At 66.7% G+C, this 55,318-nt stretch carries 60 protein-coding genes and 2 pseudogenes (2 of these 62 running past the window's edge); 10 read left to right on the top strand and 52 right to left on the bottom strand.

Going from position 1 to position 55,318, the window contains the following annotated elements:
• The 4 genes in view from ACOGI5_RS06155 to ACOGI5_RS06140 are tightly spaced (at most 58 nt apart) and all read right to left on the bottom strand, a layout consistent with a single transcriptional unit that may run on beyond the window.
• Positions 1–1,288 carry the 5' portion of a phosphoglucosamine mutase gene (locus tag ACOGI5_RS06155; protein ID WP_419863549.1) on the bottom strand. 179 nt of this gene lie to the left of the window's left edge, so 1,288 of the gene's 1,467 nt are visible here — the first part of the coding sequence; the start codon lies at positions 1,286–1,288; its stop codon lies beyond the left edge, outside the window.
• 6 nt (positions 1,289–1,294) lie between these two features.
• Positions 1,295–1,687, bottom strand: coding sequence for a 30S ribosomal protein S9 (gene rpsI / locus ACOGI5_RS06150; RefSeq protein ID WP_419863548.1), 393 nt, complete (start codon positions 1,685–1,687; stop codon positions 1,295–1,297).
• A 58-nt stretch (positions 1,688–1,745) separates the two neighbouring features.
• Entirely contained in the window at positions 1,746–2,192 is a 447-nt protein-coding gene (gene rplM / locus ACOGI5_RS06145) for a 50S ribosomal protein L13 (protein ID WP_419863547.1), read from the bottom strand.
• Between the two features lie 55 nt (positions 2,193–2,247).
• Positions 2,248–3,969: an N-acyl-D-amino-acid deacylase family protein gene (locus ACOGI5_RS06140; protein WP_419863546.1), complete on the bottom strand. Its 1,722-nt coding sequence runs from the start codon at positions 3,967–3,969 to the stop codon at positions 2,248–2,250.
• 88 nt (positions 3,970–4,057) lie between these two features.
• On the opposite strand from ACOGI5_RS06140, the gene truA reads away from it, so the two are divergent.
• Positions 4,058–4,924 (top strand): tRNA pseudouridine(38-40) synthase TruA, encoded by an 867-nt coding sequence (gene truA / locus ACOGI5_RS06135; RefSeq protein ID WP_419863545.1) that lies wholly within the window; start codon positions 4,058–4,060, stop codon positions 4,922–4,924.
• Between the two features lie 28 nt (positions 4,925–4,952).
• Here truA and ACOGI5_RS06130 read toward each other — a convergent pair whose 3' ends face one another.
• The gene (locus tag ACOGI5_RS06130; RefSeq protein WP_419863544.1) at positions 4,953–7,985 is read right to left on the bottom strand and encodes an insulinase family protein; all 3,033 of its coding nucleotides are present in this window, start codon (positions 7,983–7,985) and stop codon (positions 4,953–4,955) included.
• A 218-nt stretch (positions 7,986–8,203) separates the two neighbouring features.
• Here ACOGI5_RS06130 and ACOGI5_RS06125 point away from each other — a divergent pair, with 218 nt between their 5' ends.
• From ACOGI5_RS06125 to ACOGI5_RS06110, 4 genes are all read left to right on the top strand, one after another.
• Positions 8,204–8,824 carry a superoxide dismutase gene (locus ACOGI5_RS06125; protein ID WP_419863543.1) on the top strand — a complete coding sequence of 207 codons (621 nt, stop codon included), beginning with the start codon at positions 8,204–8,206 and terminating at the stop codon, positions 8,822–8,824.
• Positions 8,825–8,935: 111 nt separating this feature from the next.
• Positions 8,936–9,568: a hypothetical protein gene (locus tag ACOGI5_RS06120; RefSeq protein ID WP_419863542.1), complete on the top strand. Its 633-nt coding sequence runs from the start codon at positions 8,936–8,938 to the stop codon at positions 9,566–9,568.
• On the top strand, positions 9,562–9,897 hold the full coding sequence (locus ACOGI5_RS06115) for a transcriptional regulator (protein WP_419863541.1): 336 nt from the start codon (positions 9,562–9,564) through the stop codon (positions 9,895–9,897). The genes ACOGI5_RS06120 and ACOGI5_RS06115 overlap by 7 nt, the downstream gene beginning before the upstream one ends.
• Before the next feature lie 122 nt (positions 9,898–10,019).
• Positions 10,020–10,958 carry an acyl-ACP desaturase gene (locus ACOGI5_RS06110; RefSeq protein ID WP_419863540.1) on the top strand — a complete coding sequence of 313 codons (939 nt, stop codon included), beginning with the start codon at positions 10,020–10,022 and terminating at the stop codon, positions 10,956–10,958.
• Positions 10,959–11,024: 66 nt separating this feature from the next.
• On the opposite strand, the gene ACOGI5_RS06105 is transcribed toward ACOGI5_RS06110, so the two are convergent.
• The 34 genes and pseudogenes from ACOGI5_RS06105 to ACOGI5_RS05940 all read right to left on the bottom strand — a co-directional run bounded on the left by ACOGI5_RS06105 (position 11,025) and on the right by ACOGI5_RS05940 (position 32,091).
• Positions 11,025–11,726: an RraA family protein gene (locus tag ACOGI5_RS06105; RefSeq protein ID WP_419863539.1), complete on the bottom strand. Its 702-nt coding sequence runs from the start codon at positions 11,724–11,726 to the stop codon at positions 11,025–11,027.
• A gap of 22 nt (positions 11,727–11,748) precedes the next feature.
• A pseudogene (gene rplQ, locus ACOGI5_RS06100) lies at positions 11,749–12,099 on the bottom strand (50S ribosomal protein L17); the annotation flags it as partial.
• Positions 12,100–12,101: 2 nt separating this feature from the next.
• Positions 12,102–13,127, bottom strand: coding sequence for a DNA-directed RNA polymerase subunit alpha (locus ACOGI5_RS06095; protein WP_419863538.1), 1,026 nt, complete (start codon positions 13,125–13,127; stop codon positions 12,102–12,104).
• A gap of 35 nt (positions 13,128–13,162) precedes the next feature.
• Positions 13,163–13,780: a 30S ribosomal protein S4 gene (gene rpsD, locus ACOGI5_RS06090; protein WP_419863537.1), complete on the bottom strand. Its 618-nt coding sequence runs from the start codon at positions 13,778–13,780 to the stop codon at positions 13,163–13,165.
• A 1-nt stretch (position 13,781) separates the two neighbouring features.
• Complete coding sequence (gene rpsK, locus ACOGI5_RS06085) at positions 13,782–14,177, bottom strand: 30S ribosomal protein S11 (RefSeq protein WP_419863536.1); 396 nt, start codon at positions 14,175–14,177, stop codon at positions 13,782–13,784.
• On the bottom strand, positions 14,174–14,551 hold the full coding sequence (gene rpsM / locus ACOGI5_RS06080; protein WP_419863535.1) for a 30S ribosomal protein S13: 378 nt from the start codon (positions 14,549–14,551) through the stop codon (positions 14,174–14,176). Before rpsM ends, rpsK begins: the two co-directional genes overlap by 4 nt.
• Positions 14,552–14,569: 18 nt before the next feature.
• Positions 14,570–14,683 carry a 50S ribosomal protein L36 gene (rpmJ, locus tag ACOGI5_RS06075; protein WP_155429726.1) on the bottom strand — a complete coding sequence of 38 codons (114 nt, stop codon included), beginning with the start codon at positions 14,681–14,683 and terminating at the stop codon, positions 14,570–14,572.
• Between the two features lie 40 nt (positions 14,684–14,723).
• Positions 14,724–15,278, bottom strand: a complete 555-nt coding sequence (locus ACOGI5_RS06070) for an adenylate kinase (RefSeq protein WP_419865444.1) — start codon at positions 15,276–15,278, stop codon at positions 14,724–14,726.
• Positions 15,279–15,283: 5 nt separating this feature from the next.
• Positions 15,284–16,612 carry a preprotein translocase subunit SecY gene (gene secY, locus ACOGI5_RS06065; protein WP_419863534.1) on the bottom strand — a complete coding sequence of 443 codons (1,329 nt, stop codon included), beginning with the start codon at positions 16,610–16,612 and terminating at the stop codon, positions 15,284–15,286.
• 9 nt (positions 16,613–16,621) lie between these two features.
• On the bottom strand, positions 16,622–17,113 hold the full coding sequence (gene rplO, locus ACOGI5_RS06060; RefSeq protein ID WP_419863533.1) for a 50S ribosomal protein L15: 492 nt from the start codon (positions 17,111–17,113) through the stop codon (positions 16,622–16,624).
• Between the two features lie 46 nt (positions 17,114–17,159).
• Positions 17,160–17,357: pseudogene (rpmD, locus tag ACOGI5_RS06055) on the bottom strand (50S ribosomal protein L30); the annotation flags it as partial.
• A 23-nt stretch (positions 17,358–17,380) separates the two neighbouring features.
• The gene (gene rpsE / locus ACOGI5_RS06050) at positions 17,381–18,094 is read right to left on the bottom strand and encodes a 30S ribosomal protein S5 (protein ID WP_419863532.1); all 714 of its coding nucleotides are present in this window, start codon (positions 18,092–18,094) and stop codon (positions 17,381–17,383) included.
• A 10-nt stretch (positions 18,095–18,104) separates the two neighbouring features.
• Entirely contained in the window at positions 18,105–18,458 is a 354-nt protein-coding gene (rplR, locus tag ACOGI5_RS06045; protein WP_419863531.1) for a 50S ribosomal protein L18, read from the bottom strand.
• A gap of 22 nt (positions 18,459–18,480) precedes the next feature.
• Positions 18,481–19,062: a 50S ribosomal protein L6 gene (gene rplF / locus ACOGI5_RS06040; protein ID WP_419863530.1), complete on the bottom strand. Its 582-nt coding sequence runs from the start codon at positions 19,060–19,062 to the stop codon at positions 18,481–18,483.
• Positions 19,063–19,071: 9 nt separating this feature from the next.
• Positions 19,072–19,476: a 30S ribosomal protein S8 gene (rpsH, locus tag ACOGI5_RS06035; protein ID WP_419863529.1), complete on the bottom strand. Its 405-nt coding sequence runs from the start codon at positions 19,474–19,476 to the stop codon at positions 19,072–19,074.
• A 13-nt stretch (positions 19,477–19,489) separates the two neighbouring features.
• Positions 19,490–19,675 (bottom strand): type Z 30S ribosomal protein S14, encoded by a 186-nt coding sequence (locus tag ACOGI5_RS06030; RefSeq protein WP_323671042.1) that lies wholly within the window; start codon positions 19,673–19,675, stop codon positions 19,490–19,492.
• Between the two features lie 47 nt (positions 19,676–19,722).
• On the bottom strand, positions 19,723–20,280 hold the full coding sequence (gene rplE, locus ACOGI5_RS06025) for a 50S ribosomal protein L5 (RefSeq protein WP_419865443.1): 558 nt from the start codon (positions 20,278–20,280) through the stop codon (positions 19,723–19,725).
• A gap of 65 nt (positions 20,281–20,345) precedes the next feature.
• Positions 20,346–20,654, bottom strand: coding sequence for a 50S ribosomal protein L24 (gene rplX, locus ACOGI5_RS06020; protein ID WP_416246619.1), 309 nt, complete (start codon positions 20,652–20,654; stop codon positions 20,346–20,348).
• Between the two features lie 43 nt (positions 20,655–20,697).
• On the bottom strand, positions 20,698–21,066 hold the full coding sequence (rplN, locus tag ACOGI5_RS06015; protein WP_323671044.1) for a 50S ribosomal protein L14: 369 nt from the start codon (positions 21,064–21,066) through the stop codon (positions 20,698–20,700).
• An 18-nt stretch (positions 21,067–21,084) separates the two neighbouring features.
• The gene (gene rpsQ, locus ACOGI5_RS06010) at positions 21,085–21,363 is read right to left on the bottom strand and encodes a 30S ribosomal protein S17 (protein WP_419863528.1); all 279 of its coding nucleotides are present in this window, start codon (positions 21,361–21,363) and stop codon (positions 21,085–21,087) included.
• Entirely contained in the window at positions 21,360–21,671 is a 312-nt protein-coding gene (gene rpmC / locus ACOGI5_RS06005) for a 50S ribosomal protein L29 (RefSeq protein ID WP_419863527.1), read from the bottom strand. Before rpmC ends, rpsQ begins: the two co-directional genes overlap by 4 nt.
• Positions 21,671–22,087 (bottom strand): 50S ribosomal protein L16, encoded by a 417-nt coding sequence (gene rplP / locus ACOGI5_RS06000; protein ID WP_419863526.1) that lies wholly within the window; start codon positions 22,085–22,087, stop codon positions 21,671–21,673. The genes rpmC and rplP overlap by 1 nt, the downstream gene beginning before the upstream one ends.
• Entirely contained in the window at positions 22,087–22,974 is an 888-nt protein-coding gene (rpsC, locus tag ACOGI5_RS05995; RefSeq protein WP_419863525.1) for a 30S ribosomal protein S3, read from the bottom strand. Before rpsC ends, rplP begins: the two co-directional genes overlap by 1 nt.
• A 2-nt stretch (positions 22,975–22,976) precedes the next feature.
• Positions 22,977–23,603: a 50S ribosomal protein L22 gene (gene rplV, locus ACOGI5_RS05990; RefSeq protein ID WP_419863524.1), complete on the bottom strand. Its 627-nt coding sequence runs from the start codon at positions 23,601–23,603 to the stop codon at positions 22,977–22,979.
• Between the two features lie 126 nt (positions 23,604–23,729).
• Positions 23,730–24,008, bottom strand: coding sequence for a 30S ribosomal protein S19 (rpsS, locus tag ACOGI5_RS05985; RefSeq protein ID WP_323671047.1), 279 nt, complete (start codon positions 24,006–24,008; stop codon positions 23,730–23,732).
• A gap of 4 nt (positions 24,009–24,012) precedes the next feature.
• Positions 24,013–24,849, bottom strand: a complete 837-nt coding sequence (gene rplB / locus ACOGI5_RS05980; protein ID WP_419863523.1) for a 50S ribosomal protein L2 — start codon at positions 24,847–24,849, stop codon at positions 24,013–24,015.
• 9 nt (positions 24,850–24,858) lie between these two features.
• Entirely contained in the window at positions 24,859–25,149 is a 291-nt protein-coding gene (gene rplW / locus ACOGI5_RS05975; protein WP_323671049.1) for a 50S ribosomal protein L23, read from the bottom strand.
• Entirely contained in the window at positions 25,146–25,808 is a 663-nt protein-coding gene (rplD, locus tag ACOGI5_RS05970; protein ID WP_419863522.1) for a 50S ribosomal protein L4, read from the bottom strand. Before rplD ends, rplW begins: the two co-directional genes overlap by 4 nt.
• Positions 25,809–25,819: 11 nt before the next feature.
• The gene (rplC, locus tag ACOGI5_RS05965; RefSeq protein WP_419863521.1) at positions 25,820–26,494 is read right to left on the bottom strand and encodes a 50S ribosomal protein L3; all 675 of its coding nucleotides are present in this window, start codon (positions 26,492–26,494) and stop codon (positions 25,820–25,822) included.
• Between the two features lie 272 nt (positions 26,495–26,766).
• On the bottom strand, positions 26,767–27,225 hold the full coding sequence (locus ACOGI5_RS05960) for a hypothetical protein (protein WP_419863520.1): 459 nt from the start codon (positions 27,223–27,225) through the stop codon (positions 26,767–26,769).
• Positions 27,222–28,352 (bottom strand): mandelate racemase/muconate lactonizing enzyme family protein, encoded by a 1,131-nt coding sequence (locus ACOGI5_RS05955; RefSeq protein WP_419863519.1) that lies wholly within the window; start codon positions 28,350–28,352, stop codon positions 27,222–27,224. The genes ACOGI5_RS05960 and ACOGI5_RS05955 overlap by 4 nt, the downstream gene beginning before the upstream one ends.
• A 23-nt stretch (positions 28,353–28,375) precedes the next feature.
• Entirely contained in the window at positions 28,376–30,070 is a 1,695-nt protein-coding gene (locus tag ACOGI5_RS05950) for a GH3 auxin-responsive promoter family protein (RefSeq protein WP_419863518.1), read from the bottom strand.
• The gene (locus tag ACOGI5_RS05945; protein ID WP_419863517.1) at positions 30,067–31,008 is read right to left on the bottom strand and encodes a sterol desaturase family protein; all 942 of its coding nucleotides are present in this window, start codon (positions 31,006–31,008) and stop codon (positions 30,067–30,069) included. The genes ACOGI5_RS05950 and ACOGI5_RS05945 overlap by 4 nt, the downstream gene beginning before the upstream one ends.
• Positions 31,009–31,065: 57 nt before the next feature.
• Positions 31,066–32,091: an NADP-dependent oxidoreductase gene (locus ACOGI5_RS05940; protein WP_419863516.1), complete on the bottom strand. Its 1,026-nt coding sequence runs from the start codon at positions 32,089–32,091 to the stop codon at positions 31,066–31,068.
• A gap of 261 nt (positions 32,092–32,352) precedes the next feature.
• On the opposite strand from ACOGI5_RS05940, the gene ACOGI5_RS05935 reads away from it, so the two are divergent.
• From ACOGI5_RS05935 to ACOGI5_RS05915, 5 genes are read left to right on the top strand one after another with little or no spacing between them, the layout of a single operon-like run.
• The gene (locus ACOGI5_RS05935; protein ID WP_419863515.1) at positions 32,353–33,231 is read left to right on the top strand and encodes an FAD binding domain-containing protein; all 879 of its coding nucleotides are present in this window, start codon (positions 32,353–32,355) and stop codon (positions 33,229–33,231) included.
• Complete coding sequence (locus tag ACOGI5_RS05930) at positions 33,231–33,710, top strand: (2Fe-2S)-binding protein (RefSeq protein WP_323671058.1); 480 nt, start codon at positions 33,231–33,233, stop codon at positions 33,708–33,710. The genes ACOGI5_RS05935 and ACOGI5_RS05930 overlap by 1 nt, the downstream gene beginning before the upstream one ends.
• 51 nt (positions 33,711–33,761) lie before the next feature.
• Positions 33,762–36,035, top strand: a complete 2,274-nt coding sequence (locus ACOGI5_RS05925; RefSeq protein WP_419863514.1) for a xanthine dehydrogenase family protein molybdopterin-binding subunit — start codon at positions 33,762–33,764, stop codon at positions 36,033–36,035.
• Between the two features lie 42 nt (positions 36,036–36,077).
• Positions 36,078–36,329, top strand: a complete 252-nt coding sequence (locus ACOGI5_RS05920) for a MoaD/ThiS family protein (protein WP_419863513.1) — start codon at positions 36,078–36,080, stop codon at positions 36,327–36,329.
• A 42-nt stretch (positions 36,330–36,371) separates the two neighbouring features.
• Positions 36,372–37,250, top strand: a complete 879-nt coding sequence (locus tag ACOGI5_RS05915; RefSeq protein ID WP_419863512.1) for a hypothetical protein — start codon at positions 36,372–36,374, stop codon at positions 37,248–37,250.
• A gap of 264 nt (positions 37,251–37,514) precedes the next feature.
• On the opposite strand, the gene ACOGI5_RS05910 is transcribed toward ACOGI5_RS05915, so the two are convergent.
• The 13 genes from ACOGI5_RS05910 to ACOGI5_RS05850 form a co-directional block, all read right to left on the bottom strand.
• A complete protein-coding gene (locus ACOGI5_RS05910; RefSeq protein WP_419863511.1) occupies positions 37,515–38,261 on the bottom strand; it encodes a hypothetical protein in 747 nt (248 codons plus the stop codon).
• 199 nt (positions 38,262–38,460) lie between these two features.
• Positions 38,461–38,595: a hypothetical protein gene (locus ACOGI5_RS05905; protein ID WP_419863510.1), complete on the bottom strand. Its 135-nt coding sequence runs from the start codon at positions 38,593–38,595 to the stop codon at positions 38,461–38,463.
• A 229-nt stretch (positions 38,596–38,824) separates the two neighbouring features.
• Positions 38,825–39,283 (bottom strand): hypothetical protein, encoded by a 459-nt coding sequence (locus tag ACOGI5_RS05900; RefSeq protein ID WP_419863509.1) that lies wholly within the window; start codon positions 39,281–39,283, stop codon positions 38,825–38,827.
• Positions 39,284–39,506: 223 nt separating this feature from the next.
• The gene (gene rpsJ / locus ACOGI5_RS05895) at positions 39,507–39,821 is read right to left on the bottom strand and encodes a 30S ribosomal protein S10 (RefSeq protein WP_323671069.1); all 315 of its coding nucleotides are present in this window, start codon (positions 39,819–39,821) and stop codon (positions 39,507–39,509) included.
• Between the two features lie 46 nt (positions 39,822–39,867).
• The gene (gene tuf, locus ACOGI5_RS05890) at positions 39,868–41,052 is read right to left on the bottom strand and encodes an elongation factor Tu (protein WP_419863508.1); all 1,185 of its coding nucleotides are present in this window, start codon (positions 41,050–41,052) and stop codon (positions 39,868–39,870) included.
• Between the two features lie 186 nt (positions 41,053–41,238).
• Positions 41,239–43,323 (bottom strand): elongation factor G, encoded by a 2,085-nt coding sequence (fusA, locus tag ACOGI5_RS05885; RefSeq protein WP_419863507.1) that lies wholly within the window; start codon positions 43,321–43,323, stop codon positions 41,239–41,241.
• Between the two features lie 52 nt (positions 43,324–43,375).
• Positions 43,376–43,846: a 30S ribosomal protein S7 gene (gene rpsG / locus ACOGI5_RS05880; protein WP_419863506.1), complete on the bottom strand. Its 471-nt coding sequence runs from the start codon at positions 43,844–43,846 to the stop codon at positions 43,376–43,378.
• A 1-nt stretch (position 43,847) separates the two neighbouring features.
• A complete protein-coding gene (gene rpsL, locus ACOGI5_RS05875; RefSeq protein ID WP_419837519.1) occupies positions 43,848–44,219 on the bottom strand; it encodes a 30S ribosomal protein S12 in 372 nt (123 codons plus the stop codon).
• A 170-nt stretch (positions 44,220–44,389) separates the two neighbouring features.
• Positions 44,390–48,349 carry a DNA-directed RNA polymerase subunit beta' gene (locus tag ACOGI5_RS05870; protein ID WP_419863505.1) on the bottom strand — a complete coding sequence of 1,320 codons (3,960 nt, stop codon included), beginning with the start codon at positions 48,347–48,349 and terminating at the stop codon, positions 44,390–44,392.
• 50 nt (positions 48,350–48,399) lie between these two features.
• Positions 48,400–52,062: a DNA-directed RNA polymerase subunit beta gene (locus tag ACOGI5_RS05865; protein WP_419863504.1), complete on the bottom strand. Its 3,663-nt coding sequence runs from the start codon at positions 52,060–52,062 to the stop codon at positions 48,400–48,402.
• Between the two features lie 253 nt (positions 52,063–52,315).
• Complete coding sequence (gene rplL, locus ACOGI5_RS05860) at positions 52,316–52,708, bottom strand: 50S ribosomal protein L7/L12 (RefSeq protein WP_419863503.1); 393 nt, start codon at positions 52,706–52,708, stop codon at positions 52,316–52,318.
• Positions 52,705–53,577 (bottom strand): 50S ribosomal protein L10, encoded by an 873-nt coding sequence (gene rplJ / locus ACOGI5_RS05855; RefSeq protein WP_419863502.1) that lies wholly within the window; start codon positions 53,575–53,577, stop codon positions 52,705–52,707. Before rplJ ends, rplL begins: the two co-directional genes overlap by 4 nt.
• A gap of 254 nt (positions 53,578–53,831) precedes the next feature.
• On the bottom strand, positions 53,832–55,318 hold the 3' portion of the coding sequence (locus ACOGI5_RS05850) for a leucine-rich repeat domain-containing protein (RefSeq protein WP_419863501.1). Its footprint extends 103 nt past the window's final position; only the last 1,487 of its 1,590 coding nucleotides appear in the window; its start codon lies beyond the right edge, outside the window; its stop codon occupies positions 53,832–53,834.

Below are 55,318 nucleotides of genomic sequence, written 5' to 3'. Positions count from 1 at the left end.
TGAGCGATCGTGAGCTCCCCGGCACACTGCGGAGCACCTGCGGGGCGGCCTGCATTGCTTGCGACGCAAGTTCGGCGCTCGTGAGCGCCGGACCATCAGACACAGCGGCGCTCGTGAGCGCCGGACCAGCAGACACAGCGGCGCTCGTGAGCGCCACCGCGCCCGCGGCGCGCCGGGCAACGAGGTCGGCAAGGTGGACAGCGCTGCGCAGACCGTCGCCGGTGGTGGCTTCGTGCCGGAAGACGACGTGGCCTGACTGCTCGCCGCCGAGACGGTGGCCGCCTGCCTCCAGTGCTTCGAGCACCGCTCGGTCCCCCACTGCGGTGGTGACCACTTCGATGCCGGCTTCGGCCATCGCCCGCCGCAACCCCAGGTTGGACATGACCGTCACGACCAGCGTGTCGCCGGCCAGCAGGCCCCGCTCAGCCAAGTCGACGGCGAACAGCGCCATCTGGCGATCGCCGTCGATGACCTGCCCCTCGCTGTCCACCGCGATCAGCCGGTCGCCGTCGCCGTCGAAGGCCAAGCCCAGATCCGCGCTGACATCGAGCACTGCCGCCCCGAGCGCGCCAGGGTTCACCGATCCGCAGCCGTCGTTGATGTTGCGACCGTCGGGCTCGCAGAACAGTGCAGTGACCTGCGCGCCCAGCCGTTGCAGCACTGCGGGTGCCAGCGATGCGCTCGCACCGTTCGCGCCGTCCAGCACCAGATGCAGGCCGTCGAGCGTGCGGCCGTCGATGGCGGCGCGCAGCGAATGCTCATAGGCATCCAGCATTCGGGCTGTCGCGTTCGGCGAGACCACCCGAGCTTCAACAGCGCCGATGACGGGCTCAACGCCTCGTCGGCGTGCGATCTCAGCCGCCGACGGTCGATCGCCGTGCGTCAGTCGCAAATCGTCGAGACAGCCCGCGACGCCAGCCTGCTCGGCATCGCTGAGCTTGGTGCCGCCCGCTGCGAACAGCTTGACGCCGTTGTCGTGCCACGGATTGTGGGATGCCGAGACCATGGCGCCGGCTGTGCCGAGGTGCTGGGCTGCGAATGCCACTACCGGCGTGGGCACGATGCCGAGATCGATGACCTCAGCTCCGGTCGCTCGCAAACCGGCAACGAGCGCTCGTGCCAACGCGAGACCTGATTCGCGTGTGTCGCGGCCGACCGCCCAGCGCGCACCATCATTGCCTGCGAACAGCGCCCGGTTCGCCGCGCGCCCGAGCGCGTGCGCGACGATCTCGTCGATCTCGTCGAAGGCCCGCCCTCGAACGCCGTCGGTTCCGAAGGTGGGTTCCACGCCGGTTCAGCGCTTGGAATACTGGGGCGCCTTGCGGGCCTTCTTGAGGCCGTACTTCTTGGATTCCTTCTTGCGGTCGTCGCGATGCAGCAGGCCGGCCGACTTCAGCGTCGGCCGCGCCTCAGGGTCGAGCACCAGCAGCGAACGGGCAATGCCCAAGCGCAACGCGCCGGCTTGACCTGCAACCCCGCCGCCGTCCACGGTGGCGCTGACGTCGTAGCTCGCGGCGGTTTCTGTGAGCCGCAGCGGTTCGGTGATCTCCATGCGGTGCACCGACGACGTGAAGTACTCGTCGAATGGGCGACCATTCACCGAGATGTTGCCGCTGCCGGGCAGGAACCTCACCCGGGCAACGGCACGCTTGCGGCGGCCGGTGGTCTGCGTCAGCGGAACGGGCACGAAATCGGGGTCTTTCTCGTCGGGTGTGGCTATCGGCTACGGCGCTCGGAACGGCGCTTCAGCGCGCCATGGCGTCGGGCAACGGCAGCGGCTGGGGCTGCTGAGCGGCATGGGGGTGGTCGGGCCCGGCGTACACCTTCAGCTTGCGCAGCTGCGCACGGCCCAGACGGTTGTGCGGCAGCATGCCACGGATGGTGCGCCGCACTGCGTCGGCCGGCCGACGGGCCAGCAGATCGCCGTACTTCTCGCTGTGCAGACCGCCGGGGTAACCCGAATGGCGGTGCACGAGCTTCTTCGTGGCCTTGTCGCCGGTCAGCACCACCTTGTCGGCATTCACCACAACAACGTGGTCGCCGCCGTCGATATAGGGGGCGAAGGTCGGCTTGTGCTTGCCACGCAGGATCTTGGCGACCTGGGTCGCCATGCGGCCCAGCACCATGCCCTCGGCATCGACGACGAACCACGAGCGCTCGATTTCAGATGCTTTAGGGGCATAGGTACGCACGCTGGAACTCCGCATGGGGTCGACTGCGAGACAGGCCCCAAGAGGCTACCGGCGGTCAGCCGGTTGCCGTCACCGGAACCGTGTCGCGCCCGGCCCGCAACAGGGTTCCCGGCCGCGCATCGGTGAACTCGCCGCCGCTGACGGCGACCTCGCCGTTGATCAGCACTGTGTCGATGCCGTCGGCCTCGCCGTAGAGGCGCCATGCGCCGCCGGGCAGGTCCTCGCGCACCTCGATCGGCTTCGGCGCCACGGCGTCGGGGTCGAACACCACGACGTCGGCATGACAGCCCTCCGCAAGGCGTCCGCGGTCCGCGAGGCCGTACAGGCGGGCAGGAACGTCGGTGAGCTTATGTATGGCGTCTTCCAGCTCGAGCATCTGGCGGTCGCGGGCCGCGGCCAGCAGGTACGTCGAGTAGTTGAACGTGGCCAGGAAGTCGAGGTGCGCGCCTGCGTCCGACGCTCCGATCACGCAGCGGTCGTCATTCCAGAGCTCCTGGCGCAGCGCCCAGCTGTCGTCGTCGTCGCCAGCGGCGCGCGGGTACAGACCGGTCTTGAGGTCGTCGGCCACCACCAAGTCGCACAGCGCATCCCATGGCGTGATGCCCTGCTCGTCGGCAATCTCGCCGATCGTGCGGCCTTCGAAGTGCGTGAGCTCGGACTTGGTGACCTCGCCGACCGTGAGACGCTCCCAGCGGGCCACGCCCCGGAAGGCGCTCGGCTGCTGTGCCAGATCATTCAGCTCAGCGCGGCGCTGAGGGTCGGCCAGGAGCTGCATCTTCTCTGCCGGAGGCAGTGCCATGGGCTCAGCCCAGCCGTGCAGCGTGTCGAGCAGGAATCCGCTCTCGAAGCACAGGCGGCTGACCGCGGGCATCGGGGCGGTCAGCGCCACCACACGCCCGCCCTGGCGAGCCGCGAAGTTGCTGGCCTCGAGCTTCTGGGCGATGACATCTCGATGCCGGCCGTTGGCGAAGATCACGTTCCAGTTGAGCGGCCGGTCCGCGGCCACCGACATGTCGGCGAGCAGCTGGTACACGTCGGTGTCGAAGCGCTCGATGGTCGGGATGAACTCCAGAGCCACCGCCGGGCTCGATCGCAGCACCGAGCACAGCTCGATCAGCTCGGTGGTGGAGGCGTGGCGCGAGGGCACAGCCTCGCCGGCAGCGTCGTTGTGCGTCTTGGCCCACGACGAGCTGAAGCCCAGCCCGCCCGAGGCGATGCTCTCGGCCAGGAGCAGCTTCATGGCCTCGAGCTCGTCGGGCGTGGCCTCGTGGCCCACCGAGCGCTCCCCCATCACGATCCGCCGCAGCGCGCAGTGTCCTACGAGGAATCCAGCGTTGGGCATCAGCGTGCCGTCGATCGAGTCGAGATACTCACCGAAGGTGCGCCAATCCCACGGGACGCCCTCCTGCAGCGACTCGAGCGGCATGCCCTCCACCCGGGCCAGCATCCGCATCAGGTAGTCGCCGTGATCGGGCTCCAGCGGGGCAATGGTGAAGCCGCAGTTGCCGCCGATCACCGTGGTCACGCCGTGCAATGGCGACGGAGACAGCGTGGTGTCCCAGAACACCTGCGCATCGAAGTGCGTGTGGATGTCGACGAAGCCGGGTGCGACCACCCTGCCGGACGCATCGATCGTGCGCTCGGCAGGCCCCGCCGCCGCAGTGGCTTCGCTGCCGACGGCCACGATGCGACCGTCGCGGATGCCGATGTCGCCTTCGGTGCGCGGCGCACCGGTGCCGTCGATGATCGTGCCGCCCGCAATCCTGATATCGAGCATCTGCAGTGTCCCCCTGTGAGTCAGCGGTGCGGCTCTGCCGGCATGTGACCGTGCCCGCACCGCTCCCAGCGAAGTTACCGTGCCAGCGGTGAACGAACATGAGGCTGCTGAGAGTTCCGGGCAGCGGACGGTGCGGCTGGATCTGGCCTACCGGGGCACCGGCTTTCGCGGCTTCGCAGCCAATGAGGGCGTTCGCACGGTGGCCGGCGAGCTGAGCCCGGCGCTGGAGCGCATCTTGGGCGAAGCGCCCGTGCTGACGGCGGCTGGCCGCACTGACGCGGGCGTACATGCCACGGCGCAGGTGGTGTCGTTTCGCATCGGCGGCGACGGGCTCCGTCGGATCACCCGAAGCCGAAACAGCGACAGCCGGCCGGAAGGCCAGTCGGACAACGTAGGCGGACCCGAACGGCTCGAGAGGCTGACGTCCTCGTTGAACCGCCTGCTGAACCCGGAGATCGCCGTGACAGCGGCGTCACTCGCTGAGGACGGCTTCGACGCGCGTCACTCGGCCACCGCCCGTGCCTACGAGTACCGGGTGCGCAACACCGCTCATCCCGATCCCCGTTGTGCCGATCTCGAATGGCATGTTGCTGCGCCGCTCGACATCGGCGAGATGAACGCTGCCGCAGGTCACCTCGTCGGCGAGCACGACTTCACCTCGTTCTGCCGCCGGCCAAAAAACCGGCCCGATGCATCGCTGGTGCGCACCGTGTCGGCGGCGCGCTGGTCTGGCGATGGCGCCGAGCTGCTCTTCGAGATCGAAGCGAACGCCTTCTGCCACCAGATGGTGCGGGCCATCGTCGGGCAGTGCGTGGCGGTGGGGCGCGGTGACCGTGCAGCCGGCGACGTGCCTGCTGTGCTGGCGGCACGCAGCCGGGATTCAGCAGCGGCGATCGCGCCGCCGCACGGGCTGACCCTCGTTGCGGTCCGCTACCCCGGCGAGCTGTCGCGCTGACGAGCCCACCGGCCGGCGGTCGGGACGGCTACTGCTCGGAGCGGAACACCTCGATGCGGTTGTCGAGGTTGAACCACAGCGCGATGTGCTCTTGCACCTCGGCCGCCGTGATCTGCTCGAGAACTGCTCGCCGCTGTTCGGGCGTGCCGACATTGCCGTCATCGGCGTGGTGGCGCCGCAGGAGCGGGTTGATGATCGCAGAGTTCGACTCAAGCACGTAGTTGTCCCGCGTCACCGAGATTGCCTGCTGGAAGTCGCGATCGGCAGGACCGTCGGCGATCAACTCGGTGAGTATTTCCACGATGGTGGCGTGACTGGTCTCGAGTCCATCCGACGGCCCCGTGGCACTGATGCGCGCCGTCCATTTGCCCGTGGCATCGTCGGGCGAGACCGACGACCCGACTGAGTAGGTGTCGCCGAGTTGCTCTCGAACCCGACCGTCGAGCAAGTCGTTGATGACCGCTGCGGCCACGTCGCCGAGCACCAGCGCTCTGGTGGTGAGCGTCGTGGGGGCACCGAACACCATGTCGAGACCCGCCGAGCCCGAGTCGGCTTCGACCGGAATCGTGATGCGCTGCACGCCCGACGGGAATCCCGGGTTGTGGTCGGTGAACGTATCGTCGGCGCCGGCGGGCAGCGTGCCGATGTAGCGGGCCGCCAAGTCCGCCACCGTGGCCCGGTCGATATCGCCGACGACTGCCACCAACAGGTCGTCCACGTCGCTCAGCCGTGCCTGGTACAGGCCGAACAGCGACTCCCCGGTGGTGGCGTCGATCTGATCCTGGGTGGCAATGAACTGGTACCAGGGACTGCCCTGGTACAGCGCGTCCAGCAGCGCCAGCTCGGAGATCCATTGCGGGAAGGTCTCAGCGTTCGCCAGACGGGTCTGCATCGCTTGGATCTGCTCGTTGACCGCCACCTCGGTGATGCGCGGCTCGGTGACGTACAAGTGCATGAGCGCGAACAGCGCCTCGAGATCGTCGGCCCCGGCAGCACCCGAGAACCCTTCGGAGTACTGCCCGATGAACGGGCTCACGCGGGCCGTGGTGGTGGCCAGGTACTCGTCGAGCTGCGTGGCGGTCGCGTCGCCGACGCCACTCGAAGCGACCGCTCCGACCGCGTGACGAACCAAGGCCGAGTCGCCCACCGACAGCGACGACCAGCCGCCCAGGCTCTCCGCCACGACCGACACCTCGCCCGCCGCGATGTCTGACGGCACGAACACCACGGTGGCGCCGTTGGGGAATTCCCATTCATGTGCATCGTCGAACAGTCCGAGTGATCGTTCGGCAGCAAGTGCAGCCGGATCCGGCCTTGCCATCAGCGCGTCGATGGCCTCTTGAGCTGCCGGCGGTGCCAGCGGAACGGCCGCATCCACTGCGGCACGCAGTTCGGTCGCTGTCGGCACGTCCGCCGGGTCGGGTCCGATCGACACCACCAGCGGCGGCGCGATCTCCAGGAGCCAGCGCAGATGGGCGGTGAGCTCTTCGACCGTGTAGGAGTCGAGCAGCGCGCTCAGCCGGGCCACGCGGTCCTCGGTCCCCGAGACGTCGGCGCCGCTCAGGAAGTGCGCTGCATAACCGAACGAGTACTCCCGGTCCTGGCGGGTCTCCTCGCTCTCGAGCTGGAACTCGAGCGACGTGCGGAACGCGCTCACCCCTTGGTCGAGCTCGGCCTGGGTGAAGCCGAAGTGGGCCGCGCCGTGCACGACCGAGATGTAGTCGGTGGTCGCCTGGTTCAGATCGGGGCCCTGGTAGTTCGTGCCGTACAGGCGCAAGCCACGTGCAGCGGGAAACGCGCTGAAGTGCGGCTCGGTGGCTTGTGACAGCTGGCCGGCCTGGAACGCGGCATCCAGCCGGATGTCGAGCATGCGGGCGATCAGGCTCTCCATGAAGCGCAGCCGCTCGCCCCCGACTGTCCCTTCAGGCCACGCGGGCAGCTGCCAGTCGAGCGAGATGTAGATCGGGCCGTGATCGGGATGCGTGACCACATCGGTCACCGGCTCGTCCACGAAGTCGGCGATGAACGCAGACCGCTCGGGTTGCGGCGGTGCCGTCGGCGTGCGCGGCGCCAGCTCCGCGAAGTAGTGCTCCACCAGCGTCTCCATCTCCGAGACGGGCAGGTCGCCCACCACCACGACCGCCATGTTGTCCGGGCGGTACCAGGTGTCGTAGAAGTCGCGCAAGACCTCCGCTGTCATCGACAGATTGGATTCCTCGCTGCCGCCGACGAGCATGCCCTCGTAGACGGTTCCCGAGTAGTAGATGGCGTCGAGGAAGTTCGAGATCCTTCCTGAGGCCGACTCGTCGCGCAGGCGGTATTCGTCCAGGACGATCCCTCGCTCGGCGTCGACATCGGCGGGCAGGAGCGTGGCCGCCGACGCCCACTCGGACAGCACCGTGAAGCCGAGGCCGATGGCTCCGGGGTGGTCGAGCTTGAAATCGAGGATGTAGACGGTCTCATCGGGACTGGTGTACGCGTTCAGATCGGGGCCGAAGTCAGTGCCGAAATCGCGCAGCACCTGGAGCAGCTCGTTCTTGGAGAAGCGCTCGGTTCCGTTGAACATCATGTGTTCCAGGAAGTGAGCTGCGCCCTCGGCGCCGTCGGGGTCGAGCACCGCCCCCGCATTGACGACCAGGTGCATCATGATCGACTTGCCCGGTGAGTCGTTCGAGCGCACGTAGTAGGTCAGGCCGTTCGCGAGCTCGCCGATCAGGACGTCCGGATCGACCGGCAGCGGGGTCGCATCCGGATCGCCAGGCTCGTAGTCGTTGAACTCGCCCAGATCGACCGGGTCGCCGATGGGCTCAGGGGCAGGCTCGTCTTCAGGCGCAGGTTCCTCAACAGGCGCAGGCTCGTCAACAGGCGCCGGTTCGTCAGCCTCATCGGGCCCTGCGTCGGCTTCGACAGCCTCCGGCTCGTCGGTGTCAACTTCGACTGTCTCGTCGTCGGCCGATTCGGGTTCGCTGACCGCGTCATGTTCGTCTGGAGCGCATGCGGCAGCCGCCAGAGCGGCTGCGAAGAGCACTGCGAGGAGTCGGCGCCAAGGGGCTGGATTCATCGAAGAACTCGCTTTCCGGCCGGCAGCATGCGGCACTGGACAGTACTCGTGGATTGCCGGCCAGCATCACCACAAAAAATGATGAATGCTCATGCAAGCGCAGAGTGCTCGGCCTCGCTTCACGAGCTGCTCCGGCGACCCCGCGCATCCCTCGGTGTTGCCGAAGTTCTGGCTTCCGCTGGCATACTCGCCCGGGCCTTCGACCGCGTGGTGCTCAGATGACGATCCAGCTGCCAGACCTTCCGTACGCACCCGATGCGCTCTCGCCGCACATCAGCGAGCGCACGATCAGCTTCCACTACGGCAAGCACCACGCCGGCTACGTGCGGACGGTGAACGACAGGATTGCTGGCACGCCGGACGAGGGCCGTTCGCTCAACGACCTTGTGCGCTCGCTGCCCTCGGGCGGGTTGTTCAACGCAGCAGCCCAGACGTGGAATCACAACTTCTACTGGCAGTCCATGTCGCCCGGCGGCGGTGGTGAGCCCGGCGACGATTTGGCGGCCGCGCTGGAGGCGAGCTTTGGAGGCGTGGACGCTTTCCGTGCCGACTTTGCCGCCGGGGCGGTCGGGAACTTCGCTTCGGGCTGGGGCTGGCTGGTGTTTGACGATTCCGGCGGCAACGGAGGGGGCTCGTTGCGTATCGTCCAGACCGACGATGCCCAGACGCCCCTGACTGACGGCCTGGCGCCGCTGCTGGTGATCGACGTGTGGGAGCACGCCTACTACCTCGACTATCAGAACGCCCGGGCCGCGTACGTGGATGCGTTCGTCGAGCACCTGATCAACTGGGAATTCGCCTCGGCCAACTACGCCGCGGCCCTGCGCGCGCACGCTTAGCCCCGTCGACATCGACTGTTTCGCTGGGGATTGAAATCCCTCTTGCGCTCACTTGCGTACGTTGTTAGTTTGTGATACAAACTAGTTTGCAACACAACGGAGGAGGCTCCTATGGTGCAAGACAGCGACGACACTGCGGTGCTGAGCCCTGACGAAGGCTGGGAGACGGTTCACGCCACCGTGCACGGCGCACGCAGCGCCTTCTACACCGCAGGCAGTACGGCGATCCTGCTGATGTGGGCCGGGATCATCTCGATCGCCTACCTGGCGCAGTACGCCGTGGCGACCTTCGCTGCGGACTTCGCCGACAAGAACCCCTGGTACCCCGGCCCGCTGTGGGCAATCATCACGTTCCCCGGCGTGATCGGGAGCATGGTCATCGGTACTCGCGCCGGCAACGCGCTCTCGCCGGGTCGCACCATGCAGAGCGCCGGGATCCGGGTGTTCGCCTACTGGATCACGGTCATGGTGGCAGCGGGGCTGCTGCCTGGTGCAGCAGGCCTGTGGAACGAATCCGGCGCCGAGAAGATCCCCTTCGTCCTGCTGGGAGTCTTCGCGCTGGGGTACGTGCTCTTCGGAATCCTGAACCGAACCGTGATCGCCGTCTTCGGCGTGGGCATGGCCGTGGCCTTCTATGTGCCGCACTATGTCTCCGACGACGTCGCGCCGGCGGTCTCGGGAATCGCCATGCTCGTGCTGCTGGCAATCATCGCCATGTGGGTGCGCAGGACAGGCGAATGGTGATCGCCGACGGCATGCCGGGCGGCGGCGAGATCGACCTCGACGAGACCATCCACCAGCCGGCGCGGCTGCGGATCATGTCGTTGCTCGTTTCGCTGGCGAACCACGACCGTCTGGCCTATGGATTCGTGCAGAAGCACCTGGGCCTGACACCAGGCAATCTCACGACGCACCTGCGGAGGCTCGAAGATGCGGACTACATCGCAATCACCAAGGAGTTCCAGGGCGCCAAGCCGCGGACTTGGGTAGAAGCCACCCCGGCGGGGCGCGACGCTTTCGCCGAGTACCTCGTCAACCTCGAGCGAGCCCTCGGCGTGCGCGCCAGCTCCTGACACTGCGATCGCCGATTGCGGCACACGGTTGACATCGGCGCGAGATCCTCATGGCTCAGCGCGTCCTGAACGGGGGGATTACGTCATTAGGCTCGACCCCGCATGGTGATTGGCGATGCCCGATGCCGGTAGAGGCTGATGCCCGGACGCTCGCCGATCTGGAGCCAGAGGTCGAGCGACTCCTGGCGCGCCACCTTCGGCAGACCAAGGAGTGGCACCCCCACGCGCTCGTGCCCTGGAGCCGGGGCGAGGACTTCGCGCCCGACTACGAATGGTCACCCGAGGAGGCCAACCTCACCCCTGAGGCTCGCAGCGCCCTCTTCGTGAACGTGCTCACCGAGGAGAACCTCCCGTACTACTTCCGCGACAGCGAGCGGCTGTTCGGCCGTGAGGGCGCGTGGGGCGAATGGGTGCGCCGCTGGACGGCCGAAGAGGGGCGCCACGGCCGGGTCATCTATGACTACCTGTCGGTCACCCGAGCGCTCGACCCCGTGGCACTGGAGCGGGCCCGCATGGCCCAGGTGCAGTGCGGGCAAGTGCCTCAGCCCCCGAGCCTGCTGGAGGGCCTCGCCTACGTGACGCTGCAGGAGCTGGCTACCCGCATCGCGCACTTCAACACCGGGCGCCACATCGACGACCCTGCCGGCAAGGCCATCATGCGGCGAGTCGCCTTCGATGAGAACCTGCATTTCCTGTTCTACCGGGACGTGATGAGCGCCGCCGTCGAGATCGACCCGTCCGGTGCGGTCGTGGCTATCGCGAACCAGGTACAGGATTTCGCCATGCCGGGAGTGGGCATCACCGACTTCGATGCCCACTCGCGCATCATCGCCGAGGCCGGGATCTACGACCTAGCCATCCATCACGACCAGATCCTGCAGCCTGTGGTGCTCCGCGATTGGAATCTGCCGGGGCTGACAGAACTCTCGGGCATCGCCGAGGCGGCCCGCGAACGGCTCATGGCGTTGATCGAACGGATCGGCCGCGTGGGGCAACGCCTCGCCGACCGCTACGCGGAAGCGCGGAGCGCGCTGCGTCGCAATGCAGCGCTCGTGCGCTGACTCAAGCGTCGCACTCACACACCGCACCTGGCTGCTGCCCGGCCGACGCACGGCCTCCAAGACGGACTAGTGATCGCCCTGGGGGTCGAGCAGGGCGGTCAGCCGATCAATCGAGAAGTCCTCGCTGCGGGCGGCGTCGATGAGCACGCGCTCGGCAGCAGCGATCTTGGCAGCCGCTGCGGGAACGTCGGCCGCTGCATCGGCAGGCACCACGACCGCACCGTGGCGGTCGGCGTGAATGAGGTCGCCGGGACGCACCGACATGCCATGCACCGTCACCGGCACCGCGTACTCCACAACATGCACCCAAGCGTGGGACGGTCCGATCGAACCGGCCAGCGCGCCGAAGCCCGGTGCCCACTCGGCCAGGTCACGGATCGAGCCGTTGGTGATGACGCCAAGCGAACCGAGCCCGGCATGGATGCTGCTGTTCACCTCGCCCCACCAGGCGCCGTAGCCGGGCGAGGCGTCGATGTCTTCGATCACCGTGATCGTGGGCTGCGGGCCCGCGGCCATGTGCCGGTAGTAGCCGACGCGCACGCCGGTGTCGTCATCGCCGGATCGGCCCGATGGCGCATTGGCTCGGATGGTGGCGGTGCGTGCATAGCCGACCATCACGGTGTCCGGGTCGGGACAGACCAGCGGGGACGTGGTGTAGCCGTAGGCGCGGCGATGGGGCGCCACGATCTCGAGCGCGTTGCAGACAGTCGGGGTGTCCAGCTCCCGCAGAGCGTCGAGCACCCCAGCGCTCAACGAGTCAGTGCTCATGTGCTGAACACGCGTGGAGTCAGACCAGTTCGATGAGCGCCATGGGGGCGTTGTCGCCCCGGCGCGGTCCGAGCTTCAAGATGCGCGTGTAGCCGCCCGGACGTCCCTCATAGCGGGGGCCGATCTCGTCGATGAGCTTCTGGGCCATCTCCTGGTCGCCATTGAGGCTGGCGATGATCTGGCGATGCCGTGCCAACCCGCCCTTGCGCGCCTTCGTAATGAGCTTCTCGGCGTATGGCCGCAGCGCCTTGGCCTTGGCTTCAGTGGTCTCGATGGCTTCTGCAGCGAACAACGACGCCGCCAGATTGGCCAGCATGGAGCGCTGGTGACTGGCGCTGCCGCCGAGGCGTCGGCCCTTCGTGGGCGTGGGCATGATCAGCTAACCGCCGCTGGGGTGGCCTGCTCGGCATCGGCTTCGCCTTCGTCCTCGCCCTCAGACTCAGACGACGGGCTCATGCCACGCAGCGCCAGACCCCGCTCGTCGAGCTTCTCGATGACCTCGTCGAGCGACTTCTGGCCGAAGTTCGGAACGGTCATGAGTTCGTCCACCGACTGGTCGAGCAGCTCGCCGATGGTATTGAACTGCGCTCGCTTGAGGCAGTTGCGGGCGCGCTCGGACAGGCCCAAGTCTTCGATGGGACGTTCGAGATCGCTGGTCCGGCCACCGCCGACCGCCACCTCGGCAATGTCGAGACCCAGGGGCTCCGGCGACAGTTCGGCGATCATGAGCATCAGCCGGCACAGCGTGTCGCCCGCCGAGGACAGCGCCTCGCGCGGGGTCATCGCGCCATCGGTCTCGATGTCGAGCACAAGCCGGTCGAAATCAGTGGACTGCTCGACGCGCACCGGCTCGACCTCCACCGCCACACGGCGCACCGGGCTGAACAGCGCGTCCACGAGGATCACGCCGATCGTGCTGCCGGCACGCTCGCTCTCAGGCGCCGCATAGCCCCAGCCACGCTCAACCGTGAGGTCCATCGCCAAGCGGGCACCCTCGCCGAGCGTCGCGATGTGCAGGTCGGGTGTCAGGCACTCGACGTCGATGCCCCAGTCCACGTGTCCCGCCAGCACCGGGCCCACGCCCCGCTCGTCGAGACGCACCGCCACGGGCTCGTCGGTGTGACACCTCAGCACCACATCCTTGAGATTCAGGATGATGTCGGTGACGTCTTCGACGACGCCTTCGATGGTCGTGAACTCGTGCAGCGCGTCGTCGAAACGCACCTGGGTGATTGCTGCGCCGGGAATCGACGACAGCAGCGTGCGGCGCAGGGAGTTGCCGAGCGTATGCCCGAAGCCGGGCTCCAGGGGGCCGATGGCAAAGCGCTGGCGGTTGCCTTCAGGCTCGCCGAGGATGTCGATCGTCGGTCGGTGCATGACCAAGGTGTCGGAGATGGACACGTTCACCCCTTCGTGGGCGGCAGATGTTGACAGGACTATTTGCTGTAGAGCTCGACGATGAGCTGCTCGCGAACCGGAATCTCGATCTGGGATCGGATCGGCAGCTCGCGCACGGTGACCCGCTGGCCGCCGTCGCTCGCCTCCAGCCACGCAGGCGGGGTGCGGTCCAGCACGTCGAGATTCCAGCGGATGGTGACGATCTCGCGGGCCTTCGTCCGCAATTCGACCACGTCGTCCTTGCGGGCCCGGAAGCTGGGAATGTTCACCCGGCGTCCGTTGACGTCGATGTGGCCGTGGCTCACGAATTGGCGAGCCTGCGGGCGAGTCGCCGCCCAGCCGGCCCGGTAGACGATGTTGTCCAACCGCAGCTCGAGCAGCCGCAGCAGGTTCTCGCCGGTGACCCCGCGCTGGCGGGCAGCCTCTTCGTAGGCGTTGCGGAACTGCCGCTCGGTCATCCCGTAGGTGAAGCGGCACTTCTGCTTCTCCTGCAGCTGCAGCAAGAACTCCGAGTTCTGGCTGCGTCGCCGGCCGCGGCCGTGCTCGCCAGGCGGGTAGGGACGCCGGTCGAGCGCCTTCGTCTCGCCCTCGGTGCCCCAGATATTGGTGTTGAGCCGCCGCGAGACGCGCGCCTTGGGACCGGTGTAGCGCGACATCTCAGACCCTCCGTCGCTTCGGGGGGCGACAGCCGTTGTGCGGCACCGGCGTCATGTCGCGGATGCCCTTGATCTCGATGCCGGAATTCTGGATGGAGCGGATCGCGGTCTCGCGGCCCGAGCCGGGACCCTTGACGTGCACATGCACCCGGCGCACGCCATGCTCCATGGCGCGCTCGGAGGCCTGCTCGGCCGCCTGCTGCGCGGCGAACGGCGTCGACTTGCGAGAGCCCTTGAAGCCGGCGTTGCCGGCCGATGCCCACGACACCACGTTGCCCTGCAGATCGGTGAACGTGATGATCGTGTTGTTGAACGAGCTCTTGATGTGCGCCACGCCGTCGCCGACGTTCTTGCGCTCCCTGCGGCGCCCGCGCCGCGCCGGCTGCTGCTGGTTCACTTCCTTACCTTCTTCTTCCCCGCGACGGTCTTGCGCGGACCTTTGCGGGTGCGTGCGTTCGTATGCGTGCGCTGACCCCGCACCGGGAGACCGCGGCGGTGGCGGACGCCCTGGTAGCAGCCGATCTCGATCTTCCGCTTGACGTCCTGGGCGATGTCGCGCCGCAGGTCGCCCTCGACGGCCAGGTTGGCATCGATGTGGTTGCGGATACGGGCTACCTCGGCATCGGTCAGGTCACGCACGCGCGTGCGCTCTGCGATGTTCAGGTCTTCGCAGATCTGCTGGCTGGCCGAACGGCCGATGCCGTAGATGTAGGTGAGCGCGATCTCCACACGCTTCTCACGCGGTATGTCGACGCCGGCGATTCGGGCCATCGATACGGAACTCCTGTCTCAGCCTTGCCGCTGCTTGTGTCGCGGGTTCGAGCAGATCACCCGGATCCGCCCGTGACGACGAATGACGCGGCACTTGTCGCAGATCTTCTTGACGCTCGGACGGACTTTCATCGGGTGACCTGCGCTGTAGACGAGCGAGCAAGTATAGGGGTCACAGTGCCGCCTCGATGGCGGCCACGATGCGCCCATGGACCTCGGCGGGGGTGCCGAGGCCGTCCACCGTCACCAGCACTCCCTGATCGGCGAACAGCTTCCGCAGCGGCGCTGTCTCGGCCTCGTACAGCTCCAGCCGCCGCGCAATCGCCTCGGGCGTGTCGTCGGCTCGGCCCCGCTCCAGCATCCGCTGGGTCACCACCTCGTCGGGCACGTCCAAGTCGATCGCCCGTTCCACCGTGTTCGGCGCGAGCAGCGCAAACAGACCGTCCGCCTGGGCCTCGGTGCGGGGGAAGCCGTCCAGCAGGAAACCGGCGGCGGTGTCCGGCTCGGTGAGCCGCTCCGCCACGATGCCCAGGATCAGCTCGTCGCTGACCAGGTCGCCTGCGTCCATGACCGCCTTGGCCTGCCGGCCCAGTTCGGTGCCGGCCGCGACAGCGGCCCGCAGCATGTCGCCCGTCGAGATGTGGGCAATGCCATAGCGCTCCACCAGCAGCTCGCACTGGGTGCCCTTGCCAGCTCCCTGCTTGCCCAAGATGACCAGCCGTCGCATGCTCATCAGGCCAGGAACCCTTCGTAGTTGCGCATCAGCAACTGGCTGTCGACCTGCTTCATGGTCTCCAGTGCCACACCGGAGGCAATCAGGATCGACACACCGCCGAATCCGATGGCCGCACCAGCACCGCCGCTGCCCAGCGCATCGAGGTCACTGGTCAGCGACAGCAGCACGCTGGGCAACAGCGCCACCAAGGCAATGAACAGAGCACCCGGCAGCGTGATGCGGTTCAGCACCCTGGCGAGGTACCGCTCGGTCTGCGGCCCGGGCCGGATGCCGGGAATGAAGCCGCCCTGCTTGCGGATGTTGTCGGCCTGGCGCACCGGGTCGAACGTGATGGCCGTATAGAAGTAGGCGAATCCCACGATCAGCCCGCCGAAGAACAGGATGTAGGCGATGTTGTCGGGCTGGGTCAGGTACTCGTCGACAGCGGTCTGCAGCCAGCCCCAGTTCGCCACATTCGACAGCAGCACCGGCAGGAACAGGATCGAGCTGGCGAAGATCACCGGGATCACGCCCGACTGGTTGACCTTCAGCGGGATGTAGGTGTTCTGCCCGCCGTAGAGCCTGCGGCCCACCTGCCGGCGAGAGAACTGCACCGGGATGCGACGCTGGCCCTGCTCGATGAAGATGATCGCCACCATCATGCCCGTGGCCACGATGACGGCCGCCGCCAGGTACACCGTGCCCTGCACCGCCAGCAGGCGGGCCCCGTCGAAGGGGATCGTGGACACGACCGAGGCAAAGATCAGCAGCGACATGCCGTTGCCCACGCCGCGCTGGCTGATCAACTCGCCCATCCACATCAGCAGTGCCGTGCCCGCCGTCAGCGACAGGATCACCAGCGCCACGCGATTGAACGTGAAATCAGGGATGACAATGACACCGGCGGTGTTGCCCAGGGCGGTGCCCTGGCCCCGGCCGAAGATGAACGTGATGCCCGTGGCCTGTACGAAGGCGATGCCCAGCGTCAGGTAGCGGGTGTACTGCGTCAGCTTCCGCTGCCCTACCGCACCCTGCTGCTGGAGCTGCTCGAAGCGCGGGATCGCGACCGTCAGGATCTGGATGATGATCGACGCCGTGATGTACGGCATGATCCCCAACGCGAAGATCGCGAAGTTGGTGAGCGCGCCGCCCGAGAACAGGTTCAGCAGCGCCAGCACGCCACCGGTCGAGCTGGCCTGCTCGCGCAACGACACGATCGCGTCGAAGTCGATGCCCGGCACCGGCACCTGGGATCCCAGCCTGTACGCCGCAATGATGAACAGCGTGAACATGATCTTCCGGCGCAGATCTGCGATCCGGAAGATGTTGCGCATGTGGCCGAGCACGATGAGCCCCTAGCGATTGGTGTGCTGGTTGCCCCGAGCGGGGGGCCGGGGGCCACTGAACGTGGGCGGCAGAATCTCGATGCTTCCGCCAGCGCTCTCGATGGCTGCCCGGGCCGAGCCGGACACGGCATGGGCTTTCACCGTGACGGACCGGGTGATCTCGCCGCGCCCGAGGATCTTGACCATGGCGCCCTTGGACACCAAGCCGCGGGCCCGCAGCTCGGCAGGGGTGATCTCGTCGAGACCGCAGTCTTCGATGGTGTCAAGATTGACCGGCTGGTACTCGACACGAAATGGGTTCTTGAAGCCCTTGAGCTTGGGAACGCGGACCTGCAGCGGCAACTGCCCGCCCTCGTACCAGACGGGGACGGTGCCGCGGGCGCGGGTGCCCTTGGTGCCGCGGCCGGCAGTCTTGCCGCCCTTGCCGCTGGTGCCGCGCGCCACCCGCTTGCGCTTGCGCTTCGATCCCGGCGGCGGGACCAGATCATGCAGTCTCAGCATTGCTGGCCTCCTGGTCCGTGACGTCTTCGCCTGCAGCGTTCTCGCCTGCAGCATTCTCGACGGCGATCAGATGACTCACCTTGCGCAGCATGCCGCGGATCTCAGGTCGATCCGGCAGGGTATGGCTGCGGCCGATCTTGCCCAGCCCAAGCGCCCTCAGCGCACCGCGTGCCTTGGGCTTGGCCCCTATGGCCGATCGCACCTGGGTCACCACGATCTGGCCGGCGCCGTGCTGACTCGAGATGGGCGGATTCGAACTCGGCGCGTTCATGACGGCGCCCCTGCGGATGCCTCGCTCAGCTTGCGCGTGCGCTCCGTCTCGCGGTATGCCTCGAGCAGGCCGGCGGGGATGCACTCCTCGGGCGACAGCCCGCGCAGCTTGGCCACCTCGTCAGGTCGCTTCAGGGCCGCCAAGCCCGCGATCGTGGCTCGGGCCACGTTGATGTGATTGGACGAGCCGAGCGACTTGGCCAGCACATCGCTGATGCCTGCCTCCTCGAGGATCGCCCTGGCCGCGCCGCCGGCGATCACTCCGGTACCTGGCGCCGCCGGCTGCAGCAGCACTTTGCCGGCGCCCATGACGCCCAGCACGGGATGGACGATGGTGGAGCCTGCCAGGGGCACTTCGAACAGGCTCTTGCGGGCCTCTTCGGTGCCCTTCTGGATCGCCAACGGAACTTCCTTGGCCTTGCCGTAGCCCAGGCCGACCCGGCCCGCGCCGTCGCCGATTACGACGAGTGCGGAGAAGGAGAAGCGGCGGCCGCCCTTGACCACCTTGGCCACACGGTTGATGTCGATGACCCGCGATTCGCGCAGGCCGTCGTCACCGCTGTTGCGGGGGTTGTCGAACTGGCGATCGCGCGGGCGACGGCTGCGCTCGCTGCCGCGTTCACCGCCGCTGCCGCGTTCGTTGCCGCCGCCGCGCTCATTGCTGCTGCGCGGTTGGGCAGGGCCGGCCTCGGAGGTTGGTGCATCTGTCACGAGTCCTCCCTCAGAACTCCAGGCCGCCCGCGCGGGCAGCATCTGCAAGGGCCGCGACGCGGCCGTGGTAACGGTTCCCGCCCCGGTCGAAGGTGACCGTGGTGGTGCCCGCCGCCCGAGCCCGCTCGGCGATGAGCCGTCCGATCTCGCCGGCGGCTGCGACGTTGCCGCCGCCTGTCACACCGGCCTCGCGCGACGACGCAGCCGCCACGGTGTGGCCTGCTTCGTCGTCGATGAGCTGGGCGCTGATATGCCGGTTGGACCGGTGCACCGCGAGGCGCGGGCGCGCTGCGGTGCCGGTGATCTTCTTGCGGACGCGACGGCGCCGCCGATCACGCCGGGCCGCCCTCGTGGGAGCACTCACTTCGCCGCCTTTCCGACTGCACTCACTTCGCCGCCTTTCCGGCTTTGCGCAGCACGCGCTCGTCGATGTAGCGGATTCCCTTGCCCTTGTAGGGCTCGGGCTTGCGCAGCGCACGGATGTTGGCCGCGACCTGCCCGACGAGCTGCTTGTCGATGCCCTTCACGATGATGGACGTCTGGCTCGGCACCTCGAAGCTGATGCCGTCGGGCGCGGTCACCGGCACGGTGTGACTGAATCCCAGCGACAGCTCGAGCGCCGATGATCCGCGAGCTGCCGCGCGGTAGCCCACGCCGACAATCTGCAGTTCCTTGGAGAAGCCCTGCGATACGCCCTGCACCATGTTGGCGACCAGCGCCCGGCTCAGGCCGTGCAGCGACCGCTGCGAGCGGCTGTCATCGGCGCGCTCCACAACGATCTGGCTGCCGCCTTCCCTGTCGTCGACGCGCACGCGAATGCCCGCGGCCAACTCCCGCTGGAGCTCGCCTCCGGGTCCGCTGACGGTGACCACGTCGCCCGCCACGGAGCCGGCGACGTCGGGGGCCGGTTCGGCCGTCACCGTCACCCCGTCGGGAATCGAGATGGGCGTCTTGCCCACGCGTGACATTGCCGCCTCCTACCAGACGTAACAGAGGATCTCGCCGCCCATGCGGTTGCGGCGAGCTTCGCGGTCGGTCATCAGGCCCCTGCTCGTCGACAGCACGGCAATGCCGAGGCCGCCGAGCACGCGGGGGACCTTGTCGGACTTGGTGTACACCCGCAGCCCGGGCTTGGAGATGCGCTGCAGCCCCGAGATGGTGCGATCCCGGTCACCGGTGTACTTCAGGTTGATGGTGAGCGTCCGGGCGGGCCCATCGGTGCCGTCGCTCACCTGGTAATCGCTCACGTAGCCCTCACGCTTGAGGATCGCCGCAAGGCGCTCCTTCTGCCTGGAGGACGGCATGGCCACCTCGTCCTTGAACACCATGTTGGCGTTGCGGATGCGGGTGAGCATGTCCGCAATGGGGTCGGTCATCGACATGGGCGCACCCCCCTCACCAGCTGGCCTTCGTCACGCCGGGCACCTCGCCGGCATGGACCATCTCTCGCAGGCACACTCGGCACAGCCCGAACTTGCGGTATACCGACCGCGGTCGGCCGCACACGCGGCAGCGCGTGTAGGCGCGCACCTTGAACTTGGGGGTGCGCTGCTGCTTGTTGACGAGTGCCTTCTTGGCCATCAGTGCTGTCCTTGTGTGGAGGTTGGGCCCTATGAAACAGTCGGGCGTTAGGTCGTTGGAATTTGACGGAATGGAAAGCCGAGCGCAACCAGCAGGGCACGTCCGCCCTCGTCGTCGCCTGCTGACGTCACGAGGGTGATGTCCATGCCGCGGATCTGGTTGACGCTGTCGTAGTCGATCTCGGGAAAGACCAGCTGCTCGGTGAGGCCGAACGTGTAGTTGCCGTGGCCGTCGAAGCTGCGCGGCGACAAGCCCCGGAAGTCGCGGATGCGGGGGATGGCCAACGACACGAGACGGTCGTAGAACTCCCACATCCGGTCCCGGCGCATGGTGACCCGGGCGCCGATCGCGTTGCCCTCGCGCAGCTTGAACCCTGCGATGGAACGCTTCGCCCGGGTGATCGCCGGACGCTGACCGCAGATGCGGCTGAGGTCGTCGATGGCACCTTCGAGCAGGCCCCGGTTCGTCAGCGCGGCGCCCACGCCCATGTTCACGCTGATCTTCGTCAGCCTGGGCACCTGCATGACGTTCGCGAGTCTGAGCTCGTCCTGGAGCTGGGCTCGGACGGTGTCGCGGTAGAGCACCTTCATTCGGGGCTCGGGCATACGCAGCTCGGGCCGGGTCGTGCCGGCCATGTCGGAGTGGGCCTCCGGCCGAGCCTCGGTCACGCTCATGGCAGCTCCTCCCCCGAGACCCGGTGGTAACGCACCTTGCGGCCGCCCTCGAAGCGGAAACCGACCCGGCCGGGCTGGCCCGTTCGCGGGCACACCACCGACACATTCGACACGTCGATCGGCAGCAGGTAGTCGATGATCTGGCCTTCCTGGTTCTGCTGGGAGGGCTTCTGGTGCTTGTGCCCCACGTTCACGCCTTCCACCGTGAGGCGGCGGCGCGCCAAGTCCACCGACACGACTTCGCCTTCCCGGCCCTTGTCAGGGCCGGAGATCACGCGCACGGTGTCGCCTTTGCGGACTCGCAGCCGCGGCAGCTGGTTCTTCTGGCGTGCCATCACGTCACCCCCATCACAGAACTTCCGGGGCGAGCGACACGATGCGCATGAAGCGCTTGTCGCGCAGCTCGCGGCCGACGGGACCGAAGATGCGGGTGCCGCGCGGCTGGCGGTTGTCGTCGACGAGCACGGCGGCATTCTCGTCGAAGCGGATATAGCTGCCGTCGGGGCGCCTGCGCTGCTTGCGCGTGCGCACCACGACGCAGCGCACCACCTCGCCCTTGCGCACGGCAGCGCCCGGGATGGCGTCCTTCACAGTGGCGATGAACACGTCGCCGATCGAGGCATAGCGCCGACCCGTGCCGCCGAGCACGCGAATGCACAGCACCTCGCGAGCGCCGGAGTTGTCGGCGACTTTGAGTCGGGACTCTTGCTGGATCATGACCTCGCTGCCTTCACCTCATCGGGCCCGTTCGATGATCTCCACCAGGCGCCAACGCTTGGTCTTGGAGATCGGCCGGGTTTCCATGACGCGCACCCGGTCGCCCGGACGCGTGTCTCCAGCGGGGTCGTGGACGTACAGCTTCTTGGTGCGCTGAACAGTCTTGAAGTAGCGGGGGTGACGCACGCGCTCGGTCACTGAGACGACCGCCGTGCGGTCCATCTTGGTGGAGGTGACGATGCCCTCGCGCACCTTGCGCCGGTTGCGCTCGACGGTCTCGGCAGTCTCGCTGCTCATGACTGGTCTCCTGTGGAAGCTGCGCTGTCCGCGGCCGAGCCCTGCGAGGCGCCAGCCGGCACAGCGGCCGAGTCCTGCACTGGGTCACGCGATGGGTCCGACAAGACATCGGCCGCTGCGATCTCGCGCTCGCGCAGCACGGTGTGCATGCGGGCGATGTCGCGCTTGGTGGCAGCCATCTGCGCCGAGTTGTCGAGCTGCCCGGTTGCGAACGCGAAGCGCAGGTTGAACAGCTCCTTCTTGGCGCTGTCCAGCTCGTCGAGCAGCTGATCGTCGGACAGGGTCCGGAGCGTCACGGCTTTCGCCATCAGATGGCCTCCTCTCGGGAGATCACCCGCGCGCGGATAGGCAGCTTCTGGATGGCACGCTCCATGGCGCCGCGGGCCAGCTCGGCATTCACGCCGCCCAGCTCGAACATCACCCGGCCGGGCTTCACCACGGCCACCCACTTCTCCGGATTTCCCTTGCCCGAGCCCATGCGGGTCTCCGCAGGCTTCGCGGTCACCGGCTTGTCGGGGAAGACGTTGATCCAGACCTTCCCGCCGCGCTTGACATGACGTGTCATGGCGATGCGAGCCGCTTCGATCTGGCGGGCCGTGATCCAGCCGGGTTCCAGCGCCTGGATGCCGTAGTCGCCGAAGTGCACGGCCGTGCCGCCCTTGGTGCGGCCCTTCATGCGACCGCGATGCGCCTTGCGGTGCTTCACCTTGCGAGGCATCAGCATCAGTCGTCTCCCGGCCTGAAGTTGGGCGTCTGGGATTGGTCGCGCGTTGCCCGCTCGATCTGCTCTTCCTCCTCGAGCAGGCGCTCGAATTCGGGATCGGCCTCGCGCAGCAGCGGGACGGGCTCCTCGGGCAGATCCTCAATATCGCTGCGACGACCAGCTGAAGACACCACGCCCCCTGGGGGCGCGCCGTCGCCCGATGTCTGGCCTGTGGCCATGGCCGCCTCACGGTGAATGCGCTCGTCGGACGACACCTTGTACGGGAGGATGTCGCCCTTGTAGAGCCACACCTTCACGCCGATGCGACCCGCCGTGGTGCGGGCTTCGCGGAAGCCGTAGTCGATGTCGGCACGCAGCGTGTGCAGCGGCACGCGGCCCTCGCGGTACCACTCGGTGCGCGCCATCTCTGAGCCGCCGAGCCGACCTGAGCACTGCACACGGATGCCGAGTGCGCCGGCCTTCTGGGCGTTCTGGACGGCCCGCTTCATGGCCCGCCGGAAGGCAACGCGGCCGGCGAGCTGATCCGCGACTCCCTGAGCGATGAGCGCCGCTTCGAGTTCGGGCTGCTTGATCTCCTGGATGTTCAGCTGGACCTTCGGGTTGCCCGAGATCTTGCCGAGCTTCGTGCGGAGCCGATCGGCCTCGCTTCCCCGGCGGCCGATGACGATGCCGGGCCGGGCCGTGTGCACGTCGACTCGCAGGCGATCCCGGGTTCGCTCCACCTCGATGCGGCTGATCGCGGCATGCGGCAGCTCCGTCCGCAGGAAGTCACGGATCTTCCAATCCTCGATGAGATAGTCCTGGTACTCCTTGTCGGCGTACCAACGGGACTTCCAGTCGGTGGTGATTCCCAAGCGGAAGCCGTACGGGTTGACCTTCTGACCCATGATCAGTTCCGTTCCTCTGGGTCGGCAACGTCTTCTTCGGGATCGGCTGTGTCGTCGATCGCCGCTTCGGCAGCCTCATCGGCCGCGTCGTCGATGTCGTCAACGTTGTCAGTCGCTGTCTCGTCAGCGTCTTCTGGCGCTGTCCCGTCTGCGTCGCCGGTGTCGGTGGCTGCGCGGCTGGCGGCCACGCGGGCCGCACGCGCAGCCGCGGCGGTCTGAGAGCCCGAGGCAGCCAGACGGGCTTCGCGCATCTCGAGCTCCTCGGTGCTGAGCTGGGCCACGATCACCGTGATGTGGCTGGTCTGCTTGAAGATTCGGGTGGCACGGCCCCGTGCCCTCGGACGCCAGCGCTTGAGCACCGGACCCTCATCGGCCCAGCATTCAGCCACGTACAGCTCGTCGGCGTCGAGCTGCTCGTTGTTGGTGGCATTGGCCACCGCGCTCTCGAGCACCTTGGACACCACCTCGGCGGCACCGCGCTCGCAGAAGCGCAGGCGGTCGCGGGCAAGCGCCAAGTCCTCATCGCGGATGAGGTTGAGCACCACGCGCGCCTTCGACGCGGACAGACGTGCGTACTTGTGCGTCGCCTTCGCGCCCGCGATGACGTCGAGGTCGATCAACCCGCTCATCGCCTGCTGCCTTGCTCTCGTCCGGCGCGAGGCTCGAACGTCTGCCTTGTGACGATCCCGCTCATCGCCTGCTGCCTTGCTCTCGTCCGGCGCGAGGCTCGAACGTCTGCGTTGTGACGAACCCGCTCATCGCCTGCCTCCGCGCTCCTGGCCGGCGTGGAACTTGAATGTCCGCGTCGGGGCGAACTCGCCCAGCTTGTGGCCCACCATCGACTCGGTCACGTACACCGGCAGGTGCTTGCGCCCGTCATGAACCGCGATGGTGTGACCGATCATCTCGGGGATGATGGTGGAACGCCGGCTCCACGTCTTGATGACCTTGCGCTCACCGCTCTCGTTGAGTTCGTCGACTTTCGAGAGCAGGTGGTCGTCGACGAACGGGCCCTTCTTGAGACTGCGCGGCATCGCTCTACCTCCGGGACCCGCGCGTCCGGCGGCGGCGGACGATGAGGTCGTTGGACTTGCGGTTCTTGGAGCGGGTACGGCCTTCGGGCTTGCCCCACGGCGACACCGGGTGGCGGCCGCCCGACGACTTGCCCTCGCCCCCGCCGAGGGGATGGTCGACCGGGTTCATGGCCACGCCACGGGTTTGGGGCCGGACGCCCTTGTAGCGGTTCCGGCCGGCCTTGCCGATCTTGATGAGGTCGGCCTCGGCATTGCCCACCGAGCCGATGGTGGCGCGGCAGTCGATGGGCACCCGGCGCATCTCGGTGGACGGCAGCCGCAAAGTGGCGTACGCGCCCTCCTTGGCCACGAGCTGCACGCTGGCGCCGGCCGAGCGGGCCATCCGGCCGCCGGCGCCTGGCTTGAGCTCCACGTTGTGCACGGTGGTGCCGACCGGTACGTAGCGCAACGGCATGGCGTTGCCGACACGCACCTCCGCTTGGGCGCCGTTGGCCAGCTTGTCGCCGACCTCCAGTCCCGCCGGCGCCAGGATGTAGCGCTTCTCGCCGTCGTGATAGTGCAGCAGCGCGATGCGTGCGTTGCGATTGGGGTCGTACTCGATGGTGGCGACCGTGGCGGGCACGCCGTCCTTGTTGCGCCGGAAGTCGATCACCCGGTAGCGCTGCTTATGGCCGCCGCCACGGTGGCGGGAGGTCTTGCGGCCGTAGTTGTTGCGGCCGCCGGTGGAGTGCTGCTTGGCGATGAGCGAGCGCTCGGGCTTGGTCGCGGTGATGTCGGCGAAGTCCGAGACCGTCTGAAACCTTCGGCCGGGACTTGTCGGCTTGCGTACTCGAATGCCCATGACGCCCCGCTAGGAATTGAAGATCTGGATCGAGTCGCCCTCGACGAGGGTGACGATGGCCCGCTTGGTGTCGGGCCGCTTGCCGACGGTGTTGTTGCGACGGTTGCGCCGCTTCTTGCCCTTGCGATTCAGCGTGTTGACCTTGGCGACCTTGACGTCGAAGATCTCCTCGACCGCTTGACGGATCTCCGGCTTGCTGGCCGAGGGGTGGACGCGGAACACGTAGATGCCCTCTTCGAGGAAGTCGTACGACTTCTCCGAGATGACGGGCGCAATCAGCACGTCGCGGGGATCCTTCACTGGTCGTCCTCCCCGCTCGCTGCTCCGTTCGACGTGGGCCCAGTGCTGGTGGGCAGGGTGTCGCGGGTGAAGACCAGCCAGTCCGAACGCAGGATGTCGTAGGCATTCAGCTCAGCCGCGCTGACCGCGCGCACCGACGGAAGGTTGCGGAAGCTGCGATCGGCCGTCCGGTGTTCCGGGCTGTTGCCCAGAACCAGCAGAACCTGTCCGGACAGGGACAGGTTCTCAAGCACGGCGATGGCATCTTTCGTGCGCGGCTGCGCAAAATTCCACTCGTCAATGACCATGACGCGTTCGCTGCGAGCCCGGTCGCTGAGAGCGGAGCGAAGCGCCAGCCGCACGGTCTTGCGGTTCACCTTCTGGCGGTAGTCGCGCGGCTTGGGACCGTGCGCCACGCCGCCGCCGACCCACTGCGGCGACCGGATCGAACCGTGGCGAGCCCGGCCGGTGCCCTTCTGCCGCCACGGCTTCGCGCCGCCGCCGCGTACCTCGGCACGGGTGAGGGTGCTATGAGACCCGCTTCGGCGGGCGGCGCGCTGGGCCGTGACGGCCTGGTGCAGCGCCGCCATGTTCGGCTCGATGCCGAAGATGGCCTCGTCGAGCTCCACGGTGCCGGCAGTGCCGCCGTCGGGGGTGCGAACGTCAAGCGTGAGCGGCATCAGAATCGACCTCAGACCTCAGCCGATGCTGTGCTGTTCGACGCGCCTTGCGGCGCTTTGACTGCGTTGCGGACGACGACCGTGCCGCCCTTGGGCCCGGGGACCGAGCCCCGCACCAGCAGCAGGCCGCGCTCGACGTCGGCCTCGACGACTGCGAGGTTGAGCGTGGTGACCTTCTCGCCGCCCATGCGGCCGGCCATGCGGGTGCCCTTGAACACCCGTGAGGGCGTGGCGCAGGCGCCGATGGCGCCGGGGGCCCGGTGAACCCGATGCGCGCCGTGGCTGGCGCGCTGGCCCGAGAAGTTGTGCCGCTTCATGGTGCCGGCGAAGCCCTTGCCCTTGGAAGTGGCTGTCACATCGACAAGCTCTCCAGGACTGAAAAGGTCGGCACCCAGTTCGGTGCCGACCGATACTTCGCTCACATCGTCGAGCCGCAGCTCTACGAGCCGTACGCCAGGGTCGATCCCGGCTCGCTCATAGTGACCGTTGGTGGGCTTGTTGACCTTGCGGGCCTCACGGTGGCCGTAGGTGACCTGCACCGCGGTGTAGCCGTCTTGCTCGTTGGTGCGCACCTGGGTGACCCGGCAGTCATCGACGCGCAGCACAGTGACCGGGACGACGCGGTTGTCGTCGTCCCAGAGCTGTGTCATGCCGACCTTGGTGGCGACAAGCGCCCTGTTGGCCATGTGCGCGTCTCTCTCGTGCTTTCGCCGTGCATCCCACTGCCCGCACAGCGAGCAGTTGCCCCTTCGGCTTCCCGCTCAGCGGGCCGCCATGCGAACGCTCCGCACGGCTGCGCCGGCGGAGCGGTTCTGGAGGTTGTGCCGACCGGTTCCGAACACCCGACCCGTTGCGGGAAGGCATCCGGCCTTGCCGGACGTCAGTTCGGCGCAGGAAGTCCGCGCCGCGAATCAAGCAGGCTACCGAGGGTCCACGACCGCCCCAACCTCGCGCTCGTTCAGCCAGCGGGTCGGGGGCGCCCTCGTTGATATGCCGCGAACAGCATCACTTCGCTCGCCAGGACAAGGTGGAATGCGGTCGGCAGGTAGGCAGTGAACCACCTGCCGGCAGCGAAGCTCTCGTCGCCGAACGCACCGGCATCGCCGAGGAGCCCGACTGCCAAGCGCGCCGCCATCACGGCGAAGTACAGGACGCCGAACCAAGCGACTGGTCGCACCCAGCGCCGCCCGAACAGGCTTCGGCCCGCTCGCATTCGCAGCGTCGCGGCCGCGATGATCATCAAGATCGCCACTTGGGCCGCGAACAGCGCCGGGAACGGCAGGCTGCTGCCCTGCCAGGCGTCTTGGGAAGGCAGGAAGGCCACGTCCCACCAGCGCTGCACAGCTTGACCGGCGACACGAGCCAGGAATGCAAGGCCGAATACGAGGCTCACCGCGGCACATCGCGTGTCGTTCACCTGTCCTCCACCGGCACCAGGACGGCTGCGGGATCGAGCCGCAGACCCAATCCCCCGCCGCTGCGATCGGGCACGTCCTGACCGCGCAACATTCCTCCGTGACCCCACATGATCGTCAGATCGGTGAGATCGCGGGCCAGCAGATGCGTCCCGAAGGCACCTTCCGCCCCCACAACGGCACCGGGAGCGCTCGCGATGACAGCGAGCGCCGCCCGGGTGAGCAGGCTCGTCTCCCCCACCTGGCACCCGACGATGACGTCAATGCCGGCGCGCACCGCAGCAGCCACCACGTCCAGCGACCTGACGATCCCACCCATCTTCGATACCCGCACGTTCACGATCCACGCCGATGGCTCCACCAACGCTTCGAGCTGCCGAGTGAACCGCAAGCTCTCGTCGGCGATGATCTTCACCCCGCACTGCTGCGCGACGCGCATGCACCCGTCGACATCACCCGCCCGCAACGGCTCCTCGACGGCGAATGCGACGTCTCCTAGTGCGTCCAAGTGTGCCGCGCACTGCTCAGGCGTCTCCCAGAGGTTGTTCGCGTCGAGCCGAACCGTCGCCGGGCTCGAGCCTCGGGAGACGAACGGGGCCAGCTTGGCGCGATCACGCCGCGGCGAACCCGAGAGCTTCACCTTGAAGTCGGTGAAGCCGCGCACGCGAAAGCCGCGCAGCTGCCATCGATACAGCAGCAGGGGCATGTCGCCCAGAACAGCGGTATAGGCCACGTCGGGCGGGCCTGAAGCAACACCCAGCAACTGCTCGATGTTGCGGCCGCTCGCCTTGCCCAACAGGTCGAGGGCGGCTAGCTCCATCGCGCAGAAGGCGGCCGGGTTCTCGTCGATGGCATCACGATGGGCATCGATCCAGGAACGCAGGTCGTCCACGCTGCCCACGCCCGCGCAGAACGACGCGGCGTGCTGGTTGACAAACGCTGCGCAGCCCCCGACGGTCTCTCCGGTCACGTACAGCCGTGGGCATCCTTCCCCGTAGCCGATCGTGCCGTCGTCAGCGTGAGCCGCCACGATGAGGTTCTCGGCGTAGCGGCGGCTGGCAGAGGCATGCCGGAACACGCGCTTGAACGGCACGGGGAACGTGAACGTCTTCAGGTGGCGGATCTGCACGCATTCACCTCGTTCGAACGCGCTCAGACCGGGGCCGCGAAGTCGCCGAAGCGAAACGAGCAGTCGGCGCTGTATTGCAGCCGGAGGTATTTGAACTGCACGTCACGCTGACCGTCAGCGACGCGCTGGCGCCTGAATTCATCGCCCGTGCCCGCTGCAAGGCACCGGACGCGCAGGGGCACCAGCCGGCCGCTGGCTCGTTTCTGGTCGTACTCGACATTGGCCTGTCGCAATGCTCGTTCGACACCGTGTGACAGTGCGCCGGCAAGTTCTGCCCCCGGCGGGCCAGCCGGTGTGTTCGCCAGCTCCACGTAGAGGGTGTAGCCGGCCTCTGCCACATCGGCCAGCATGATGAAGAACGGCGCCACCGTGTTGAACTCGGCGACCGCGGCAGTCACGGCCGACATCACCTGGAACTCATAGAGCTTTTCACCGGTGATGCTGGTGACGCCCTTGCCCTTCTGGACAAAGGACAGGACCGGCGTGCGATCGACGAAGCCCGTCACCCGCACGATGTCGTTCATGTCGTAGCGGTACAGACCGTCGGCCGTGGTCACGATGACGTAGTAGTCATGGCCGGCTTCGAGGTCGGCAAGCGTGCAAGTCTGCTGGTCACGGTTGGAATCCTCGGCGGCGGCCTCCCACTCGTCGCGTTCTGCGAACTCGAAGAAGTTGTCCTGCAGGGTCGCGACGCAGGAGCCTTCGACGGGATCGATGTTGACGGTGCCGCTCACTTCGCTGGCGAGATAGCCGAGCTCGAATACCGGGCAATCGGGTGTCAGCATCGGTTGGAGACGCTCTACTGCCAAGCCGCAGCTCCCCCCGGTCCACGTCACCACCGCGCGCAGGTCACTCCAGATATCGGCATAGGTGAGTCGGCCTGTGGCCTCAAGGCACCGGTCGAGCGCCGCCGCTCGCTTCGGGTTTGCGTGGAGCCCCAGCTGGTCGTCGCGCCCGGTGACGCTGCAGCCAGCGGGCAACCTCCCAGTGGCCACGGCGTCGAGCACTACGTCAGCGGATGAATTGAGCACATCCATCAGCCGGATGAACGTCGAGGGATTCGCGGTCGCCATCGTGGTGACGGCTGCGTCAGCGGCGCCCAGCACCGCCATGGCCAAGTACCGGGCGTCGTAGTCGGCGATGTCGGATACCGACGCTGGCAGCACGTACCGGCGGCGCAGCAGCTTGCCCTGGCTTGCGTACAGCAGCCCTGAGGCCGAGCCGTACGGCGTGCCCGCTGGCATCGTGCCCTCGTGCGCGGCGCCGCTCACCACGAACACCTTGCCGCCGAGTGCCGACGTGCGCCTTGACAGGGTGTAGGCCGCGAGTCGTTGCAGGCGTTGAATGCGTGCCAAGCCGGCCTTGGTCAGCGGGATGTTCTTCGGTTCGGCGACGGTGCCGCTGGTCTGGTTGTAATAGACCGGCTTGGCGGCCGTCAGGCACGGCTCGCCGGTGGCCTCTTGCCGCTCGATCTCCTCCCGCAGGTGTTCGTAGGTCTGCACCGGCACGGCACGGCGGTAGTCGTCGAGGCCGGCAATCGAACCGAAGCGGTGATCGGTGCCGAAGCTGGTGCCCGAGTTGTCGGCGAGGATGCGCTGCAACACCCGATCCTGCGCCGTCCGCGGATCCGTGCAGGCGCTGACGAGGTTGCTGTAGGTGCGCCCGCTGGCCGCGGCCAAGCCGGCTCGGAGCAAGCGGTAGCTGAATCCGTCCGTCACTTGGAGATTGCCGCGGGTGTCGTCTGCTTGTCGAGGCTTCGGATCAAGGGGGTGCGCATCTGCGCGACGAATCCCTTCGGATAGTCGCGGTTCAGCAGCCCGAGCCGGCCGACCGCGGAGTCGGCGGGCAGGAACCGGGTTCCGAACAGCAGATCCCAGATGATGAGGTTGTTGCCGTAGTTGTGATCGGATTCCGCTGGCAGTTCCGAGTGATGCCAGCGGTGCAGTTCGGGGCCGCTGATGAGGTAGTTCAGCCACCCCAGGCGTACGTCGCAGTTGGAGTGCTGGTAGAAGCCGTTCAACGCGTAGAAGACGAAGTAAGCCGCCAGAACCTCGGTGCCCACGCCCACGAGCACGAACGGCAATGCGTCCACGCAGTACTGGACGGCCTTTTCGGCAGGGTGGAAACGCCCGACGTTCAGCCAATACAAGCGGTGCGGGGAGTGGTGCACCGCGTGCCACCGCCACATGAACGGCAAACGGTGAAAGGCGCGGTGCAGCCAGTATCGGAAGAAGTCGGCGACGACCAGCATCAGCGCCGCTTGCAGCCAGACGGGCCACGAGTGCGGCCACAGACCACCGAGCGTCAGGTCGCCCTCGTGGAGCCAGCCGGCGAATGCCGTGACCGCCGCCAGCGACAGCAGCAACGGCAGCACCACCTGTACGGACACCATGAACGCCACATCGGCACGCAGGTCGCCGCCTTCAGGCCGCCATTCGGCACGGTACGGCAGCGCAACCTCGTGGAGCGTCACCAGCCCGGCACCGACGAGCACCGCTGCATATGACGCCACGGCGACAGGCACGCCCGAAAGCGCCAACACGGCGTAGATCGCGATGCCGCCCAAGATCACGAAGGGATACGAGGCTCGCACCGCGACCCAAGCGAGACCCACCGAGCGGCCGTGCGCTGCCAGATCCGACTCGCCAGCCGTCACAGTCCGAGCCTAGTGAGAGCTGTGTTCATGGATGAGTGAGCGCGAGAGGCGTCCGGTTCAGTCGCCGAGGCGGACGATGGTGGTGCCGACAGTGCGGCCTCCCAGCAGATCCACGAACGCCCCGCCGGCCGATTCGAGACCGTCGTAGGTGACGTGTCGGGGCACGAGCGAGCCCGCGTCGATCCACTCTCGCATCTGGACGCGGGCCTCTTCGTAGCGGTCGGCATAGGAGAACACGAGGAAGCCCTGCATGCGCACCTGGTTGTTCACAAGCAGACCCGGAATGCCGCGCGGGCTGGGGTCGGGGCTGGCGGTGTCGTAGGCCGAGACCGCCCCACAGCAGACGATGCGGCCGAACGTGGCCATGCGGAACAGCGCTGAGCCCAGTATTTCGCCGCCGGTGTTGTCGAAGTACACGTTGATGCGGTCGGGCGTGGCCGCCCGGAACTCGGCCCGGAAGTCGGGCGAGTGGCGGTTGATGGCGACATCGAAGCCGATCTCGTCGACCAGCAGCGAGCATTTCTCATCGGAGCCGGCAACGCCGACCACCTTGCATCCAAGGGACTTGGCAATCTGGCCGGCGATGTGGCCCACCGAGCCCGCCGCTGCGGACACCACCACGGTCTCGCCTGCCTCAGGCCGCCCGACGTCGAGCAAGCCGAAGTAGGCAGTGAGCCCGTTCGTGCCCAGCACGCCCAGGTGCAAGGCGGGATCGAGCGCGCCGTCCGCGACGCGCAGCTCGCCGCCGGCCATCACAGCGTGGCGGCGCCAGCCAGTCGCGCCCACGACGGTGTCGCCGACACTGATGTCGTCCGCGTTCGACGCTTCCACGATGCCCGCGCCCATGCCTCGCATCACCACGCCGACTTCCGGGGCGCCCGCGTAGCTGGCGCTGCCCTGCAGGCCGGCTCGCTGTCCCGCGCCGATCGTGATCGCCTGAACCCGCACCAGCACCTCACCTGGTCCGGGTTCGGCTGCATCATCGGGCCGCAACGCGAAGTGCTCAGCGCTGAGCGGCCCGTCGGGAACCTCGGCAAGCACCACGCAGTCCGACACCCGCGCTGTGTTCGTATCTCCAGTCATGACCCGCTCCTCGGTTCGTCAACGGATGTCGCTGCGGCACCACATGATTGCCGCTCGTCAGCGGCGGTTCTTCGCTCGTTTGCCAGAGGCAGCAGTCACCCGGGACACCGGCGACGATGGCTAACGCGACGAGCACGGCTCAGCGCAACTAACGTCCGCTGCCGTGTGCGCCGTCACCCGCAGGCGGCGCGAGCGACGCAACCGCCGGGAGACGGTGCGTCGACACATGACGCAACACCCAACGGATCGGGAGCTATCCGCATGAAATATGCCGCGCCGACCACCATTGACGAGGCGAGGACACTGCTGGCCGGAGATGCCGATGCCATCGTGTTCGCCGGCGCAACCGACGTCGTGCCGCAGATGCGCGCCGGGCGGCCTGAGCCGTCGATGGTGATCGACCTCAAGAAGATCGATCGCCTCATGTCAGTGAGCCTCGACGGCGACACCTGGCAGGTGGGTGCTGCGGCCCCCAGCTCGGCGCTGACGTCCAACGCCGCCTTTGCTGCCGACTTCCCAGGCCTGACCGAGGCTGCCGGACTGATCGGGTCGGACCAGATCCAGAACCGCTCCAGCCTCGGCGGAAACCTCTGCAACGCCTCCCCCGCTGCCGACTCAGTGCCTGCCCTCGTCGTGAACGATGCGGTCGCCGTGATCGCAGCCGCTGACGGCGAGCGACGGGTGCCCGTCGCCGACGTGGTGACGGGACCCGGCCAGACGTCGCTGGCACATGACGAGATCGTGGTGTGCTTCGAGCTCGCCCGGCCGGCCGGCGGTACCTCCGATGCCTACCTGCGACTCATCCCTCGCACCGAGATGGACATCGCCGTGGTGGGTGCCGGCGTCCGGCTCACGCTGGACGACAGCGGCGATGTGAGCGCGGCTGCCGTCGCGCTCGGAGCGGTTGCGCCCACCGTCGTGCGGGTGCCTGCCGCAGAGGCGGCGCTCGTGGGCAGCAGCCTCGACGACGCAGCGCTGGCCGCCGCAGCCGCAGCCGCCAGCGACGCCTGCAATCCCATCGACGACAAGCGGGGCACGATCAGCTACCGGCGCCAGGTCGCCGGCGTGCTCACCCGTCGAGCCGCCGGCATTGCCGCCGACCGGATCCGCACACGCAACGGACAGAACGGAGCGTCCTGATGAGCCGCACCCATGTGAACTGCGAGGTCAACGGCGACGCCGTCGACTTTCTGACCGAAGACGGCGAATCGCTGCTCAATGCCCTGCGAGACGAGCTGGGCCTGATCGGGGCCAAGGAAGGTTGCGGCACCGGCGACTGCGGTGCCTGCTCGGTCATCATGAACGGCCGCCTGCAGTGTGCCTGTCTGATCTTCGCCCCCGAGGCCGACGGCGCCGCCATCACCACGTGCGAGGGTCTCGCCAGCGCAGATGAGCTGCACCCGCTGCAGCAGTGCTTCCTCGAAGGAGCCGCGCTGCAATGCGGCATCTGCACGCCCGGGTTCCTCATCGCCGCCAAGGCACTGCTCGACGAGAACCCCGACCCCACCGAGACCGAAGTGCGCTACGCGCTCGCCGGCAACCTGTGCCGCTGCACCGGGTACGACAAGATCGTCCGCTCGGTGCTCGAGGCCGCCGTCCAGATCCGTACCCCAGCCTGATTGACATCGGCTGATTGAGATTCGCTCGACATCGCAGAAAGACACCAGAACATGAGCACTACTGAAGCTCCCGCTAGCACCGGGACCAATGGCAATGGCGCAAGCGGATACCGCTGGGTCGGCACCCGCCCCGTCCGCCACGACGGACTCGACAAGGTCGCCGGCAAGGCCCGCTATGCGGCCGACCTGAACCTGCCGGGAATGCTGTACGGGCACATCCTGCGCTCGCCGCATCCCCACGCGCGGATCGTTTCGATCGACACCTCAGCCGCCGAGGCGATGCCCGGCGTGAAAGCGGTGGTCACCGGAGCCGACTTCCCCGAAGCACCGCCCAAGGGCGCCACGCGCAACCTGATGTGCACGGTCATCGCACGCGACACGGTGCTGTACAGCGGCCATGCCGTGGCTGCGGTGGCAGCGTCCACCCGCCGCGAGGCCAAGGCAGCCGCCGAGGCCATCGAGGTCACCTACGAGCTGCTGCCCCACGTGCTGAACATCTCCGATGCGATGGCCGACGACGCACCGGTGCTGCACGACAACCTGTTCACGCGCGGTGTCGAGCCGCGACCCACCGAGCCGTCGAACGTCGCGGCGCGCACCGTGTACGAGCGAGGCGATGTCGAGCAGGGGTTCGGCGAGGCCGACATCGTGATCGAGCGGGAGTTCTCTACCCAGGCAGTGCATCAGGGCTACATCGAGCCGCACGCCTGCGTCGTCGACTGCGACCAGGAAGGCAAGGCCGTCATCTGGGCCTCGTCGCAGGGCCACTTCATGGTGCGGTCGTCGACTGCCACGGTGCTGGGCTGGGACACGTCGCGCATCAAGGTGATCCCGGCCGAGATCGGCGGCGGCTTCGGCGGCAAGACCACCATCTACATCGAGCCGGTTGCGGCGCTGCTGTCGACGAAAGCCGGCCGCCCGGTCAAGATCGTGATGAGCCGCGAGGACGTGTTCCGGGCAACCGGTCCCGCCCCGGGGGCGATCATCAAGATGAAGGTCGGCGCCCGCGACGACGGCACGATCACCACGGCGAAGGCGTGGCTGGCATACGAGAATGGGGCCTTCCAAGGCATTGCCGCGATGCTCGGCTGCATGTGCGTCGTATCGGCCTACACGCTCGATCACCTCTACGTCGAGGGCTTTGATGTGGTGCTCAACCGGCCGGTCAACGTGGCCTACCGAGCCCCCTCGGCACCCGCAGCAGCATTCGCCATGGATTCGGTGGTCGACGAGATCGCGGAGCGTGTCGGCATGGACCCGCTCGACCTCCGCATCCAGAACTGCCCCTCGCAAGGCGACCCGACGCCGTACGGACCCAAGTGGCCGATGATCGGCCTGCGCGAGTGCCTCGAAGCGATCCGCGACAGCGATCACTACCAGTCGGAGCTGCCCGAAGGGCAGGGCCGCGGTGTGGCCAGCGGCTTCTGGTTCAACATCGGCGAGGCGTCGAGCGCAACGGTGAACCTGAACGAGAACGGCACCGCCACGGTGATCACCGGCAGCCCCGACATCGGCGGCAGCCGGGCATCGATGGCGCTGATGGCCGCCGAGGAACTGGGCCTCGATGTGCACCTGATCCAGCCCGTCGTGGGCGACACCGAGGTGGTCGGCTTCACCGATGTCACCGAGGGCAGCCGCGCCACCTTTGCCACTGGCATGGCCGTCGTGGAAGCCTGCCGCGATCTCAAGGAGCAGTTGCGCAAGCGTGCGGCCAAGACGTGGGATTGCGATGTGGAAGAGGTCGAGTGGGTGGACGGCTCGGCCGTGCACGGGCCCGGCGAGCAGGAGCCGCTGACGCTGGCTGCCATCACCGGCAATGCCAAGCGCACCGGCGGACCGCTGGGTGCCACGGCATCGCTGAACGCCCGGGGCGCCGGCCCGGCTTTCTCAGTTCAGGTAGCCGACGTGTCGGTTGACCAGGAAACGGGCCGCGTCACCGTCGAGCGCTACACCACCGCCCAGGACGCCGGCACAGCGATTCATCCCAGCTACGTCGAAGGTCAGATGCAGGGCGGCGTGGTGCAGGGCATCGGCTGGGCACTCAACGAGGAGTACATCTACTCCGACGATGGCAACCTCGAGAACCCGGGGTTCCTCGACTACCGCATCCCGGTGGCGTCAGATCTGCCCATGATCGAAACCTGCATCGTGGAGGTTCCGAACCCGTCGCACCCCTATGGGGTGCGCGGCGTGGGCGAGGTGGGCATCGTGCCGCCGTTGCCGGTGATGGCCAATGCCGTGGCCGACGCCACGGGGGTGCGCATCAGCGACCTGCCGCTTTCGCCGCCGCGAGTGCTGCAGGCACTGACCGACGCCGAGAGCTGATCGCAACCCGAAGCCGCTGAGGCATTTCGTCGGGGCAACTCGATGGCGGTCGTTCACTTCTCGACCGACCAGCGCCAGCACACCGGCGGGACGCCTGAGGTCACCATCGAAGCGGCGAACGTGCGCGACCTGGTGCGGCAACTCGCAGAGCTGTTCCCATCACTCAACGCGCACCTCGTCGAGACGTCGTCCACCGCAGTCGCTATCGACGGCGAGATCATCCCCGACCCCTGGCTCGAGGAACTCACCGACACCTCAGAGGTGTACTTAGTCCGCCCGCTTGCGGGCGGCTGAGTCACGGCCAACGCCGCCCACGCGATAGACGGTGTGATCTGTATGCAAGAGCACGACATTGACCTGAGTGACGAGCGCTGGCAACGTCAGAACTGGAGCTTGGAAGAGTTCGTCTACGACACAGACGAATACGGCTACGACGACTACGAGGCCATCGAAGCCGACTATCTGGGTTATGACCCGCAGGAAACGACGCATGACGCGTTTGAGCGCCGTGACGAAGACGCCGAACTCGAAGTAGCGCTGATCGAGGCGAGTCACCTCGCGGCGGTGCGCTCCGATGCGCGAACTGCCGTCGAGATGGCGCGATTCGATGCGCTCGGCCGTGTCTTGCTTTATCGACAGCTACGCGACGCAGCAGATCTTGCTGTGGCAAGCGGTGGCACGTGGCATCCCGCCGTAGTGGGAGTCGCGGCCCGCCTCCTGATCATGTGGGTCAACGAGGTAGATCCATCAGGTGCCGCTGCTTCGCTCGCAAGCACCAAGATCGAAACCACAGACGCGGAGTCTGTGTCCGTCTCGCTCGCCGACTTACTCCGGGCGGCCGCGAAGATCGCACACCGACATATGCACGTTGAGACTCCATCGAAGCCATCGATCGACGCTGGCGCTCTGGACATGCTGGCCACGGTGCCAGATCGGCTCGGCTGCGGAGTTTCGGAGCTGCTTGATGCACGAACGATGTGGGTCGCCGACATTTCCGAAACAAACGGTCGGCGTCGCATCTTGACCGTTGCTGGAAGAGACGCACCTCGTGCTTTCGAAAATCTGATTCGCAAGCACTTCCAAAGCACATCTCGCAAACCGGACTACAGCGATTCCACGGGGGCGTATGCAGCGGGATCGGGGGACAACGCCGAGATCGTCGTGTTTCGTGCGATCGACCCGGACGCGGATGAGGATGCGCTGTATGGAATTTGACTCGGTCGGAAGACCGCAAGCCGTCACCGTCTTGCTGACGCCCATCGACCCCGTAGCTCACGACCAGTGCTACGCAGCGCCTTGAACTTGAAGTGCCGGTGCCGTCAACAGCCAATCGCTCATCCATCTAGCGCTAACCGGTTCGAAGACACCCTCGATTCCGATGCTCACTTGGACGGGCTCGTTAGTGGAGCGCCCGTCGTTTCGAAACTTGACTGGCGCATCAGTTCTCCTGCGCCGGGTTGCGACGGAATCGTCGTGCCGTTACTTGCAGAACTCAGGAATGGACCCGCCGCTGAGCAAGTGCGTCAGGAAACTGGACCTACACGATTGCCGGGTGTCCTCGATCGACGCGACGGCTTCCTCGAAATCCAATCTTATCTGATCGTGTTCACCACTGGTCAGGACGTCTTGGCAGTCCGGTGAATCGAGGATGGCTCCGGCCAAACGGGCCCACTCCAATCGATTGCTGAGGGAACGGGCATAGAACGCCCTCAGCACCTGAGGGTCTGAAGACGAATAGTCGGTGGCATGTATGACCGCGTCGTTCAGCATCTTGCTCTTGGCATCGCTCCACTCCGCTGCGAGTTCCGAGCAAACCTCGAACTTCTGCTCATGCTCGGCCCGCGCTCGCGCCTCCTCCTTGGTTCGTCGTGCTTCTTCCTCAGCGCGTAGGGCAGCTTCCTCGCGCTCTGCCTCCCGACGGGCTGCAAGCTCTGCGGCCTCCCTTGCCGCGCGATCGGCCGTCGTCGTCGGCGTCAGCGATGTAGTCGGCGCCAACGTCACCGATGGGTCCGTCGCCGTGGTCGAGGGCGGTTCGATGGTTTCGGTTGGGATCTCTTCAGCCATGGACGCGGTACTGGTCGCAAGTGCAGCTTCCGTGGCTGGCATCGGGTCAATCTCGGTTGGACTGTCTGCGTTGCCACCCTCGAGTTGCATACCCAATAGCAGGCCCGCTACTCCCACGGCGGCAACCAGCAGCACAACCAATACCGTTTTCGGTCGGCTCACTCGAGTGGATCCTGCTGGGCGTTGCATCGATACTGATCAGGACGGGTAGGAAGCTGTTGAGCCAAGTGCTCGGTCGCGAAGGAAACCGGGTTGTGCATGCGAGCGAGAGGCTTGCTCGCCCGTAACGATCGCAGGTACCGGCTCTGGCTGCGCTGCGATCATCGCCGTACCCGTTCGTCCGTTCATCGCTGGGGCCTGGCTATTCGGTGGCCTTCGGATGGCCTGTACTTGCGACCGTCAACCAGACCGTTCGCTGGGCGTCGTCGATGCAGTACCAGATGCGACCGCCAGCAGTGACTTCGTACTGCCACTGCTCCATCTCGACGCCGTTCACCGAACGGCTGGCGAGCTGTCCTTGGAGCGGCTTCTGACGAGTATCCCGGCGCCGCGGTTCCTTCGTGATCCGCTCCCACGCGCTCCGGGCGTTACCTGGCGCAGCCGAGGAAACCTGTTCCCAGCCCTTCGCCGCATCATTGTTCGCGAAGCGGCAATCCCAGCCGTCCGCTCGCGGCGGCGGCGCAACACGTTCTCGGCGTCTCGGCAAGATACTTCGCCAGCCGGATTCAGTCAGTCGGATACGGAACCGGGCCGCCGTGCGACACCTCGATTGGTTCCGAAAGCTGGCGCAACAACTCGGGGTCGGCGTACACCTCGGCAGTGGCCCTCCACGCATCCACAAGCAGAGCCACGGGCTCAAATACCCCGACAGAAACCGCAGCCAAGAGCTCGTAAGTCAATTCCTGCGCAAACTGCTCGCGCTCGTTACGGGGCAAGTACTTCACCCAGGGATAGGCCTCACCTAGCGCTGCCCCGAATGCAACCGGACTGTGCGCAGCGAGGTTTCGGAGCATCCGAGCGAATGCCTCAAACGCGTCCGAACGCGCGACATCGCGGTCGGCCCGACACAGCCGAAGCGCGGGCGCGTTTCTACGACGGAGGACGACATCGTGTTCTTCGAGCTCTGCCACCACCTCGTTGGGGTGACGCAAGAATTCTGAGAATGTCCGCTCGACGACCGACATACGAGCACCATACCTGAACTATTTCAGAAGTTCTATCGCCGTTGATGCGAGAAGCCGAGCTTGTCTCCGAGCCAGCGCGGAATCAACCGAGGTTCCGGAGCTCGTGTTCGTTGCCGTCAATGCAACTTGGATGCAAGTTGAACTTCGGGTCCAGGAAACTGTGAGAAATAGCAGGCTGAAGCAGCGCCAGAGCCGCACCTGCCACAGAAACGGAGCGAGTGCGCTAGGGCTGGACCTTGAGCTCGATCTCGACGCCGGCAGGCAGGTCGAGCCGCTGGAGCGAGTCGACCGTCTTGTCGGTGGGATCGATCACGTCGATGAGGCGCTTGTGGATGCGCATCTCGAAGTGCTCGCGCGAGTCCTTGTCCTTGTGGGGGGACCGCACGACCGTGTAGCGATGCTTCTCGGTCGGCAGCGGCACCGGTCCACGCACCTTGGCGTTGGTGCGCAGCACGGTCTCAGTGATCTTCTGTGCCGACTGGTCCACGATCTCGTGGTCGTAGGCCTTGAGCCGCATTCGGATCCGAGGTGCTGCCATGTCGCTGCCTAACTGCGCTGGGGCGTAACTGCTGCGGGCCTGACCGCTACTGAAGGATCTTCGTCACCCGGCCGGAACCGACGGTGCGCCCGCCCTCGCGGATGGCGAAGAGCAAACCCTCGTCCATCGCGATCGGGTTGATCAGCTCGACGGTCATCTCGGTGTTGTCGCCTGGCATGCACATCTCGGTGCCTGCGGGAAGGTCGACCACGCCGGTGATGTCGGTGGTGCGGAAGTAGAACTGCGGCCGGTAGTTCGAGAAGAACGGCTTGTGGCGGCCGCCCTCGTCCTTGGTCAGCACGTACACCTGCGCCTCGAACTTGGTGTGCGGAGTGATCGCGCCCTTGCGGGTGCAGACCTGGCCGCGCTCCACCTCGTCCTTGCCGGTGCCGCGCAGCAGCAGGCCGACGTTGTCGCCCGCCTGGCCCTGATCGAGGATCTTGCGGAACATCTCGACGCCGGTCACCGTGGTGGTCTGCGTCTCGCGGATGCCCACGATCTCGACCTCGTCGCCGCTGTTGATGATGCCCTGCTCGATCTTGCCGGTCACCACGGTGCCGCGGCCGGTGATCGAGAAGACGTCCTCGATCGGCATCAGGAAGGGGCGGTCAGTGTCGCGCTCGGGTTCGGGCACGTACTCGTCGACCGCGTTCATCAGCTCGACGATCTGCTCGGCAGCGGCCGCGTCGCCCTCCAGCGCGTTCAGCGCGGAGACTCGGACCACCGGAACGTCGTCGCCGGGGAACCCGTACTCGCTGAGCAGCTCGCGTACTTCGAGCTCCACGAGCTCGAGCAGCTCCTCGTCGTCGACCATGTCGACCTTGTTGAGGGCGACCACGATGTAGGGCACGCCGACCTGGCGGGCGAGCAGCACGTGCTCACGGGTCTGGGGCATCGGGCCGTCAGCGGCGGACACCACCAGGACGGCGCCGTCCACCTGGGCGGCGCCGGTGATCATGTTCTTGATGTAGTCGGCGTGACCGGGCATGTCGACGTGCGCGTAGTGCCGGTTCGCCGTCTCGTACTCGACGTGCGCGATGGAGATCGTGATGCCGCGCTCACGCTCCTCGGGGGCCTTGTCGATCTCGTCGAAGGCCGTCGCCTGGCCGCCGAACTGTTCGGACAGCACGCGCGTGATGGCAGCCGTCAGTGTCGTCTTGCCGTGGTCGATGTGGCCCATCGTGCCCACGTTGACGTGAGGCTTGGTCCGCTCGAAACGCTCTTTTGCCATGTCGTGCCCGCCTTTCGGGGTTCTGCTCGCCTATCAGGGGTGAGTGAGGTGCAGGGATGCCTGTTTTCTTTGTTTCTTCAAGGTTCTGAACGGTGTGAGGCTAGGGATGCCGTGGCCCAGTTCCAATGGAAAGGGCCGCATGACCGCAAACGGAAGCCGACTGCGGCCCGCCAGCAGCGGCTCGGGTCATTCGCCGCGGATGCGCTTGATGATCTCCTCGGCGATGCTGGACGGCACCTGCTCGTAGTTGTCGAATTGCATGCTGTAGGTCGCGCGGCCCTGGGTGCGGGACCGGAGGTCATTGGCGTAGCCGAACATCTCCGACAGCGGCACCTTGGCGTCGATCACCTGATTCACGCCGCGCAGCTCCATCTGCCCGACCCGACCGCGCCGTGAGTTGAGATCGCCGATGACGTCGCCCATGTAGTGCTCGGGCGTGACGACCTCCACCGACATGACCGGCTCCAGCAGGACGGGCCGTGCCAGCCTCGCTGCATCGCGCATGGCCATCGTGCCGGCGATCTTGAAGGCCATCTCCGAAGAGTCCACGTCGTGATGGTTGCCGTCGATCAGGTCGACGGCCACGTCCACCAGCGGGAAGCCGGCCAGCGGGCCGTTCTCCAGCGACGACTGCAGGCCAGCATCGACCGACGAGATGTACTCGCGCGGGATCACGCCACCGCGGATGCTGTCCTCGAAGACGTATCCCTCGCCGGGCTCAGACGGGCGCAGATTGATGACCACCACTGCGTACTGACCCGAGCCGCCGGTCTGCTTGATGTGGCGGTACTCGAATTTGTCAACCGGCGACGTGATCGTCTCGCGGTAGGCCACCTGCGGCTTGCCGATCGAGGCGTCCACCTTGAACTCCCGCAGCATCCGGTCCACCAGCACCTCGAGGTGCAGCTCGCCCATGCCTGAGATCACGGTCTGGCCCGTCTCGTCGTCGGTCTTGACCTGGAAGGTGGGGTCTTCCTCGCTGAGCGCCGTGAGCGCCTTGCCCAGCTTGTCCTGGTCGCCCTTGGACTTGGGCTCGACAGCGACGTGCACGACCGGGTCGGGGAAGTCAAGCTGTTCGAGCACAATCGGCTTCGACGAATCGCACAGCGTGTCGCCCGTGCGAGTGTTCTTCAGACCGATGCCCGCGACGATGTCGCCAGTGCCGATGTCGTCCCGGTCTTCGCGGTTGTTGGCGTGCATCTGCAGGATGCGCCCGATGCGCTCGCGATTGCCCGTGGTGGTGTTGAGCACCTGGCCGCCGCGCTCGAACTTGCCGCTGTACACCCGAAAATAGGTGAGCTTGCCGACGTGAGGGTCGGTCATGATCTTGAACGCCAGCGCCGAGAACGGCTCTTCGTCGCTCGGCTTGCGCTCCAGATCGTCCTTGCCATTCGTCGAGCGGCCCGCAATTGCCGGGATGTCCACCGGCGCGGGCAGGTACATCGTGACGGCGTCGAGCAGCGGCTGCACGCCCTTGTTCTTGAACGCGCTGCCGGTAAGCACCGGCACGATCTGGCCGTCGACAGTGCCCTGCCGGATCGCCCGCCGGATCGTGTCGCCATCGACCTCTTCGCCTTCGAGGTAGGCCAGCATGATGTCCTCATCGACATCGGCGAGCCGTTCGAGCAGCTTGCTGCGGTACTCGGACGCCCGATCGGCCAGATCGGCAGGAATGTCGACAATGTCGTAGGTGGCGCCGAGGTCGTCGCCTTTCCACACCACAGCGTTCATCTCGACCAGGTCCACCACGCCTTCGAAGTCGGCCTCGAGGCCGATCGGCAGCTGCAGGACAGCCGTGTTGGGGGTGAGCCGGTCCTCGATGCTGGCCAGCGAGCCGAAGAACGAGGCGCCCGTGCGGTCCAGCTTGTTGATGAAGCACATCCGCGGCACGCCGTACCGGTCGGCTTGACGCCAGACGGTCTCGGTCTGCGGCTCTACGCCCGCGACGCCGTCGAACACTGCCACGGCGCCGTCGAGCACCCGCAGCGAGCGCTCCACCTCGACGGTGAAGTCGACGTGGCCCGGCGTGTCGATGATGTTGATGACGTGATCGTTCCAGTGGCAGGTGGTGGCGGCAGAGGTGATGGTGATGCCGCGCTCCTGCTCCTGCTCCATCCAGTCCATCGTGGCGGCGCCGTCGTGGACCTCGCCGATCTTGTAGTTGACGCCGGTGTAGTAGAGGATCCGCTCCGTCACCGTGGTCTTGCCCGCATCGATGTGGGCCATGATCCCGATGTTGCGGACGCGGTCGAGAGGTTGCGTTCGAGCCATTTCAGCGTTGCCCCAATTGACCAGATATCCCGATCAGATCGCCAGCGATCCGTTACCAGCGGTAATGCGCGAAGGCCTTGTTGGCCTCAGCCATGCGATGCGTGTCCTCACGCCGCTTGGCAGCCGAGCCGGTGCCGTTGGAGGCATCCATCAGCTCGTTCGCGAGTCGTTCCGACATCGTGCGCTCACGGCGCTCGCGGGCGAAGCCCACGATCCAGCGAATTGCCAGCGCGGTGGCGCGGCGCGGGCGCACCTCGACGGGCACCTGGTAGGTGGCACCGCCGACTCGGCGGCTCTTCACTTCAACTTGCGGCCTGGTGTTGTCCACCGCCCGCTTCAGGATCTCGAGCGGCTCGCCGCCGGTCCGCTCGCCGACGAGATCCATCGCTTGGTACACGATGTGCTCGGCCAGCGAGCGTTTGCCGCGCCGCAGCACCTTGTTGATGAACTGGGTGACCAGCGCGGAGTCGTAGACGGGGTCGGGAGCGATGTCGCGGCGGGGTGCTGCACCTCGGCGGGGCACGTCAGGACTCCCGCTTGGCGCCGTAGCGCGAGCGTGCCTGCTGCCGAGCGTTCACACCCGAAGCATCCAGCGCTCCGCGGATGATCTTGTAACGGACGCCGGGCAGATCCTTGACCCGGCCGCCGCGCACCAGAACGATGCTGTGCTCCTGCAGGTTGTGGCCCTCGCCCGGGATGTAGGCGGTCACCTCGACACCGCTCGTGAGACGCACACGGGCGACCTTGCGCAGGGCCGAATTCGGCTTCTTCGGCGTGTGCGTGTACACGCGGGTGCAAACCCCGCGCCGTTGTGGCGAACCCTTCAACGCGGGCGTGCGCACCTTCGTCGGCTTGGACTTTCGGCCCTTGCGGACCAGCTGCTGGATCGTGGGCACCAGAACCTCAGTGAGTTGGGAGACCCCTGCGAGCCGGGGCTGTCAGTGGGACAGGCTGCCAGCGAACAGGTCGACCGGCAGGAGTCGGGCAGATCTGCGCAATGCCCCACCCGGCAGCGCGCCGAAACCGGCTATGAAGGCTAGGCAGCGCGCCCCAACACGACAACCGCTCAGCTGGCGTCGGTGAATGACGCGACGCTCTCGTCAAGACTTGCCTCGTCGGCATCAGGATCGCCGCCGATCGACGCCAGCCACGCGGCCGGGTCCTGGGCATCCTCGGACGACCAGAACTCCATCGGCTCGTATTCGGGGGCGATCGTGTCGATGTTGCGATACACGTCCTGACCGGTGCCGGCCGGAATCAGCTTGCCGATGATGATGTTCTCCTTGAGGCCCTTCAAGCTGTCGCGACGCGACTCGATGGCCGCCTCGGTCAGCACGCGGGTCGTCTCCTGGAAGGAAGCAGCCGAGAGCCACGACTCGGTCGCGAGCGATGCCTTCGTGATGCCCATGATGATCGGGCGGCCCTCGGCGGGCCGACGGCTCTGGGCCACCAGCTCGCGGTTGGCTTCGCGGTAGTTCCGCTGGTCGACCTGTTCGCCGGGCAGGAACGGCGAGTCGCCCTGCTCGCCGACGAGCACCCGCCGGGTCATCTGGCGGATGATCAGCTCGATGTGCTTGTCATGGATCGACACGCCCTGCTCGCGGTACACCTTCTGCACCTCGGAGACGAGGTACTGCTGGGTCTCGCGCACGCCGCGGATCTCGATGAGCTCCTTGGGGTCGCGCGGACCGTCGACGAGCGGGTCGCCGGCGCGGATGTCCTGCCCGTCGGTCACCGCGAGCCGCGACATGGACGGAACCGTGTAGGTGTCCTCGGAGCCGTCATCGCCGATCACATCGATCTGGCGTCCCCGACCGTCGTCCTCGCCGATGCGCACCACACCCGAACGGCGGGCCAGCACGGCCTTGCCGCGCGGCGTACGAGCTTCGAACAGCTCGACCACGCGGGGCAGACCGCCGGCGATGTTCTCGCCGCCGATGACACCGCCAGTGTGGAACGTCCTCATGGTCAGCTGCGTGCCCGGCTCGCCGATTGACTGGGCAGCGATCACGCCGACCGCCTCGCCAACCTCAATGAGCTTGCCGGTGGCCAGCGATCCGCCGTAGGCCATGGCCGACACGCCGAACTCGGAGTCGTCGGTGAGCGGGGACAGCACACGGACCCGCGTGACGTCAGGGTCGTCGCGCAGCGCGATCAGCTCGTCCTCGCCGACCAGCCGTCCGGCCTCGAGCACGGTGCCGTCGCTGAGCGTCACTTCCGCCGCGAGGCAGCGGCTGAACAGCCTCGTGTCGAGATGGGTGCGCTTGTCCGGTCCGTCCGGGACGACGTCCTCGATCCACAGCCCATTCACCGGACCGGGCCGGTCGAAGGGAATCTCGCTGTTGATGATGAGCTCTTGGGCGACATCGACGAGCCGGCGGGTCAGGTAGCCCGAGTCGGCCGTGCGCAGTGCCGTGTCGACCAGGCCCTTGCGTGCGCCGGGCGTGGAGATGAAGTACTCCAGAGTGGCCAAGCCCTCGCGGTACGACGACTTGATGGGGCGCGGGATGATGTCGCCGCGAGGATTGGCGACCAACCCGCGGATGGCGGCAATCTGGCGCACCTGCATCATGTTCCCGCGTGCGCCGGAGCCGACCATCATGCCGATCGGGTTGAACGTGGTGCGCGACATCTCGCCTTCCAGCGAGCGACGCACCTCTTCGGTGGCATCAGTCCAGATCTCCACTTCCTTCTGCCGCCGCTCGCCGTCGGTGATGATGCCGCGCCGGAACTGGGTCTCGACTCGCTCCGCCTCGCCCTCGTGGCGTTCGAGGATCTCCGCCTTGTTGGGCGGAGTGCTCACATCGTCGACCGAGATCGTCAAGCCCGAGCGGCTGGCGTACTCGTAGCAGAGGTCCTTGATGTGGTCGAGGCTGACGGCAATCTCGCTCGTGGAGTAGTTGTCGGACAGGGCGCGCACGATGCGGCCCATGTCGCCCTTGCGCACGGGCCGGTTCACGTACTCGAAGTCGTCGGGGAGCGCAGCGTTGAACAGCGCACGGCCTGGCGTCGTGGGCGTGTAGCTGCCGTTGCCATCGCTGAGCTGATCGATGCGCCACTCGATGAGCTGGTGCAGCTTGAGGTGGCCGAGGTCGAGCGCCTGCTCGATCTGATGCAGGTGGCGGAAGACCGGCTTGCCGGCCTGGTCATCGCTGCTGTCATCGCTGTCCGGGCCGGTCGCCTCCGTCAGGTAGTAGCTGCCGATGAGCATGTCCAGGTTGGGCACCGTCATCGGCCGGCCATCTGCGGGGCTCAGGAGGTTGTTGGCCGACAGCATCAGCACCCGTGCCTCTGCCTGTGCCTCCGAGGACAGCGGCAGGTGCACGGCCATCTGGTCGCCGTCGAAGTCGGCGTTGAAAGCGGCGCACACGAGCGGATGGATCTGGATCGCCTTGCCCTCCACCAGCAGCGGCTCGAAGGCCTGGATGCCCAGCCGGTGCAGCGTGGGCGCCCGGTTCAGCAGCACCGGGTGCTCTTTGATGACGTCCTCGAGCACGTCCCAGACGTCGGCGCGGCGGCGCTCGACCATCCGCTTGGCCGACTTGATGTTCTGCGCAATCTCCGAGTCGACCAGCCGCTTCATGACGAACGGCTTGAACAGCTCGAGCGCCATCAGCTTGGGCAGCCCGCACTGGTGCAGGCGCAGCGTGGGGCCCGCAACGATGACCGAGCGGCCCGAGTAGTCCACGCGCTTGCCGAGCAGGTTCTGGCGGAAGCGACCCTGCTTGCCCTTGAGCATGTCCGACAGCGACTTCAGCGCCCGATTGCCGGGGCCTGTCACAGGACGGCCCCTTCGGCCGTTGTCGAACAGCGCATCCACCGCCTCTTGCAGCATGCGCTTCTCGTTGTTGACGATGATCTCGGGTGCCCGCAGGTCCAGCAGGCGCTTCAGCCGGTTGTTGCGGTTGATGACACGTCGGTAGAGATCATTCAGGTCGGACGTCGCGAAGCGGCCGCCGTCGAGCTGCACCATGGGGCGCAGGTCGGGCGGGATGCACGGCACCGCGTCGAGAATCATCGCCCGTGGGTCGTTGATGCGGCGCCCGTGCTCGTCTCGCCGGTTGAACGCGCTCAGGATCTTGAGGCGCTTGATCGCCTTCTGCTTGCGCTGGGCCGACAAAGGCCGACGCCCGTCGGACGCCTCGATGGCCGCACGCAGCTCGGCCTCTTCGACGTCGAAGTCCATGTTGGCCATGAGCTGCGCGATGGCCTCGGCGCCCATGCCGCCCTCGAAGTACTGGCCGTAGCGGTCCTCCAGCTCGCGCCAGAGATCCTCGTCGTCCACGATCATCCGCTCGTGCAGATCGCGCAGCGCCGCGAAAGCGCGCTCGGTGAGGTCTTTCTCCTCGTTGGCCTCTTCGTCAATGGCATCGAGGTCACGCTCGGATTCGCGCTGGGCCGACCGCAGCTCGCGTTCCTTGGCATCCTCGGCCTCGAGTTGCTTCAGCTCGTTCTCGAGTTCGGCGAGCCGCTCCGCACGACGCTCGGCGAGCTCCTCGTCGATGACGTCGAGCTCTTCAGCCTTCTCGGCTTCGAGCCGCGGCAGGTCGGCATGCAGCTTCTCGCTGTCGACCTTGGTGACCAGGTTCGCAGCGAAGTAGATGACGCGTTCCAGCGCCTTGGCCTTCAGCTCCTGACGGGGCTCGAGGCCAGTCAAGAAGTACGCCAGCCATGAGCGGGTGCCCCGCAGGTACCAGATGTGCACCACAGGGGCTGCCAGCTCGATGTGGCCCATGCGTTCGCGGCGCACCTTGGAACGGGTGACTTCCACGCCGCAGCGCTCGCAGATGATGCCCTTGAACCGGACGCGCTTGTACTTGCCGCAGCCGCACTCCCAGTCCTTGGTGGGACCGAAGATCTTCTCGCAGAACAAGCCGTCCTTCTCGGGCTTGAGCGTGCGGTAGTTGATGGTCTCCGGCTTGCGGACCTCGCCGTTGGACCATGTGCGGATGGCATCGGCGGTCGCGAGGCCGATCCGGATGTCAGAGAAGTTGTTGACGTCAAACTTGCGTTCTGAATCGATCATGCTGAGTGCCTAGCCCTTGTCGTCGTGGCTGTGTCGTTGGGTGACGCCGCTTAGATGCGCTGCTGGCGACGCAGCTCGTCCTCTTCATCAGTGCCGCGTTCGGGCCGGCTGATGTCGATGCCGAGCGATTCCTCGGCGCGGAACACGTCCTCGTCGAGGCCGGCGATGTCGATCTGCTGCCCGGCGGTCGACATGACCTCGACGTTGAGGCAGAGCGCCTGCATTTCCTTGATGAGCACCTTGAAGCTCTCGGGAATGCCGGGCTCAGGGATGTTCTCGCCTTTGACGATCGCCTCGTACACGCGCACCCGGCCCAGCACGTCGTCGGACTTGATGGTGAGCAGCTCCTGCAGGCAGTAGGCGGCGCCGTACGCCTCAAGCGCCCAGACCTCCATCTCGCCGAAGCGCTGGCCGCCGAATTGCGCCTTGCCGCCCAGCGGTTGCTGGGTGATCATCGAATAGGGCCCCGTCGAGCGAGCGTGGATCTTGTCGTCGACCAGGTGTGCCAGCTTCAAGATGTAGCTGTAGCCGACCATGATCGGCTCGTCGTAGGCCTCGCCGGTGCGCCCGTTGAAGAGCACCGTCTTGCCTGAGCGGGTCATCAGGCGTTCGCCGGTCACCGACTCGGGCCGCAGCTTTTCGAGGGTCTGCTGGATGGTGGGATGCCGCCCGGCAGCTTCTTCCTCGTCCCAGCGCGCCCCGTCGAACACCGGCGTCGCAATGAACACCGACGGCTCGGTGGTGGGGCGGGTCTTGCGCGCCGTGTTGCTGACCGGCTCCTTGCCGATCATCTCGGGCTTGCCGCTCTCGTCGGTGGCCTCCCAGCCCCAGCGCGCTGCGTAGCCCAGATGTGCTTCGAGCACCTGGCCGACGTTCATGCGGCTCGGTATCCCCAGCGGGCTCAGGATGATGTCGACCGGTGTGCCGTCGGCCAGGTAGGGCATGTCCTCGGTGGGGAGAATCTTCGAGATCACGCCCTTGTTGCCGTGACGCCCAGCGAGCTTGTCGCCCACGCTGATCTTGCGCTTCTGGGCCACGTACACGCGCACAAGCTGGTTCACGCCAGGCGGCAGCTCGTCGTCGGCGTCGCGGCTGAACACCCGGATGTCGGTGACGACGCCGTTCTCGCCGTGAGGCACCTTGAGCGAGGTGTCGCGCACCTCTCGGGCCTTCTCGCCGAAGATGGCACGCAGCAGCCGTTCCTCGGGCGTGAGCTCGGTCTCGCCCTTGGGCGTGACCTTGCCCACCAGCACCGCGCCTGGCTCGACTTCGGCGCCGATGCGCACGATGCCCTGCTCGTCGAGGTCGGCGAGGATGTCATCGGCCAGGTTCGGGATGTCCCGGGTGATCTCCTCGGGACCCAGCTTGGTGTCGCGGGCGTCGATCTCGTACTCGTGAATGTGGATCGACGTGAGCACGTCGTCCTTCACCAGACGCTCCGACAGGATGATGGCGTCCTCGTAGTTGTAGCCCTCCCAGGCCATGTAGGCCACGAGGAGGTTCTTGCCCAGCGCCAACTCGCCGTGATCGGTGGAGGGTCCGTCCGCGATGACGGCCTGAGGCTCCACGCGATCGCCGACGCGAACGAGTGCCCGCTGGTTGATGCACGTGTCTTGGTTGGAGCGCCGGAACTTGAGCAGCGGGAATTCGTGCCGCTTGCCGTCGTCTCCGTCAATGACGATGCAGTCGCCGGCGACTTCGGTGACTTCGCCTCCGACGCCCTGGCGCTCGCCCTTGTCGTCTTCGAGTTCCGCTAGCACCATTTCGGCGGCGTCGGCCATGGCGAGGCCTTCGATGCCGGTGCCGATATAGGGGGCTTCGGCCCGCAGCAGCGGCACCGCCTGGCGCTGCATGTTGGCGCCCATGAGTGCCCGGTTGGCGTCGTCGTGCTCGAGGAACGGGATGAGCGCCGTGGCCACCGACACGATCTGCTTCGGCGAGACGTCCATGAGCTGGACTTCCGATGCCGGCACGTAGCTGATCTCGGTGGTGGCGGCGAAGTAGGTGTCGCGCTCCATCTGCAGCCGGAGATCCTCCAGGCTGGCGCCCTGGGGGCTCTTGCGCACGAGCACGCGGGGATTGCGGAACGATCCGTCCGGGTTGAGCGGCGCGTTGGCCTGCGCAACCACGAACTCCTCTTCCTCGTCCGCGGTCAGGTACCGCACCTCGCTGGTGGCCTTGCCGTCGGAGATGACGCGGTAGGGCGACTCGATGAAGCCGAACTCGTTGACACGGGCGAAGGTGGCCAGCGCGCCGATCAGGCCGATGTTCGGACCTTCCGGCGTCTCGATGGGGCACATGCGGCCGTAGTGGCTGAAGTGGACGTCGCGCACCTCGAAACCGGCTCGTTCCCGCGACAGGCCGCCAGGACCGAGCGCGGACAGGCGGCGGCGGTGGGTGAGGCCCGACAGCGGGTTCACCTGATCCATGAACTGGCTGAGCTGGCTGGTGCCGAAGAACTCCTTGGTGGCCGCCACGACGGGGCGGATGTTGATCAGCGTCTGCGGCGTGATGGCCTCGACGTCCTGGGTGGTCATGCGCTCGCGCACGACCCGTTCCATGCGGCTGAGACCGATGCGCACCTGGTTCTGGATCAGCTCGCCGACGGAGCGAATGCGGCGGTTGGCGAAGTGATCCTGGTCGTCCAGGCGGTAGCCGGGCTCGGCATTCGCCAGGTGCAGCAGGTAGCTCGCCGTGGCCAGGACTTCGCTGCGGGTGAGCACCGTGGAATCGGGATCGGGACGGATCAGCTCCGGGTGCTCGAGCGCGTCGGGATGATCGGCGTCGACGAAGTCGAGACCGAACAGCTCGGACACGCGGTCGAGCTCGGGCCCGAGCTTGCGGTTCAGCTTGTAGCGGCCGACCTTGGACAGCGAGTACCGGCGCTCGTCGAAGAACGCATTCTGGAAGTAGTTGGACGCGGCATCCGGTGTAGCCACTTCACCGGGACGGACCCGCTTGTACAGCTCGAGAAGCGAATCCTGCTGGTTGGGCGCAACGTCTCGATCCTTCTCCCACTGGGGCTCCAGGAAGTCGAAGTGCTCGACGAACCGCTCGAGCAGGCCGGGATGGCGGTCTTCGCCGTAGCCCAGCGCTCGCAGCAGCGAGAAGATGCTGAGGCGGCGCTTGCGGGCCACCCTGCTTCCGGCAGTGGGGTCCTTGCCCGGCTTGTGCTCGACGTCGAACTCGATCCACTCGCCGCGGTAGGGGTGAATGGTGGCAGTCACCAGCTGATGCTTCGACATGTTCCGCAGCCGGTAGCGCTCGCCGGGCTGGAAGATGACGCCGGGTGAGCGAACGAGCTGGCTCACCACCACCCGTTCGGTGCCGTTGATGATGAATGTGCCCTTGGGGGTCATCATCGGGAAGTCGCCCATGAACACGGTCTGGGCCTTGACCTCGCCGGTGTGGGCGTTCTTGAACTCGGCGCGCACGAAGATCGGCGCCGAGTAGGTCATGTCGCGTTCTTTGCACTCCTCGACGGAGAACTTGGGCGGCGGGCGCAGGTCCTCGTCGTAGGGGTCGAACGAGAAGACGAGCTGGAGATGCCCGCCGAAGTCGCTGATGGGGCTGATGTCTGAGAAGGTCTCAGCGAGCCCGACATCGAGGAATCGTTGGAAGGAGTCTTTCTGGATGGACACGAGGTCCGGGAGTTCCAGGACTTCGTCGAGGTTGCCGAACGAATAGCGTTCGCGGCCGACACGAGACGACAACGGACTCTCCTAGTGGTTCAGTTGTTCGGGATGGGTCACAGGCGACTGCCCGCGGCAGGCGACGAGGGGGTGGACGCGCGCGCAGTCGCAGGCGTCCGCAGCAAACAGGGAGCCCACCGCTGGGCCTCGATGCTGGGGACTGGTGGGTGCGCGAATGGGGAGGCCACCTGTGCCACGGCCTTGGCAACGCTATCCAGCAACGCGGGGCGCCACAACCGCGACACGCGGCGCGCGGTGAGAAGCGTGCGCGCGTCTAGGACAGCTCGACGCTGGCGCCGACGGCTTCGAGGGCCTCCTTGGCCTTGTCGGCGTCGGCCTTCGGCACACCTTCGAGCACCGGCTTCGGAGCGGCCTCCACCAGATCCTTGGCCTCCTTGAGACCCAGGCTGGTGAGCGAGCGCACCTCCTTGATGACCTGCACCTTCTTGTCGCCGATGGCGGTCAGCGTGACGGTGACCTCATCGGCAGCCTCCTCGGCGGCCTCGCCGTCGCCCTCACCGCCCGCAGCGGCGGCGGCCACCATCATCGGGGCGGCCACAGCAGCGGTGACGTCGAAGCGCTCTTCGAACGCCTTCTTCAGCTCGACCAGCTCGAGCACCGTCATGTTGCCGATGGCGTCGAGGATCTCTTCGGTGGACGTGCTCATTGGTTGTTCTCCGTATCAGTTTGGGCTGGCTCAATTTGGGCTGGGTCTATTTGGGCTGGGTCTGATGGATCGCTGTTGGGGTCGCCGGATGCGGCACCTTCAGGCTCAGGAGCGGCATCGTCCGCGGCCGCGCTGGCATCGGCTTGGCCGGCTCGAGCCGCAGGCGCCTCGTCGGAAGCCGGACCGTCCGGCGTCTTGTCGATCAGCGCTTGGACGAGGCCCGACACTTCACTGATCAGGTTGTTCATCATCGAGGCCAGCGCGTTGAGCGGCGCGGAGAACGCGCCGAGCATCTGCGCCATCAGCTCATCGCGCGACGGCAGGTCAGCCAAATCACGCACTTGAGCGTCGCTGAGCAGCGTGCCCGCCAGCACTCCGCCCTTGATGATCAGCGCATCGTGCTCCGCAGCGAACGTGCGCAGGGCCTGAGCGGCGGCCGAGGGATCTTTGCCGCAGAAAGCGAGCGCCGTCGGACCTAGAAGCAGGTCGAGCGTTCCGGCCGGCGCATCAGCCGACAGCGCCCGGCGGACCAGGGTGTTCTTGTAGATCTTGTAACGGCAGTCGGCATCGATGAGGCGGCCTCGCAGGTCTGCCATCTCTGCCACGTCCAAGCCCCGGTACTCGGTGAACAGCACTGCCTCGGCATCGTTGAACCGCTGGCGGACCTCGTCCACTACGGCCACCTTGTCGGCCCGTGGCGCGCGCCCCTCAGCCGTCGTTGCTGTCGCCATGGTGGGGACCTCCTGTGCTGCGGGGTGTGCGGTGATCGGGCGGTTGGATCGCTCCCGGTCCCAGAACGGGCACCGGTCCGCAGACCAGACAGAACCGCCTCCCGACGCAGACGCGCACAGGAAAACCGTCCGCCTCATCAGGCTCGACCCGTGCTGCTCACCCGATACGGGCGAGCCCCTGAACAAGGTTCAGACGGGGCCGATTTCAGGCCAGAGCCACCGGAGTTCTACGGCGAGCAAGTTGTCGAGCCCAGAACGCTACCGGCCGTCGCAGATGCGTCCAACCGTCGCGCTCAGCCGAAGGTGGTGGGGACCATGCGGGCGCAGGGGCCCAAGGTCAAGGAGGCCACCAGCTTGCGGACTTAACGCCCCTTGGATCTAGCGGGTCCGCTTCACTCAGACGGCGGCTGTTGGCTGTCCTTGCCGCGGATGTCGAGCCTGCTGAGGCCGTCTAGAGGCGTGAAGTCGGCGATGCGGTTGCCAGCCACATAGAGGGTGTGCAGGGCGCCGTGGTTACGCAGTGGCTCGACGCTGATGATGTCGTTGTCGGCCAAGTGCAGCCATTGCAGCTTGGTGAGCGGACGCAGCGGTTCGAGGGTGGTGATGCTGTTGTGCTCGAGGTCGACGCTGCGCAGCGCCGCCAAGCCAGACAACGGCCCGAGGTCGCTGATGCCGTTGCTTGCAGCCGACAGGCTCGCGAGCTTGTTCAAGCTGCTCACGGGTGTGAGGTCAGCCAAGCCGGTGCGGTCCGCGAGCAGAGTCTGCAGCGACGTGAGACCGCCGATCGCGTCGAAGCTGGCGACGGGATTGCCTGAGAGCCCGAGTCGATCCAGCCCGACGAGTCCGCTCAACGGTGTGATGTCGCTGACCTGGTTGCCGGCCAGCTCCAAGCGCGTCAGCCCCGTGGCGGTGCGCAACGACTCGACGCTGGTGATGCGGTTGTTGTTCAACAACAGATGCAGCACGCTGGGCGCGGGCCGTAGCTCGGAGATGTCGGTGATGCCGTTCTCGACCAAGTTGAGCACCAGCGCCGAGCCGAGCTGTGATGCCTGGGCCATGTCGCTGAACCCGTTCGCCACCAAACTCACCTGAGTCAGACCCTCCAAGCCGAGGATCGGGCTGATGTCGCGAACATGGTGGTAGTACAGATGCAGCTCCGCCAGGCCGGTTGCGTGCTCGAGACCCGAAAGATCCGAGATGCGCGACAATCCCGTGCGGAAATGCGACAGCCGAGCCAGACCCGCCAAGGTGCCCTTGGTCACAGTCGCCTCGGCGGTCAGCCCGAGATGCTCGCGTACCACGCCAGCGAGGACGCCATCGGCGAACACCACCACGTCGTCCTGCTGAGGCTGGGTAAGCACCGTGCCCGACAGCGCATCGAGCGACGAGGCATCGCTGACGCGATTGAAGCGCATGTCGAGGAAAGCGAGCGCCGGAAGTCTCGACAGAGCCACAACACCGGAGATCTCGTTTCCGCTGAGCCACAGTGTCCGCAGCGACACGAGTGAACTCAGCGGTGAGACATCGCTGATGGCGTTGTCGAACGCATACAGGGTTGTCAGAGTGGTGAGGCCCGCCAGCGAGGAAACATCGCCGATCTGGTTGGCGCCGATGTTGAGCGTCGTCAATGAAGTGAGCCCGCCGAGTGGCGTGGCCGAGGTGATGCTGTTGTAGCTCACATCGAGCGTCGTGAGCCGAGTCAGGCTGGCCAGCGGCATCAAGTCGGTGATCTCGTTGTCGTATGCGAGCAGGCTCGTCAGGCTCGTGACACACGACAGCGCCGAGAGATCCGACACCGACTGGCGGGAGATGTCGAGATGCGTCAGCCCGGTGGCGTACTCAAGCCCGCTGAGATCGCTGACCGACACAGCGCCCGCGC

The organism is Candidatus Poriferisodalis sp., assembly GCF_965208925.1.
GTDB lineage: Bacteria > Actinomycetota > Acidimicrobiia > Acidimicrobiales > Poriferisodalaceae > Poriferisodalis.
Note: the sequence above shows the minus strand (reverse complement) of the source record. Positions and strands in the feature narration are given on the sequence as shown.

Excerpts from the sequence above, each read along its gene's own strand:
- ACOGI5_RS06140 (WP_419863546.1), bottom strand. The coding sequence starts at position 3,969 with ATGCTCGATATCAGGATTGCGGGCGGCACGATCATCGACGGCACCGGT.
- ACOGI5_RS06130 (WP_419863544.1), bottom strand. The coding sequence starts at position 7,985 with ATGAATCCAGCCCCTTGGCGCCGACTCCTCGCAGTGCTCTTCGCAGCC.
- ACOGI5_RS06125 (WP_419863543.1), top strand. The coding sequence starts at position 8,204 with ATGACGATCCAGCTGCCAGACCTTCCGTACGCACCCGATGCGCTCTCG.
- ACOGI5_RS06120 (WP_419863542.1), top strand. The coding sequence starts at position 8,936 with ATGGTGCAAGACAGCGACGACACTGCGGTGCTGAGCCCTGACGAAGGC.
- ACOGI5_RS06115 (WP_419863541.1), top strand. The coding sequence starts at position 9,562 with ATGGTGATCGCCGACGGCATGCCGGGCGGCGGCGAGATCGACCTCGAC.
- ACOGI5_RS06110 (WP_419863540.1), top strand. The coding sequence starts at position 10,020 with ATGCCGGTAGAGGCTGATGCCCGGACGCTCGCCGATCTGGAGCCAGAG.
- ACOGI5_RS06105 (WP_419863539.1), bottom strand. The coding sequence starts at position 11,726 with ATGAGCACTGACTCGTTGAGCGCTGGGGTGCTCGACGCTCTGCGGGAG.
- rpsD (WP_419863537.1), bottom strand. The coding sequence starts at position 13,780 with ATGTCGCGCTACACCGGTCCCAAGGCGCGCGTCTCGCGGCGGCTCAAC.
- rpsM (WP_419863535.1), bottom strand. The coding sequence starts at position 14,551 with ATGGCCCGAATCGCCGGCGTCGACATACCGCGTGAGAAGCGTGTGGAG.
- rpmJ (WP_155429726.1), bottom strand. The coding sequence starts at position 14,683 with ATGAAAGTCCGTCCGAGCGTCAAGAAGATCTGCGACAAGTGCCGCGTC.
- ACOGI5_RS06070 (WP_419865444.1), bottom strand. The coding sequence starts at position 15,278 with ATGCGACGGCTGGTCATCTTGGGCAAGCAGGGAGCTGGCAAGGGCACC.
- rplO (WP_419863533.1), bottom strand. The coding sequence starts at position 17,113 with ATGCTGAGACTGCATGATCTGGTCCCGCCGCCGGGATCGAAGCGCAAG.
- rplF (WP_419863530.1), bottom strand. The coding sequence starts at position 19,062 with ATGTCACGCGTGGGCAAGACGCCCATCTCGATTCCCGACGGGGTGACG.
- rpsH (WP_419863529.1), bottom strand. The coding sequence starts at position 19,476 with ATGTCGATGACCGACCCCATTGCGGACATGCTCACCCGCATCCGCAAC.
- ACOGI5_RS06030 (WP_323671042.1), bottom strand. The coding sequence starts at position 19,675 with ATGGCCAAGAAGGCACTCGTCAACAAGCAGCAGCGCACCCCCAAGTTC.
- rplE (WP_419865443.1), bottom strand. The coding sequence starts at position 20,280 with ATGCCCGAGCCCCGAATGAAGGTGCTCTACCGCGACACCGTCCGAGCC.
- rplN (WP_323671044.1), bottom strand. The coding sequence starts at position 21,066 with ATGATCCAGCAAGAGTCCCGACTCAAAGTCGCCGACAACTCCGGCGCT.
- rpsQ (WP_419863528.1), bottom strand. The coding sequence starts at position 21,363 with ATGAGCAGCGAGACTGCCGAGACCGTCGAGCGCAACCGGCGCAAGGTG.
- rpmC (WP_419863527.1), bottom strand. The coding sequence starts at position 21,671 with ATGGCGAAAGCCGTGACGCTCCGGACCCTGTCCGACGATCAGCTGCTC.
- rplP (WP_419863526.1), bottom strand. The coding sequence starts at position 22,087 with ATGCTGATGCCTCGCAAGGTGAAGCACCGCAAGGCGCATCGCGGTCGC.
- rpsC (WP_419863525.1), bottom strand. The coding sequence starts at position 22,974 with ATGGGTCAGAAGGTCAACCCGTACGGCTTCCGCTTGGGAATCACCACC.
- rplV (WP_419863524.1), bottom strand. The coding sequence starts at position 23,603 with ATGAGCGGGTTGATCGACCTCGACGTCATCGCGGGCGCGAAGGCGACG.
- rpsS (WP_323671047.1), bottom strand. The coding sequence starts at position 24,008 with ATGCCGCGCAGTCTCAAGAAGGGCCCGTTCGTCGACGACCACCTGCTC.
- rplB (WP_419863523.1), bottom strand. The coding sequence starts at position 24,849 with ATGGGCATTCGAGTACGCAAGCCGACAAGTCCCGGCCGAAGGTTTCAG.
- rplD (WP_419863522.1), bottom strand. The coding sequence starts at position 25,808 with ATGCCGCTCACGCTTGACGTTCGCACCCCCGACGGCGGCACTGCCGGC.
- rplC (WP_419863521.1), bottom strand. The coding sequence starts at position 26,494 with ATGGCCAACAGGGCGCTTGTCGCCACCAAGGTCGGCATGACACAGCTC.
- ACOGI5_RS05940 (WP_419863516.1), bottom strand. The coding sequence starts at position 32,091 with ATGACTGGAGATACGAACACAGCGCGGGTGTCGGACTGCGTGGTGCTT.
- ACOGI5_RS05935 (WP_419863515.1), top strand. The coding sequence starts at position 32,353 with ATGAAATATGCCGCGCCGACCACCATTGACGAGGCGAGGACACTGCTG.
- ACOGI5_RS05930 (WP_323671058.1), top strand. The coding sequence starts at position 33,231 with ATGAGCCGCACCCATGTGAACTGCGAGGTCAACGGCGACGCCGTCGAC.
- ACOGI5_RS05925 (WP_419863514.1), top strand. The coding sequence starts at position 33,762 with ATGAGCACTACTGAAGCTCCCGCTAGCACCGGGACCAATGGCAATGGC.
- ACOGI5_RS05920 (WP_419863513.1), top strand. The coding sequence starts at position 36,078 with ATGGCGGTCGTTCACTTCTCGACCGACCAGCGCCAGCACACCGGCGGG.
- ACOGI5_RS05915 (WP_419863512.1), top strand. The coding sequence starts at position 36,372 with ATGCAAGAGCACGACATTGACCTGAGTGACGAGCGCTGGCAACGTCAG.
- ACOGI5_RS05900 (WP_419863509.1), bottom strand. The coding sequence starts at position 39,283 with ATGTCGGTCGTCGAGCGGACATTCTCAGAATTCTTGCGTCACCCCAAC.
- rpsJ (WP_323671069.1), bottom strand. The coding sequence starts at position 39,821 with ATGGCAGCACCTCGGATCCGAATGCGGCTCAAGGCCTACGACCACGAG.
- tuf (WP_419863508.1), bottom strand. The coding sequence starts at position 41,052 with ATGGCAAAAGAGCGTTTCGAGCGGACCAAGCCTCACGTCAACGTGGGC.
- fusA (WP_419863507.1), bottom strand. The coding sequence starts at position 43,323 with ATGGCTCGAACGCAACCTCTCGACCGCGTCCGCAACATCGGGATCATG.
- ACOGI5_RS05870 (WP_419863505.1), bottom strand. The coding sequence starts at position 48,349 with ATGATCGATTCAGAACGCAAGTTTGACGTCAACAACTTCTCTGACATC.
- rplL (WP_419863503.1), bottom strand. The coding sequence starts at position 52,708 with ATGAGCACGTCCACCGAAGAGATCCTCGACGCCATCGGCAACATGACG.
- rplJ (WP_419863502.1), bottom strand. The coding sequence starts at position 53,577 with ATGAGGCGGACGGTTTTCCTGTGCGCGTCTGCGTCGGGAGGCGGTTCT.